The sequence below is a fragment of the Enterococcus sp. AZ149 genome (genome assembly GCF_051714285.1).
GTDB classification, from domain to species: Bacteria; Bacillota; Bacilli; order Lactobacillales; family Enterococcaceae; genus Enterococcus_D; species Enterococcus_D entomosocium.
In genome coordinates, this window is sequence record NZ_JBIORO010000001.1 from 2559261 (window position 1) to 2616931 (window position 57671).

General features: G+C 42.7%; 54 protein-coding genes and 2 tRNA genes (2 of these 56 cut by a window edge). 3 read left to right on the top strand and 53 right to left on the bottom strand.

The window, feature by feature from the left end:
• The 4 genes in view from fdrA to allC are tightly spaced (at most 15 nt apart) and all read right to left on the bottom strand, a layout consistent with a single transcriptional unit that may run on beyond the window.
• Nucleotides 1-1112 carry the 5' portion of an acyl-CoA synthetase FdrA gene (gene fdrA, locus IGI94_RS11805; protein ID WP_438899809.1) on the bottom strand. It extends 643 nt beyond the left edge of the window, so only the first 1112 of its 1755 coding nucleotides appear in the window; it begins with the start codon at nt 1110-1112; its stop codon lies off the left edge, out of view.
• A gap of 8 nt (nt 1113-1120) precedes the next feature.
• Complete coding sequence (gene allD / locus IGI94_RS11810; RefSeq protein ID WP_005234452.1) at nt 1121-2197, bottom strand: ureidoglycolate dehydrogenase; 1077 nt, start codon at nt 2195-2197, stop codon at nt 1121-1123.
• A 13-nt stretch (nt 2198-2210) separates the two neighbouring features.
• Nucleotides 2211-2996: a (S)-ureidoglycine aminohydrolase gene (allE, locus tag IGI94_RS11815; protein ID WP_438899810.1), complete on the bottom strand. Its 786-nt coding sequence runs from the start codon at nt 2994-2996 to the stop codon at nt 2211-2213.
• Nucleotides 2997-3011: 15 nt separating this feature from the next.
• A complete protein-coding gene (gene allC, locus IGI94_RS11820; RefSeq protein WP_438899811.1) occupies nt 3012-4241 on the bottom strand; it encodes an allantoate deiminase in 1230 nt (409 codons plus the stop codon).
• Nucleotides 4242-4410: 169 nt separating this feature from the next.
• Between allC and IGI94_RS11825 the strand changes: the two genes are divergently transcribed.
• Entirely contained in the window at nt 4411-5283 is an 873-nt protein-coding gene (locus IGI94_RS11825) for an alpha/beta hydrolase (protein WP_422705762.1), read from the top strand.
• Nucleotides 5284-5369: 86 nt separating this feature from the next.
• Here IGI94_RS11825 and tkt read toward each other — a convergent pair whose 3' ends face one another.
• The 11 genes from tkt to rhaB all read right to left on the bottom strand — a co-directional run bounded on the left by tkt (nt 5370) and on the right by rhaB (nt 17318).
• On the bottom strand, nt 5370-7373 hold the full coding sequence (tkt, locus tag IGI94_RS11830; RefSeq protein WP_438899812.1) for a transketolase: 2004 nt from the start codon (nt 7371-7373) through the stop codon (nt 5370-5372).
• 165 nt (nt 7374-7538) lie between these two features.
• Nucleotides 7539-8231: a D-allulose 6-phosphate 3-epimerase gene (gene alsE, locus IGI94_RS11835; RefSeq protein ID WP_086294769.1), complete on the bottom strand. Its 693-nt coding sequence runs from the start codon at nt 8229-8231 to the stop codon at nt 7539-7541.
• 71 nt (nt 8232-8302) lie between these two features.
• Complete coding sequence (locus IGI94_RS11840) at nt 8303-9403, bottom strand: PTS fructose transporter subunit IIC (RefSeq protein ID WP_087665010.1); 1101 nt, start codon at nt 9401-9403, stop codon at nt 8303-8305.
• A gap of 24 nt (nt 9404-9427) precedes the next feature.
• Nucleotides 9428-9748, bottom strand: coding sequence for a PTS fructose transporter subunit IIB (locus IGI94_RS11845; RefSeq protein WP_008380953.1), 321 nt, complete (start codon nt 9746-9748; stop codon nt 9428-9430).
• A gap of 24 nt (nt 9749-9772) precedes the next feature.
• Nucleotides 9773-10225, bottom strand: coding sequence for a PTS sugar transporter subunit IIA (locus tag IGI94_RS11850; protein WP_016612612.1), 453 nt, complete (start codon nt 10223-10225; stop codon nt 9773-9775).
• Between the two features lie 58 nt (nt 10226-10283).
• Entirely contained in the window at nt 10284-10721 is a 438-nt protein-coding gene (locus tag IGI94_RS11855) for a PTS sugar transporter subunit IIA (protein WP_438899813.1), read from the bottom strand.
• Nucleotides 10714-12192: a BglG family transcription antiterminator gene (locus IGI94_RS11860; RefSeq protein ID WP_086316452.1), complete on the bottom strand. Its 1479-nt coding sequence runs from the start codon at nt 12190-12192 to the stop codon at nt 10714-10716. Before IGI94_RS11860 ends, IGI94_RS11855 begins: the two co-directional genes overlap by 8 nt.
• Nucleotides 12193-12537: 345 nt before the next feature.
• Nucleotides 12538-13689 carry a lactaldehyde reductase gene (fucO, locus tag IGI94_RS11865; protein ID WP_438899814.1) on the bottom strand — a complete coding sequence of 384 codons (1152 nt, stop codon included), beginning with the start codon at nt 13687-13689 and terminating at the stop codon, nt 12538-12540.
• Between the two features lie 84 nt (nt 13690-13773).
• Nucleotides 13774-14598, bottom strand: a complete 825-nt coding sequence (gene rhaD / locus IGI94_RS11870; RefSeq protein WP_005234418.1) for a rhamnulose-1-phosphate aldolase — start codon at nt 14596-14598, stop codon at nt 13774-13776.
• Between the two features lie 7 nt (nt 14599-14605).
• Entirely contained in the window at nt 14606-15859 is a 1254-nt protein-coding gene (gene rhaA, locus IGI94_RS11875; RefSeq protein WP_061053119.1) for an L-rhamnose isomerase, read from the bottom strand.
• Nucleotides 15834-17318 carry a rhamnulokinase gene (rhaB, locus tag IGI94_RS11880; RefSeq protein ID WP_438899815.1) on the bottom strand — a complete coding sequence of 495 codons (1485 nt, stop codon included), beginning with the start codon at nt 17316-17318 and terminating at the stop codon, nt 15834-15836. Before rhaB ends, rhaA begins: the two co-directional genes overlap by 26 nt.
• 151 nt (nt 17319-17469) lie before the next feature.
• On the opposite strand from rhaB, the gene IGI94_RS11885 reads away from it, so the two are divergent.
• The gene (locus tag IGI94_RS11885) at nt 17470-18351 is read left to right on the top strand and encodes an AraC family transcriptional regulator (protein ID WP_008380937.1); all 882 of its coding nucleotides are present in this window, start codon (nt 17470-17472) and stop codon (nt 18349-18351) included.
• A 57-nt stretch (nt 18352-18408) separates the two neighbouring features.
• Here the strand turns inward: IGI94_RS11885 and IGI94_RS11890 are convergent, their stop codons facing one another.
• Entirely contained in the window at nt 18409-20223 is a 1815-nt protein-coding gene (locus IGI94_RS11890; protein ID WP_061053121.1) for a beta-glucoside-specific PTS transporter subunit IIABC, read from the bottom strand.
• Entirely contained in the window at nt 20220-22877 is a 2658-nt protein-coding gene (locus IGI94_RS11895; protein WP_223347110.1) for a glycosyl hydrolase, read from the bottom strand. Before IGI94_RS11895 ends, IGI94_RS11890 begins: the two co-directional genes overlap by 4 nt.
• Before the next feature lie 152 nt (nt 22878-23029).
• Between IGI94_RS11895 and IGI94_RS11900 the strand changes: the two genes are divergently transcribed.
• Nucleotides 23030-23998, top strand: a complete 969-nt coding sequence (locus IGI94_RS11900) for an AraC family transcriptional regulator (protein WP_008380931.1) — start codon at nt 23030-23032, stop codon at nt 23996-23998.
• Between the two features lie 172 nt (nt 23999-24170).
• Here the strand turns inward: IGI94_RS11900 and IGI94_RS11905 are convergent, their stop codons facing one another.
• The 36 genes from IGI94_RS11905 to smpB form a co-directional block, all read right to left on the bottom strand.
• Nucleotides 24171-25025 (bottom strand): GRP family sugar transporter, encoded by an 855-nt coding sequence (locus tag IGI94_RS11905; RefSeq protein ID WP_005234411.1) that lies wholly within the window; start codon nt 25023-25025, stop codon nt 24171-24173.
• 103 nt (nt 25026-25128) lie between these two features.
• Nucleotides 25129-27714, bottom strand: a complete 2586-nt coding sequence (locus IGI94_RS11910) for a glycoside hydrolase family 38 C-terminal domain-containing protein (protein ID WP_139960534.1) — start codon at nt 27712-27714, stop codon at nt 25129-25131.
• Nucleotides 27715-27716: 2 nt separating this feature from the next.
• Nucleotides 27717-28853 (bottom strand): PTS fructose transporter subunit IIC, encoded by a 1137-nt coding sequence (locus IGI94_RS11915; protein ID WP_438899816.1) that lies wholly within the window; start codon nt 28851-28853, stop codon nt 27717-27719.
• Nucleotides 28843-29160 (bottom strand): PTS fructose transporter subunit IIB, encoded by a 318-nt coding sequence (locus tag IGI94_RS11920; protein WP_005234408.1) that lies wholly within the window; start codon nt 29158-29160, stop codon nt 28843-28845. Before IGI94_RS11920 ends, IGI94_RS11915 begins: the two co-directional genes overlap by 11 nt.
• Nucleotides 29161-29183: 23 nt before the next feature.
• Nucleotides 29184-29633, bottom strand: a complete 450-nt coding sequence (locus IGI94_RS11925; RefSeq protein ID WP_438899817.1) for a PTS sugar transporter subunit IIA — start codon at nt 29631-29633, stop codon at nt 29184-29186.
• 1 nt (nt 29634) lies between these two features.
• Nucleotides 29635-31539 (bottom strand): BglG family transcription antiterminator, encoded by a 1905-nt coding sequence (locus tag IGI94_RS11930; RefSeq protein WP_438899818.1) that lies wholly within the window; start codon nt 31537-31539, stop codon nt 29635-29637.
• Between the two features lie 303 nt (nt 31540-31842).
• On the bottom strand, nt 31843-33672 hold the full coding sequence (locus IGI94_RS11935) for a lantibiotic ABC transporter permease (RefSeq protein ID WP_438899819.1): 1830 nt from the start codon (nt 33670-33672) through the stop codon (nt 31843-31845).
• Nucleotides 33647-35911, bottom strand: coding sequence for a glycosyltransferase family 2 protein (locus IGI94_RS11940; protein ID WP_438899820.1), 2265 nt, complete (start codon nt 35909-35911; stop codon nt 33647-33649). The genes IGI94_RS11935 and IGI94_RS11940 overlap by 26 nt, the downstream gene beginning before the upstream one ends.
• Nucleotides 35908-36948: a bifunctional glycosyltransferase family 2/GtrA family protein gene (locus IGI94_RS11945; protein ID WP_008380912.1), complete on the bottom strand. Its 1041-nt coding sequence runs from the start codon at nt 36946-36948 to the stop codon at nt 35908-35910. The genes IGI94_RS11940 and IGI94_RS11945 overlap by 4 nt, the downstream gene beginning before the upstream one ends.
• Nucleotides 36949-37008: 60 nt before the next feature.
• Nucleotides 37009-38061 carry a GGDEF domain-containing protein gene (locus IGI94_RS11950; protein WP_005234402.1) on the bottom strand — a complete coding sequence of 351 codons (1053 nt, stop codon included), beginning with the start codon at nt 38059-38061 and terminating at the stop codon, nt 37009-37011.
• A gap of 332 nt (nt 38062-38393) precedes the next feature.
• Nucleotides 38394-39503 carry a GGDEF domain-containing protein gene (locus IGI94_RS11955; protein WP_008380908.1) on the bottom strand — a complete coding sequence of 370 codons (1110 nt, stop codon included), beginning with the start codon at nt 39501-39503 and terminating at the stop codon, nt 38394-38396.
• Between the two features lie 4 nt (nt 39504-39507).
• On the bottom strand, nt 39508-40215 hold the full coding sequence (locus tag IGI94_RS11960) for an EAL domain-containing protein (protein ID WP_005234399.1): 708 nt from the start codon (nt 40213-40215) through the stop codon (nt 39508-39510).
• Between the two features lie 396 nt (nt 40216-40611).
• Nucleotides 40612-40683 (bottom strand) — tRNA-Gln (locus tag IGI94_RS11965).
• A gap of 4 nt (nt 40684-40687) precedes the next feature.
• Nucleotides 40688-40771, bottom strand: a tRNA-Tyr gene (locus IGI94_RS11970).
• A gap of 85 nt (nt 40772-40856) precedes the next feature.
• Nucleotides 40857-41090 carry a DUF2969 domain-containing protein gene (locus IGI94_RS11975; RefSeq protein WP_005228752.1) on the bottom strand — a complete coding sequence of 78 codons (234 nt, stop codon included), beginning with the start codon at nt 41088-41090 and terminating at the stop codon, nt 40857-40859.
• A gap of 122 nt (nt 41091-41212) precedes the next feature.
• A complete protein-coding gene (locus IGI94_RS11980) occupies nt 41213-41860 on the bottom strand; it encodes a CBS and ACT domain-containing protein (protein WP_008380901.1) in 648 nt (215 codons plus the stop codon).
• 3 nt (nt 41861-41863) lie between these two features.
• Nucleotides 41864-42565, bottom strand: a complete 702-nt coding sequence (locus tag IGI94_RS11985) for an ABC transporter ATP-binding protein (protein WP_005234392.1) — start codon at nt 42563-42565, stop codon at nt 41864-41866.
• The gene (locus IGI94_RS11990) at nt 42565-43341 is read right to left on the bottom strand and encodes an ABC transporter ATP-binding protein (RefSeq protein ID WP_429960557.1); all 777 of its coding nucleotides are present in this window, start codon (nt 43339-43341) and stop codon (nt 42565-42567) included. The genes IGI94_RS11985 and IGI94_RS11990 overlap by 1 nt, the downstream gene beginning before the upstream one ends.
• Entirely contained in the window at nt 43322-44299 is a 978-nt protein-coding gene (locus IGI94_RS11995) for a branched-chain amino acid ABC transporter permease (protein WP_005228744.1), read from the bottom strand. Before IGI94_RS11995 ends, IGI94_RS11990 begins: the two co-directional genes overlap by 20 nt.
• A gap of 9 nt (nt 44300-44308) precedes the next feature.
• Complete coding sequence (locus IGI94_RS12000; RefSeq protein WP_008380893.1) at nt 44309-45187, bottom strand: branched-chain amino acid ABC transporter permease; 879 nt, start codon at nt 45185-45187, stop codon at nt 44309-44311.
• Nucleotides 45188-45295: 108 nt separating this feature from the next.
• Nucleotides 45296-46483 (bottom strand): ABC transporter substrate-binding protein, encoded by a 1188-nt coding sequence (locus IGI94_RS12005; protein WP_139960541.1) that lies wholly within the window; start codon nt 46481-46483, stop codon nt 45296-45298.
• A 271-nt stretch (nt 46484-46754) separates the two neighbouring features.
• Entirely contained in the window at nt 46755-47648 is an 894-nt protein-coding gene (locus tag IGI94_RS12010; protein ID WP_429960556.1) for an ROK family protein, read from the bottom strand.
• A 126-nt stretch (nt 47649-47774) separates the two neighbouring features.
• A complete protein-coding gene (locus IGI94_RS12015; RefSeq protein WP_438899821.1) occupies nt 47775-48233 on the bottom strand; it encodes a GNAT family N-acetyltransferase in 459 nt (152 codons plus the stop codon).
• A 39-nt stretch (nt 48234-48272) separates the two neighbouring features.
• Nucleotides 48273-48548 carry a membrane protein insertion efficiency factor YidD gene (yidD, locus tag IGI94_RS12020; RefSeq protein ID WP_008380886.1) on the bottom strand — a complete coding sequence of 92 codons (276 nt, stop codon included), beginning with the start codon at nt 48546-48548 and terminating at the stop codon, nt 48273-48275.
• A 92-nt stretch (nt 48549-48640) separates the two neighbouring features.
• Nucleotides 48641-48817 carry a DNA-directed RNA polymerase subunit beta gene (locus tag IGI94_RS12025; protein WP_005228723.1) on the bottom strand — a complete coding sequence of 59 codons (177 nt, stop codon included), beginning with the start codon at nt 48815-48817 and terminating at the stop codon, nt 48641-48643.
• A 20-nt stretch (nt 48818-48837) separates the two neighbouring features.
• Nucleotides 48838-50130, bottom strand: a complete 1293-nt coding sequence (gene murA / locus IGI94_RS12030) for a UDP-N-acetylglucosamine 1-carboxyvinyltransferase (RefSeq protein ID WP_008380882.1) — start codon at nt 50128-50130, stop codon at nt 48838-48840.
• Between the two features lie 90 nt (nt 50131-50220).
• On the bottom strand, nt 50221-50454 hold the full coding sequence (locus tag IGI94_RS12035; RefSeq protein ID WP_008380880.1) for a DUF1146 family protein: 234 nt from the start codon (nt 50452-50454) through the stop codon (nt 50221-50223).
• Nucleotides 50455-50612: 158 nt separating this feature from the next.
• Complete coding sequence (locus IGI94_RS12040; RefSeq protein WP_005228716.1) at nt 50613-51035, bottom strand: F0F1 ATP synthase subunit epsilon; 423 nt, start codon at nt 51033-51035, stop codon at nt 50613-50615.
• 31 nt (nt 51036-51066) lie between these two features.
• Nucleotides 51067-52473 (bottom strand): F0F1 ATP synthase subunit beta, encoded by a 1407-nt coding sequence (gene atpD, locus IGI94_RS12045; protein WP_005234377.1) that lies wholly within the window; start codon nt 52471-52473, stop codon nt 51067-51069.
• Between the two features lie 26 nt (nt 52474-52499).
• The gene (locus IGI94_RS12050; protein ID WP_005228710.1) at nt 52500-53402 is read right to left on the bottom strand and encodes a F0F1 ATP synthase subunit gamma; all 903 of its coding nucleotides are present in this window, start codon (nt 53400-53402) and stop codon (nt 52500-52502) included.
• A gap of 16 nt (nt 53403-53418) precedes the next feature.
• Nucleotides 53419-54975, bottom strand: a complete 1557-nt coding sequence (gene atpA, locus IGI94_RS12055; RefSeq protein WP_008380876.1) for a F0F1 ATP synthase subunit alpha — start codon at nt 54973-54975, stop codon at nt 53419-53421.
• A 23-nt stretch (nt 54976-54998) separates the two neighbouring features.
• Entirely contained in the window at nt 54999-55541 is a 543-nt protein-coding gene (locus IGI94_RS12060) for a F0F1 ATP synthase subunit delta (RefSeq protein WP_016619750.1), read from the bottom strand.
• The gene (gene atpF / locus IGI94_RS12065) at nt 55528-56052 is read right to left on the bottom strand and encodes a F0F1 ATP synthase subunit B (protein ID WP_005228706.1); all 525 of its coding nucleotides are present in this window, start codon (nt 56050-56052) and stop codon (nt 55528-55530) included. The genes IGI94_RS12060 and atpF overlap by 14 nt, the downstream gene beginning before the upstream one ends.
• 88 nt (nt 56053-56140) lie before the next feature.
• A complete protein-coding gene (gene atpE, locus IGI94_RS12070; protein WP_005228705.1) occupies nt 56141-56353 on the bottom strand; it encodes an ATP synthase F0 subunit C in 213 nt (70 codons plus the stop codon).
• A 32-nt stretch (nt 56354-56385) separates the two neighbouring features.
• Nucleotides 56386-57105, bottom strand: coding sequence for a F0F1 ATP synthase subunit A (gene atpB, locus IGI94_RS12075; protein WP_008380872.1), 720 nt, complete (start codon nt 57103-57105; stop codon nt 56386-56388).
• 292 nt (nt 57106-57397) lie between these two features.
• Nucleotides 57398-57671: the 3' portion of an SsrA-binding protein SmpB gene (gene smpB, locus IGI94_RS12080; RefSeq protein ID WP_008380870.1), read on the bottom strand. Its footprint extends 185 nt past the window's final position; the window shows 274 of its 459 coding nt (coding positions 186-459); its start codon lies beyond the right edge, outside the window; it ends in the stop codon at nt 57398-57400.

Consider the following 57671-nt stretch of genomic DNA (forward strand, 5'->3'; position numbering starts at 1 on the left):
ATGTACCCTTCCTGATAGGTATCTTCTTGTTCCAGATTTAATCCTGCTTTAACAAGCATCGCTGCTTCGTACGCCAATGTTCCGCCAGAATAGTAAGCTTTGATTTTTTGTTGTTCAGGTCCGAAAGTGGCAGCTGCTGTTTCCTCTTTCACTGGCTCTAGTCCAATCTGTTCTTGACGTAGCAGCTGCACGGCTAATTGAGCCGCTTCTTCCAGCGTGTAGGCTCGGTAAAGATTTTCTTCGTGGTCCGTTGGCTCTTCCCCAAGAAAAATCGTGACTGCAGGTTTTGTTCCTCTTCTTAAAAGTGCCAACACTTCATCTCGGACACGTGGTGCAGGTGGTTTGGAGATCACCACGATCACCTCCGTATCAGGATCGTGTTCCAAGGCAAGAATGCTATCTTTCATGGTGATCCCACCGACGGCTTCTTTGAGATCTCGTCCACCGGTTCCGATGGCTTGTGTCACACCGGCACCTAATTTATGAATAATAGTGGTGACTTCTTGGATGCCAGTACCCGAAGCGCCGACAACACCGATTTTCCCTTTACGGACGGCATTGGTGAAGGCTACTGGCATCCCATTGAGAATCCCTGTGCCACAATCTGGTCCCATTAAAAGAAGTCCTTTTTCATGCGCCAGTTTCTTTAGCCGAACTTCCTCTTCCAATGAAACGTTATCACTGAAACAAAATACATGTTTGCCCGCTGCTAATGCGGTTTCAATTTCTGGTGCTGCCATAGTACCGGGAATCGATAAGACAGCGACCTTCGCATCTTTTCCAAGATCTAAGGCTTTTTCCCAAGTTTTGACGCTTTGGGTTTCCTCTCCTGCGCTATTGCTTTGGTCCGATAAGAAGGCATCGATTTCTGACAGGACTGTTTCGATGATTTCTTCCTCTTCGATGTCTAAAACGAGCACCATATCGTTGGATGTCGCATTGCTCATCTCCTCGGTATAAAGACCACCCGTCTTGAAAATGTCCTTATTGGCAGGTGTGCCCATCATGACCGAAGCGTTGTTGATCCCTTCGATCGTCAGTAGACGATTGGTCAAAAGCATTAAAACAATGGAATCTTGGTAATTGTTTTTTTGAATAATAGTGTGTAACATGGGTCTCCTCACTCTCCTGTTCCTGTCTGTGCAAAGGCATCTGACCCAGAATACTGGTCAAAATGAACCGTGTCGCTAATGAGATAGCGATAAATGTTCTTCTCGATGGGAATGCCTTCTGCCATATATTTTTCATAGGTTAGTTGATTGATCTCGCCTGGATAATAGACTTGCTGGAACTGTTCAGCAGCCGGTATGTCATGCAGTTCGGCAACCATCGTCTCCACCGACTCTTTAAATGTGTCTAAATCTGTAAAGCGTTGCGGATCGATCAGCAAAATAAATTGCCCTAAGTCGCGACCTTTCGTCAGATCGTTGTACATAGAGGAAACATGCTTGCCAAAAGGCAGCCCAAGGAGCATTCCTGATAAGATATCCACCATCATCATCAACCCAAAGCCTTTTGGCCCTGAGATCGGCAGTAAGCCGTGGACATGATGTGGATTCGTCGTTGGCTTGCCATGAGCATCCACGGCCCATGTCGCAGGAATCTCTTTATTTTTGGAGCGAGCGTCTAATATTTTGCCCCACGCTTGGACCGTCGTTGCCATGTCAAAGACCACCGGTGCCCCCTGTTTTCTTGGTGCGGCAAATGCGATTGGATTGGTACCAAAATAATTTTCTTTGCCGCCAAAAGGAACCACCATTGAATCTGATTGGCACATAGATAATGCAATCAAGTCAGCTTCTGCAGCTTTTTTGACATAATAGGATAGCGCCCCACTATGACTCGTTTTCCGTACACCAACCGCCGCGATCCCAGAACGTTTGGCCATCTCAATGGCATGCTTTGTCGCTTCTAATACAACGACCTGCCCTGCGCCATTTTGACCGTGAACGATCCCGCTGCTAGGCCCAGTCTCTTCAAACGTGATCTGTGGAGTGCGATTCATTCCACCTTTAGCGATCCGCTCTGCGTAATAGTCTACCCGTACAGCCCCATGAGAGTGGATCCCGCTGGCATCGGCAAAGACCAAATGCTCTGCAACGATGGCTGCGTGCGCTTCAGACAAACCAGCAGCCGCTAATTTTTTTTGGATCAATTGCTGTAACTCTTGTGACTGTACAATAACCGTCTCTTCCATTTTCTAAACTCCTTTAAATTTCCGGATCGCGGTTGCAATCTTTGGAATAAATATAGGTCAATGGTTCATCACGACCGACACCATAGGCTGCTTGCTGTACATAGGCACTCATGAAAATATAGTCGCCTTTTTCCACTGGGAACCACTCATTGTCTAAGTTATACATCCCTTTACCTGACAGTAAGTACGCCCCGTGTTCTTGATAGTGGGTCTCAATGTAGCCATGACTTGCCCCTGGTTCAAAGGAAAGGATATGGATATTCATGTCAAAACCCAACTCTTTCGGTAAGAAATCCCAAAGCAGGACGTCTTCCATCCCTTCGTATTGGATCGGTATCAACTCTGAAAGATTCCCCACTACTTTGTAGGCTTGGTGATTTTCTAACGGTTGGTAACGCTTCTTATATAAGAACACTTCTGTCGTTTCTTCTTGGAGATTTTTCATATACAGTTTTTCTCCAGCCGGCAGATAGATATAGCCTCCGTCCGTCAATGTATGGGTTTCTTTACCATCACTCACTTCCAGTTTGCCCGAGATGACATACAAGAAACTCTCGATCTCTGGTCCGCCGAAGCCCAATTGGTTGGCGCCATCTTTTTTGAATGAAATGATGTAATCGACAAAAGACGCCCCTAATTTTGGTGTGCCGAGTATCGAACATTCACAGTTTTCGAATCCTGGAATGACATTATTCACTAACCCGTCATGCGGCAAGATCGCAAAATTATTTTTTCTAATGACTGCACGTGATTGCAGCAATCCATCTAAATAGCCCGTATTATTATTTTTGTATCCCATGTGTGTCCCTGCTTTCTATTCTTTGTATGCTAGCTCGTAAAGGGAAGCTGCTAAAACTTCTACCCCAGCTGTTAAATCTTCGATAGTTGTTGCTTCGGCTGGGTTGTGGCTAATCCCATCAATACTTGGTACAAACAGCATCGCCGTTGGAAAATGTGGTGCAATGATTTGGGAATCATGACCCGCCCCACTATGCATCACTTTGTAGCGTTTGCCGGTTTGCTTCACCGCTTGTTCCACCGTGGCAACGATCGTATCGTCCATCGGCACTGGGCGTTCATCCATCCATAGGTCCATCTCCACTGTCAGGTCGTGCTCTTTGGCGATCGCTTGAATGATCTGTTCTGCTTCAGCAGTAAAGGCATCCAATAGCTGCCCATCAGTATGGCGACAATCCATCGTAAACAACACTTCACCAGGAACCACGTTGACCGTATTCGGCTTTGGATCAACTTTACCGAATGTCACAACTAATGGATCCCCAAGATCTAAGCCACGGTCGATCACTGCGGCACACATTTTGGCAAAACCATACACAGCATCTTGACGATAGCCCATCGGTGTGGTGCCTGCATGATTGGCTTGTCCTTTTAAAACAAAGGTGTAGCGCTTTTGACCAGCGATACTATTGACGACGCCGATCTGCAAGTTTTCTTTTTCTAAAACACTGCCTTGTTCGATATGGATTTCCACGAAGGCTTTGATGTCTGATCGAACCGGTTCTTGTGGGTCGCGAAAATCAAAGCCTTGGCGTTGCATCTCTGCCACGAAGCTATTGCCTTCAAAATCTGCGATCGCTTCAACATCGGCTTTTTCGGCCTCTCCGACAAAGTTTTTACTTCCCCAAAAAACGGTTGGAAAACGACTGCCTTCTTCTTCTGCCATTGAGATGACTTCCAAGGAGCGTAAAGGTTGCCCATAGGTCTCTTTTAAATACTTGATCGCTAAAGCAGCAGCAACGACCCCGTATTGACCGTCTAATGTGCCACCGTTGACGACGGTATCGATATGTGACCCTGAAAGAATCGTTTCTTCTGGATACTGGCTGCCTTCCATTCTGCCGAAGAGATTGCCGACTGCATCATAGGACGTCGTTAAGCCAGTTTTTTTTAATTGTTTTTCTACAAATGATTGCGCTTCTTTCCATGAATCGGTATAAAGCAGTCTAGTCATTCCTCCAGTTGGATCATTCCCAATCTGAGATAATGCATCGATCATTGCCGCTACTTCTTTTTTCAACTCCATTGTTCTGCCTCCTTTAATTTATACGGTTATTGTAAGCGTGTTACTGAAGGACATCATTGTTCACTTTCGACAAAACCGTTTCTATTTTTAGTCATAACGCTGTTTTTTAAACCGCTTCCTTCTCCTATACTCTTCCTTATACTATCGAAGAAGAGAAAGGAAGAAAACAATGGTTTATCCTAAAAATGCCTTTGCGCAAACAGAAAAAATCCAATTTGACACCTACGGCACTTTGCCGTTAGAAGTGACGATCCTAAAAGTAGCGCAGCCTCGGATCAGCCTTTTGTATTTTCATGGTGGTGGCTTCCTCTATGGTCAGCGAGAAGACCTTCCGCAGGATTATGTCCACCAATTGCTGGCTGCCGGTGTTAGCCTTTATCTCTTTGATTATCCACTGGCTCCCGAAGTAGCGCTGAACGACATTTACCTTCATACAAAAAAGGCAGTGGAATGGTTTTTGACAGAGGGCTGGCACTTCAGCGGCGTTGGTGCAAATGAGTACATTCTATTCGGTCGCTCCGCCGGCGGTTTTTTAGCGACCTTACAGACCGCACGCACAAAGCATCCGGAGCAAAAAGGCTTGATCCGATTTTACGGATACCAAGAGTTGTTTTATAAAGAATTTTTGCAGCCGGCACGCTTTTACACGCAATTTCCGAAAGTCCCGCCACTCGACGCCGAAGCTATGATCGAAAGCCAACCAATCACCCACGGCACGTTAGAAAAACGATTCCCTTTGTACCTTTCCGCCCGTCAATATGGCAACTGGCAGCGTTATTTAGGCAATCGGGAACAGCTGGCAGCCTTGGCGATTCCTGCTGCCGCTTACAAAGACTTTCCTCCTTGCTTTGTCGTTCATTGCAAAAAAGATCCAGACGTTCCCTTCAGCGCCTCCGAAGCTTTCGCAGCACAAGTCCCCCGTGCCAAAACACTTTGGCTCGATTTAGATCAGCATGACTTTGATCGGACACCAAACACTGTCGCTGATGACTGCTATCGACAGATGATTTCATGGCTCCTTTTAATAATAGAGAAACAATGAGCGTAAACTTATCCGCGTTTCCTTAATAAATAAAAACAGGCGATCTTCAAAGGAGTATCCCCCTTTAAAGATCGCCTGTTATTTTATTATAGTGATTTAAAAGTATTCACAACATTTTCAACACTAAAGCCGAATTCTGCTAATACTTTGTCGCCAGGTGCTGATGCACCGAAGTGATCGATCGCGATCACTTTTCCATGACAACTGGTGTAACGTTCCCAACCAAATGGGGAAGCCGCTTCAATCGCTACCCGTTTCTTCACTGCTTTTGGCAAGACACTTTCTTTGTATTCTGAACTTTGTGCTTCAAACAAATCAAAGCTTGGTAAGGAGACCACCGATACATCGATGCCTTCTTCTGCCAATTTAGCTTGTGCTTGAACCGCAAGATTCACTTCAGAACCTGTGGCGATCAAAATCCCCGCTGGTGTTTCACCGGCTTGTTTTGAAATCACATAGCCACCTTTTGCGACATTTTCATCCGCACCAGTTTGCGTGCCTTCGATCACTGGTAGGTTTTGTCGGCTTAAGACTAAGACCGTTGGTTTATCCGTTGTTGTCATAGCCAGTTTCCAAGCAGCACGGGTTTCATTGCCGTCTGCTGGACGAATCACTTGGACATTTGGCATGCAACGGACGCTAGCTAATTGCTCGATTGGCTCGTGGGTCGGTCCATCTTCCCCAACCGCCACGGAGTCATGTGTCAAGACATAGATCACAGGTGCATGCTGGATCGCAGACAAGCGCACCGCTGGACGCAAGTAATCAACGAAGACGAAGAAGGTCCCGCCATAGATTCGGGTACCGCCATGCAATTGGATGCCGTTCATGGCTGCCGCCATCGCAAATTCTCGGACACCAAACCAAATGTTGCGGCCTTCGTATTGGCCAGGTTCAAAGTCTTTTTCTGCTGCCACCATCGTGTTGTTGGAGCCAGAAAGGTCAGCCGATCCACCCCAGAGACTAGGGACGGCTTTGGATAAGGCTTGGATCATCTCTTTGCTAGAAACCCGACTAGCTTGTGAGCTGCCAACTTCGTAGCTTGGTAATGTTGCATCCCAATCTGCTGGCAATTCACCCGCAAAGGCTTGTTTGAATTGCGCCGCAAGTTCTGGGTAGGCTGCTTCATAGGCACGGAAGGTTTCGTTCCAAGCGGCTTCAGCTTTTTGCCCTTCATCGATCATGGTTTCTTTGAAGCGCGCGGCAACTTCTTCAGGTACGGTAAATTCTGGGTATTCCCAACCATAAATCGCTTTAGCTGCAGAAATGCCTTCGGCACCGATCGGCGCACCATGAACGGCAGAGGTGCCTTGATTTGGCGCACCGTATCCGATCACAGTCTTGATTTCGATCAAGGTTGGTTTGTCGCTTTCAGCTTTTGCTTCGTCGATCGCTTTTGAGATTGCTTCTAAATCATTGCCGTCTTCAACGAGAATGTGTTGCCAGCCATACGCTTCAAAACGCGCACCGACATTTTCTGTAAAGGCTTTTGAAGTCGGACCATCTAGGGAAATGTCATTTGAATCGTACAAGACGATCAGTTTATCTAATTTCATGTGACCCGCCATGGATGCAGCTTCTTGCGAAACACCTTCCATCAAATCCCCATCGCCACATAAAGCGTAGGTATAGTGATCGATGACTTGATACTTGTCGCGATTGTAGGTTGCAGCCAAGTGGGCTTCGGCCATTGCCATACCGACTGCCATAGCGATCCCTTGTCCTAAAGGTCCAGTGGTTGCTTCCACGCCGTCTGTGTGATCGACTTCTGGATGTCCTGGCGTGCGGCTATCCCATTGACGGAAGTTTTTTAGATCCTCAATGGTCACATCGTAACCAGACACATGCAACAAGCTGTACAATAACGCCGAACCGTGTCCAGCAGACAAAACAAAACGGTCACGATCCACCCACTTGCGAGAAGTCGTTGGATTGACTTTCAAGTGTTTGGTCCACAAGGCATAGGCCATGGGTGCTGCCCCCATCGGTAATCCCGGATGTCCTGAATTGGCTTTTTGTACGGCTTCGATACTTAATGTACGAAGGGTGTTCACTCCTAATTGATCGATTTTATCAAATAATTTTTTCAATTAAATTGCCTCCTTCACTTTCTTCAGCCAGCATGTTTCTATTCGCTGCCTTTTCACAATTGAAAAGAACCGGACGTCCAAAGTTTACTGGCTAATAGGCAACGAATGCTCCTCTTTTTAACAGTCCTAACTTTGGTCGTCCGATTCTTTTGCTTTCGGCTTTGCTTAGCTGCTCAAAACTTTTCCAGTCATTTCTTGATAATCTGCGACCATGATCGACCATGCTTTGGCAATGTCGTCATCTAAACCAAACAATCCACTGCGTCCGACAATATAGATGTCTGGATTGGCTTCATCGATCCGTTTGAAGGATTTCCGATTGGAGGAACCGTCCATTTCAATGACATAGTGATAGTCGTATTCTTCCCGTAATTCCCGCAGTTCAACAATTTTATCTAACGCCCCTTCAATAAAGCGTTGGCCCGCAAACCCTGGATCAACCGTCATGATCGTGACTTTATCCAAAAGATCGATATAAGGCAAAATGACCGATACTGGCGTTTCAGGATTTAAAACGATCCCGGCTTTTAATCCAGCATCATGGATTTGATCGATCAGACGAAATGCTAACCCATCCAAAACCTCAGCGTGCATGCAGATCCATTCACAGTTGATATCGATCAGCTGCTGCACCCAAAAAGCAGGTTCAGTGACCATCAAATGAGCGGACAGAGGCAACGTACTGATTTTGCGGACCTCTTGAATAAACCATGGGGATAGGGAAATATTGGGTACGTAATGACCATCCATAATATCAATATGATAGGAGTCAACTTGGTCATTCAAAAAAGTGATTTGTTCTTTAAATTTATCTAGATCCATCGTCATCAATGACGGTGAAAATTCAACTTTGTTCATAGACTTATCCTTTCTCCTCAATCAGTCTTCTACTGAGAGGAACGATTCTTCTTCCAATTGAATCGCTTTTCTTAGAAAATTTGAATATCATCTAAATCGATTTCTTCTTCTTCCACTTCTGCTTGTGCGACTACTTGTTCTTCAGTGACATTTTTCTTAATCAAAGCCAAGGTGATCCCAGTCACTACTATATTTACCAGCAAAGCTACTGCCCCAGCCCACGGACGAGTCATGGTCGGCAGCATCAGCACACCACCAAACGGTACCGTTGCATCTGCTCCTAAGACCATTGAAACAGCCCCGCCAGCAGCGCCGCCAATAGCTGTTGCGATCAGCCCTCGGACGATATCGTTCATAACGATTGGGATCACCCCTTCAACGATATTGATCACACCCATTGGTACGGCAGATTTTAACGTTTCCACTTCTACAGGCGTATAGATGTTTTTGCCGAACAGTTTTGCAATAAAGAATGCTAAACCAAAGCCGATCGGTGTTGCAGTATTGACTAATTGAAGTGCAGTGATCGGTCCATTGATCCCTTCTGCTTGCATCGTCAGAACAAAAGCAAAGACCGTTTTATTGATTGGTCCACCATAATCAACGCCGCTCAACAAGCCGATGACGGCACCAAAAACCAATAATGAAGAGGAGCCTAAGCTATTTAGTGCGTTCGTCAGTAAGTTCGTAAAGGCAGTGATCGGTGTACCGATAATATAGACCATGATCAGACCACCGATCAAAGAGGTCAAAAAGGGAATGATCAATGTCGGCATCAAGCCTTTCGCCCAATTTGGTACTTTAATAAATCGTAAAATAGCAATTACTAGATATCCAGCTAAGTAGCCGCCCAAAATTCCCCCAATAAAACCTGCACCAATGGCATTGGCTGTCAAACCAATAATAAACCCTGGCGCGATCCCCGGTTTTTCGGCAATCGCATAAGAAATTCCTGTCGCAATGACCACTGGAAGCAACCCGAGTCCTGCGCCTCCCATCGTAGCTAAAGCATCCCAAATCGTAAATTCACCTGGCACTAGTTGTCCCTGGCTGGTGCCGCCGAAAGCCATGCCAATGGCAATCAAGAATCCGGCACCGCAGACGATCGGAATCAAATAGGAGATGGCTGTCAACAAATGTCCTTTTAAATTCAATGCTTTGATTTTTTCCATAGTTTCCTTCCTCCTTCGGTTTGCTTAGACCGCCTGCTGTTGAACGACCTCTTTGGCTTTTTCCAACAATTTGCTTGGGGACTTGATGGCAACTTCGGTCGGCACTTGAATGATCCGTTTCCCTTCAAATCGTTCACGTCCTGCTACTTTGACGTCAACTGCTAAAATCACGACATCTGCAGCCGCAATCGCTTCAGGTGACAATTCATTTTCACGGCCGATCGTTCCTTGTGTTTCCACATGGATCTCGTAACCTGCCTTTTTTGCCGCATTTTCTAACTTTTCTTGCGCAATATAAGTGTGAGCGATCCCTACTGTACATGCACATACTCCGACGATTTTCATAATAATTCCTCCTTAAATTTTCTGTTATCCTTGAAATGCTTCAATCACTTGCTGCGGCTCTTTTGCTTTCAACAAGGCAGCCGTCACCTCGTCATTTCCTAATTTCCGAGCGAACAAAGAGAGCAGTTTCAAATGCTTTTGCGCCCCTTCCGTGTCATCACCGACGGCAAATAAGATAATTCCTTTCACTCCCTTGCCATCCAACGTTTCCCAAGGGATTTCTTGTTTTAAAACCCCGATTGCTACGCCGATCTCCTTCACATGAGCACTTTTTCCATGGGGAATGGCAATGTAATTGCCAATCCCTGTTTGACCGACTGCTTCCCGCTCATAGACATCTTTTAAAAATGCTGCCTGATCCGTCAAGTACTCATTGGTATATAAAAGCTGACTCAATTGCTGCAGGGCTTCTTCTTTAGAAGCTGCCTCCATGTTGGTTTTTATTATTTTTGGATCAATCACTGTTGAAATATCCATTCGTTTTCCTCCTCTAGTTGATTACCTTTTACCTTACTGAATTGACCATTCATTCCTATCAGCCGCATTGGTTGAGAAGGAAGGCTTCGATTTCTTCTTTTGATTTTTCTGCAATGAATTGCAGATTTTCTTCATAGGCGAAACATTTCATTAAACGGATGACTGCTTGTTTCACCGCGGTTGTTTCGTTAGTCTTCATCAGGATCGCAAAAATCGTTTTTGCTTGCAGCGTTCCCTGCCAAAGGACTTCTTCACCTCTGACGAGGACGATTCCACTTTTTTTTACCACAGCACTTTCAATGTGCGGTAGCGCAAAATCTTCAGCAATCATCGTATTGCCGCTCGCTTCTCGGGCCTGCAGTGCTTCAAATAGCAGGATTTTGCTCTCCGTCAGCCCGATCGTTTGGCTAACACCTGCAATCTTCCTTAAAACATCGACTTTCGTCTCTCCTGCTTCTGTTGAAACTAAAGTAAGGGACAAAGGGAATTTAGTCATTTCTCACCCTCCCAATCATCACTTCAAGGCGTTTTTGGTCTTCCATCGTCAGCATGGCGCTCACGATCACAACCGGAATCGGACTATCGATCGTTAATTGAACGGTTGAGATGATCATCTCCGTATCCGGGTGTTGCTTTAAAGCCGCTTCCACATCACGAGAAGGTAGGACAGCGGTGATTGCTAACTCACGAAATTTCTTATGCACTTTTACTTTTAATAATTCGGAGGTCCCGATTCCTGTAGTACAGACGATCATTACCTTGAGTTGTTGAGGATGTTCTTCGATCGCTTGAGCAAAGTAAAGGGTGACAAAGCCGATTTCATCTTCTGTGAGCGCTGGCAAATCGTACACTTGGCAGATTTCTCTTGCAGTCTCTTCGGTAGCAAAAAACAAATCTGTATATTCTAATTTGATTTGCTCCAAAAGATTGTTTTTGACTTCGATCCCATGTCGCAACCGATTGATCATTGGTTTGATATGGCGAGCCAATTTACCGAATAACTCCTCGTCTTCAAATGACCGCTGCAGCTGAGTGCTCATTTTTTCTATAAATGCATTAGAAATTAGTTTTACTTGTTCTGACAGATCCTCTAATTCATCCGTGGCCTTTTGCATCCGTGAGGAGACGAGGTATTGATACATATAATAGCTTTCGTTTTCCGGTAATTTCGTATGCAAGTACTGTTCGCTATTGCCAATGATCTCTTTGGCGATGGTGGCTAATTCTGGGTTTTCTTGCATTTGCTGTTTCTCTTTCTCATCTAAAATATCCTCATTAAATGAATTCCCTACTTTGCGAAACCGTCGCAATAAGATATACAGGTGAGAAAAAAGATTAATGTTATAAGGATGTGGTATTACTAATCCTAGGTGATTTTCAATCAAATTCAGCTGTCGCAAAACAAACTCCGCATCATAGCGGTTGAACGCCTCATTCGTCACATGCAGATCATCCAAGCGGATATTGCGGGTTTGTTGGATATACTCCTGCAATGCACGACGGATATTTTTTTCTGCACCGTTCACCCCGATCATTTTATTTTTGCGGGAAACCGTCAGCTCAAAACGCTGCAAAGCTTCAGAAATTAATTTCTCATCACTGTTGATAACCGTTTCACTCACATAAAAAGGCTGATACAGGGAAAAAATATTCTTTCTTTTTGGGGAAATAAGCAATAGCTCCTCCATCACCTTGTTCCGGCGTTCCACTGGTGTCAGCGCATTCGGCATTTCCGCTTTCTGACTCTGGGACTTTTCTTGATGATGGAAACTTAAGCGGTAGCCTTTCCCTTTTTCTGAGAGAATCACATAGTCAATCGCGGCATCCTCATTGATTGCTTTTACGATGCGATAAATCGACTTTGTAGAAAGTCGAAGCGCTGCGGATAGTTCATCGGCCGTGACAAATTCTCTCGTATTGGAAAGAATATGGATGATTTTTCTCTTTCGTTGTTCCATAACAGTCATGTAACCGTTCTCCTTTCTACACACTTATCATAGCACTAGGAAATGTAAGCGTTCTATCATTCTTTGTCCCCTTCATGGGACAAAGATGATCAATAATAAGAATTACAATACAACGTTAAGGACAAAAAAAACAGCCATTTTTCAAAATGGCTGTAACAAAGTCAGTGTTATCATCAATGTTCATTATTCAACTGTTGGAATAAGAAAAGCTGCTAGTTCCCATGAAACGAGAAGGAAAACGCCGTTTATCGAAACCATTCAACCTTCGTTAAGGAGCAATCCAGGTTTGAGCGCCTATACAGCAAGCGAAATAAGCACGCTCATTGAAAGGAACGATTTGAGCTTTTACATCAACGAACGATAAAGCTCAATAATCTCTTCTAAAGTCGTTTCCCGCGGGTTGCCTGGTGTGCAGACATCGTTCAAGGCATCTTTGGCGATGGCTGGGATATCTTCTTCTTTGACGCCTAATTCAGAAATGGTCGCTGGAATGCCCACATCTTTGCTTAACTGATCGATTGCTTGGCAAGCAGCATCTCGGACGTCTTCAAGTGACATCGTTTCTGCCCCTTCAATGTCTAAAACGATCGCGATCTCACGGTATTTTTCACCCGTAAAGTCTTTGTTGTATTTCATGATGGTTGGCAACAAAGACGCGCACGCTACTCCGTGAGGAATGTTGTACCAAGCGGACAATGGATGTGCCATGCCGTGGACTAAGCCCAAGCCGACGTTTGAAAAGCCCATACCGGCAATGTATTGCCCTAGTGCCATCGCTTCTCGTCCTGCTTGATCGCCATTCACGGAATCTCTCAATGAGCGCCCGATGATCTCGATTGCTTTGATGTGCAGCATGTCAGTCATTTCCCAAGCGCCTTTGGTGATGAAGCCTTCGATGGCGTGGGTCATGGCATCCATCCCCGTTGCAGCTGCCAGGCTCTTCGGCATCCCCATCATCATATCGCTGTCCACAAAGGCTACTAGAGGAATATCGTGAGGATCTACACAAACAAATTTCCGATGATTTTCTTCATCTGTAATCACATAGTTAATCGTTACTTCGGCTGCAGTCCCAGAAGTTGTCGGTACCGCTAAAATCGGCAAGCATGGATGTTTCGTGTCTGCCACGCCTTCCAAACTAATCACATCTGAAAATTCAGGATTCGTAGCAATGATTGCGATCGCTTTTGCCGTATCGATCGGTGAACCACCGCCAATCGCAATGATACAATCGGCTTGGGCTTCTTTGACAAAGGCTAAGCCGTCTTTGACATTTTGGATCGTTGGGTTGGGCACGATCCCATCATATAACGCATAGTCGACACCTGCTTCATCCAATAATTTCGTCACTTTGGTTGCTACTTCAAATTCCACCAAATCTTTGTCGGTGATCACAGCCGCTTTTTTGAACCCTCGTGCTTTGAATTCGGTCGGTACGTTCTCGATCGCTCCTTTTCCAAAATACGATGTTTCATTCAAAATCATTCTATTTGCCATTCTTCCTACCTCCATTTGTTTGTTTATTCACAATATAGTTTAAATAGAAAAGACTGAGAGCCTTTTCTATTCTTCTACCATTACTTATACCTCAAGATAGCCTGCTCGGGGAGTGACTTTGAAAGCGTCAGCCAATTTTTTCAGATTTTCATCTGTAATGGTTTGTAAGATTGGGCCTTGCGCTTTAACATAGGTGTACACTTCCGCAGCTTTCTCTGCCGTTTCAATCAAGCCAAAGACTTCATCCATATCTTTGCCAGCACCGTAGATGCCATGTTGCGGCCAAAGTACCAAACGGGTTTCTTTCATTTTAGCAGCTGTTGCTTCGCCGATCTCGTTCGTTCCTGGAACCATCCAAGGAATGATGGAAACACCTTCTGGGAAGACCACCAAGCACTCCGTACACATCTGCCACAGGGTCCTCGTGAAACTGCGTTCATCCAACTCATGGGTAAAACTCATGGCCAAAAGATGCGATGCGTGGTTATGCATGATGATTCGGTTTTCTGGATCGACCGACAAGCGAGCGATATGACTCATGAAATGACTTGGCAATTCACTCGTTGGCACCGCACCATTTTCCAAGCCCCAAAGCAATTCCAATGTTTGCCCATCTTCTTTGACCCGAATCACACCAAGGTTTTCCGCTGGATGTGCGGCTACATTTTTAAAGTATTTTCCTGAACCTGTCACAATAAAGTACTTGCCGGCTAGTGCCGTAGCATCAAAAATCATGGGAATTTCCCGCAAGACGCTTTGCGGATCGATGAAAGGCAAGATCTCTTCTTCTGTTAATAAGTAAGAAATATTGCCACCGTTGCGCTCATCCCACCCTAAACGGTAAAGATTTGCTGTCGTTTCCATCATTTCTTGTACAAAATTCGCTTGTAAAATATCAATTTTTTTCATCGTTCTCCTACTTTCTGGCTTTTAAGACGGTTTCTTCATAGGCTTTCACTTCTGATAGCCAATCCAGACCTGCTGGTACCCCTTGGCTTTCACAGAAGTAATTCCAAACATCTGCATACGGATAGTCTTTTAATTCTTCCGTCATGGCTAAACGAGTGGTGAAATCACCTGACAATTCGATTGCTTTTAGTTCTTCGATCGGTTCTAGCATCGCTTTTAGCAACGCTTTTTGAGTATTGCGCGTCCCGATCACCCACGCAGCGACCCGATTGATCGTTGCATCAAAGAAATCTAACCCAATGTTGGTTTTTGGCAATAAGTCATTGCGAACCAATTCGCGGCCAATCTCTTGCAATTCATCGTCCATGATCACGACATGATCACTATCCCAGCGTACAGGACGGCTGACATGCAGCAAAATGCCTTTGCTGAATAGTGCCAATGAAGACAATTTATTGGAGATCACTTCGGTTGGATGGAAATGTCCAGCATCCAAACAAATCAATTTATCGCGCGTCAAGCCATAGCCCATATAAAATTCATGAGAGCCGACGGTGTAGGCTTCGGCACCAAGACCAAACAGCTTGCTTTCCACGGCATCCACTGTGTATTCCGCTGGCAATTCTTCAGCAAAAATCTCATCTAATGCTGTCATCAAGCGTTCCCGTGGTGTAAAACGATCGATCGGGTTGTCTTTGTAGCCATCTGGCACCCAGAAATTATTGACACAGACTTGCCCAGTTTCTTTCCCCATATAGGCAGCGATTTGACGCGAACGTTTGCCGTGTTCGATCCAAAACTGACGAACTTCTTCATCTGGTGAAGCAAGGGTAAAGCCATCTTTGAACATGGGATGTGAGAAAAAGGTTGGATTGAAGTCTAAACCTAAGCCTTGTTCTTTCGCCCAAGCGACCCATTTTTCAAAATGCTTCGGCTCCAATTCATTTAGATCCACTGCTTCCTCGGTGTCTAAATAGATAGCGTGAAGGTTCAATTTGTGTTTTCCAGGAATCAAAGAGTAGGCTTTTTCTAAATCTTGGCGCAACTCCTCTGGGGTATGGGCAGCACCAGGATAATTCCCCGTTACAGAGATCCCACCAGATAATGCTTCATCACTCAAAAATCCTTGGACATCGTCCCCTTGCCAAACATGCATCGAGATTTTCACATTGGCTAATTTTTTCAAAACCGTATCCGTGTCGACGCCCAATTTGGCATATGCTGTCTTAGCTTCTTCATAACGCTGTTGAATCGTTGTCATTTTTTCCTTCTCCTTCTATAAAACGTTGATAGTCGCTTAAAATCTTGTGATCAAAAGGCTGTGGTTCATGAACACTGCAAGGAAATGAGTGTTTGACCGCGCGGCGTGCTTCAACCAGCGACGTGAAGATGCTAGCACTCATCATCTGCATTAAAAGATTGCCGATCGCCGTTGCTTCACTTGGGCCAGCTTCGATCGTCAGCTGCGCAGCATCAGCCGTCAGTTGATTTAAAAAGCGATTGTTGGAACCGCCCCCCACGATATGCAGTTTTTGCAGCTTGTTCGTCGTACCTGTCAGCTGTTCCAGCTTTTGCAATTCGCTGGCATAACAAAGCGCTAAGTTATCATACACACAGCGAGCCAGCTCCCCTGCGGTTTCTGGAACTTTCTGCTGGGTTTCTCGACAATACGCTTGCAGTTCAGTAATCATATTTTCTGGATTCAAAAAACGAGGATCATTGACATCGACAAACTGTTGAAAAGCAGGCGTTGCTTGCGCCAATTCCGCCAATTCTGCATAGGAATACTGATAATCTTGCTGCCGAGCCACTTCTTGGATCAGCCACATGCCCATGATATTTTTTAAAAAGCGAATCGTGTTGTGGGCACCCCATTCGTTCGTATAATTTTCATCGAAGGCGGCAAGGGAAACGTTGGGTACTTTGGTTTCGATCCCCAGCAATGACCATGTCCCGCTGCTGATGTAGCCCCACTCTGACCCTTCTCCGGGTGTACCGATGATCGCCGACGCCGTATCATGACTAGCGACAGTGACAATGGTCGCTTGTGGCAAATCATAGGCTGGAAACTTCTGAGTTTGCAGTGTGCCTAAAACCGTTCCAGCATCAACCAATGGTGGGAACAGTCCTTCTGTTACGCCAATCTCAGCTAATAATTCTACATCCCATGTTTGGGTATTGGCATTTAGAAGCTGCATCGTCGAGGCATTGGTTTTTTCCGTGACCATCTTGCCGGTAAAAACGTAGCCCAAATAATCTGGAATCAACAGCAGTTTGTCGGCTTTTTGCAACAGTTGCGCTTCTTCTGTAGCTAATTGAAAAATCGTGTTGAAGGGCTGCAGCTGAATGCCTGTTTTCTCATACAGTTTTTGCAAAGAATAGCGCTGGCCAAAAGCCGCGATCGCATCATTGGTGCGACTATCTCGATAAGCGACTGGGTCGCCTAAACGTTCGCCTGCTTGATCGATCAAACAGTAGTCCACTGCCCAGGTGTCGATTCCAACGAAGCAGTCATTGATACCGGCTTGTTTCACTTTTTGCAGTCCTACTAAAATCTCTTGGATCAAATAATCGATCGCCCAGCGGTCAAAGCCTTCAAGGGGACGAAAGCCGTTTTTAAAGCGATGGATCTCTTCTAAAGTGATCTGCTCATTTTCCCAACGGCTCAACATCAGACGACCGCTTGATGCGCCGATATCGATTGCGATAAATGTGTTCACTGGTCTCCACCTTTCATTATCTTGGTTAAAAATAAATCGATTACAATTTACTGATTCATTCTTGTTGCCTCAATTTTAGCTTGACAATCAACGAGTTTCATCACACAATTTTGATAAAGACTTGCACAATCTTGGTAAAAAGGAGGATCCGATGGATTACTGGGAAAAAGCCAACCACTCATGGTCAACCGATTCACTGCGTTACATCAATACTTCAACCCAAAAGCAGCGTGAACTTTTCTATTACATTCAAGAAATCGGCTATTTCAAAGCCAGCAAACCTTACTTTACAGAACGAGAGAACCTGCCTTCTTATTTGATCAAATATACATTGTCCGGTTGCGGTGAATTGCGCTACAAAGGAAAAAGCTATCAATTAAAAGCAGGTGATGTGTTTTTTATCGACTGCCTAGACTATCAGTACTACCGCACCGTTAGTCAAGAGCCCTGGGAAATGGACTGGATCCATCTATATGGCGCCAACGTCGCAGCGTTTTATGATGAATTTCTCAAAAATGGCAGTCCAGTTTTTCACACAAATCCTGCCAGCAGCCGCCAAAATCCGATCCATTTGGTCTTACAAGATTTATTGATGTTACAGCCAGAACCAAATGCGAAAACTGCCTTCCAAAGCTCTGTTTTGATCCATCAGCTACTCAATGAACTGCTCCTGCAAAAATATCATCTCGATTTTTCGGATAGTGAGATCCCGCCTTATATTTTGCAGATTCGTGACCAGCTAGAAGAGGATTTCCGTCAAGGGATCACCTTGGAATCTTTGGAGGAAAGGTACCATATCAATAAGTATCAAATCGTCAAGGAGTTTTCCAAATACATGGGCTTGCCCCCCATCGAGTACCAGATCAGCAAACGCATCTCTTACTCGAAAGACCTTTTGCGCTATTCTCGTCTTTCCATCAAAGAGATCTCATTGGCGATCGGCATCGAAAACACCGCCTATTTCAGCCGTTTATTCAAGAGAAAAGTCGGCATTTCACCTAGTGATTATCGACAAACGGAGAATGGACGGTAAAAAAGAAACATGAAATCATTCACTGATTTCATGTTTCTTTTCATTGAATCTAAGGTTTTAGTTGGCAACAATAAGTGACTCTTTTTCATTCATGATCTTCTCAAATGCTGACGCATTCGTTACCACAACTGGCGTAATGGTCGCATATCCCTCTGCTTGGATAGCTGCGAGATCGGCTTTTATCAGCGGCTGGCCCTTTTTGATTGCTTGATTTGCTTCAATAAGGGTCGTAAAGTGCCTTCCCTCTAGCTCTACTGTGTCAACACCGATATGGATCAAAAGTTCAACGCCTTGATCACTGGTCAAGCCGATCGCATGCTTTGTTGGAAATAAAGCAGTGACCACGCCATCAAAAGGGGCATAAAAGGTGTTTGATTGTGGTTTGATTGCTTTCCCTTGCCCCATCAAGCCTTCTGAAAAAACTTTGTCAGGAACCTCTGTTAAGGGAACGACTTCTCCTTGAACGACTTCTTGAAAATTGATTTTTGTATTCACTGGCTCTTTTGAATTGACTGCTTTCCTTTTTTCAGGTTCTACAATTCCCCAAAAATAGGTGATTAGAAATGCCGCAACAAGCCCTACTACCTGCGAAGCAATCCCACCATAAAATCCACCATCGATTCCTGCTGGATTGATAATCAAAGGAATACCCAACAATCCTGAACCACCAAAAGAATACTGCACTGTCTGCATAAATCCTGCAATAACACCACCTAAACTTCCACCGATGACAGCAGCGATCAACGGACGTTTATAAGGAAGTAATACTCCGTACAATGCTGGTTCACTGACACCAATCAGGGTTGTCAGACCTGTTGAGTATGCGAGTGCTTTCGTTTTATCGTTTTTCGTTCGTAGACCAACCGCCACGACAGCTCCAGCCATTGCCATTTGGTTCGCTAAGAGCAGACCCATCACAGGATCGAATCCTTGCATCGCCATGTTGTTAAGAAAAATTGGAATGAATGCCCAATGCAATCCGAACATGACCATCAAGATCCATGGTCCCCCAATCACCAGCCCGCCCAAAACCGGACTGAAGTGATAAACATTATTAACAAGCGTTGCCAGTAGACTTGATAAGTTGGATATAATTGGACCAACGACCAGCAAGGCAAGAGGGACAGAAACTAGTAACACGATAAGAGGCTGTACCATGAATCGCAAATCTTTCAACGGCCAATTCTGAACGAAGCCATTGATTTTGGCTGCCACCCAGACAGCAATGATTGCCGGAAAAACGGAAGAAGTATAGTCCATCATATTCACGGGAATCGACAAAAAGGTCAAACTACCTTCTGTCGCATACGGCAGCAAAGTAGGATAGATCAATGATGCCCCAATCAACATTCCGACATAGCTGTTTAATTTAAAATAATTTGCCGCCGAAGCACCTAATAAGATTGGCATGAAGTAAAAGAAAGCATTAGACAATGCATACAAAACGATATAGGTTCCCGAAGTTTCTGACAAAATACCTGCTACTGATAAAATCGTCAAGATCCCTTTGATCGTTCCTGACGCAGCCATAGCGCCTAAAGCTGGCGTGAAAATCCCTGAAATCGTGGAGGTAAACTGATCAAAAAGAGATTTTTTTGTTTTTTCATGGGTAGTGTCTTCTATTAATTCGCCGACTTGTTGCAGGACCGCTTCATAGACATCGTTTACACGATTTCCTAAAACGATCTGGTACTGTCCGCCCTGTTCAACGACTGAAATCACTCCGTCAAGACTAGCAATGGTCTCCTTACTTGGGGTATCTGTATCATGTAATACAAAACGCAGACGTGTGACGCAATGGGTCACCGATTCGATATTGGCTTTTCCACCAATTTCCTTTAAAACCTCTGTTGCCAACTGCTGGTTGTTCATTTTTGCTCCTCCTCAATAAAAAGTTTGATTTCGCCAGTGATCCCCAAAGGCTCGAACAGGACAAACTGTGAAAGATAATCCCGCATACTGCGACCTAAATTATTGATCACTTCAATCTGGATGGAATTATTCGTTTCTTGAAGCAGGTCCGTCAACTCAAATGTATACGGTGTACTGATTCTTGTGCCTACACAATGACCGTTCACTGAAACAGTCACAACTTCTGAAGCATCTTCAATACTTAATAAAACCTCTCCTGCTGCTTTAGGGAAGTCCACGGTATAAGTGATTTTCCCGCTAAACCGACTGAAGTCATCACCGACTCCCAGTAAAGGCAATGACGAATATTGTTTTTGACAGGCAACTACCGCTTGCTCTTTCCCGATTCCTTCGAAAGTGACTTGCCATGGCTGATCGTTTAGATGAACTTCTTTCACTGGTTTGCTTCTATCAATACGCAATGGTTGTTCCGAGGTAGCTTCAAAAAGAATCATACTCTCTGCTGGTGCTAAATGAATCTCATAGCTGCCATTTTTATATGACACAGGTTTCAGTTTATTTTCTACTGGATCATATTGAACTAAAGGCTTCTTAGCAGGAAAAACAGCCTGAAACTGCAGCGATTCACTGTCATTTTCATTGAAAAGCATGAATATTTCATCTGTCTGCTGCTGATAATGATAGTAGCGCAAATACGGCAGAGCTTTTGATGTTTCTAAACGATCCCGTACCTTCAAGCCAACGTTATCAGTGAGTGCTGTGAGCGGTGTTACTTCCGTAAGGCGAGCGAGAAGCCGCAGTTCATGGGTAAGCAGAGTTTGTTCAAGGGCTTCTTTCACCATTTCCTCAACAAAAATAATTTGAATTCCAGATTCTGCGAGAGCTGTCAGCTTTTTGATCAATGGACCAGACATTCGCTCAGTATATGGAATGACTAGTGTTTGAAAGGCATACTCATTGATGACAAACGTTTGATCCGTAAATTGCGCATCAAGCATCATCTCAACCGAAACGATTTCAAATTCGTATTGATGTTCCATCAGTTCACGAGCAACTTTTTGAATCGGCATATAAGCGCCTGCCCACTCCGCTTCAGCATGGTACAGCACAGCAATATCCGCTTGATGTTTCCCGTCGCTAAATAGATAACTCAAACGATTCATATACGTCATCAGCTGTTTGAAGCCCTCAAATTGTGGATTATGGCCTTGCGCATAAAAGTGTGGCGGGCAATCGGCATCAGGAAAGTCATTCATTGAAAAAGCATGAGGGACAAAATGATTGACCCCTCGCACCAGCATGTGATCGGTTAGCCATTTCATCAGTTTGGTTCCTTCTGACCAACCATATGCACCGAATACTTCGCACATCGTTCGACCTTGTTTCACAGGGTCTAAGTTTCCTAAAGATGCCCCCATTTTCCCTAATGCGTAATGGAAAAATTCGCCATCCCAGCCAGTAGATGTCATGGCTTCAAAGTATCCGTCATTTTGTTGCGGCATCAATTGATGCAAAACGACATCGATCCCTGCCATCGATTGTCCTTTCATCGATTGAAAGAAGTGACCTGCCCCATAGCCTAAACGTGCATGGGCATTGTTATCCTCAATCACATGTCCGATATAGTCGACCTTATGTTCCCGACACCAGCGTCCGATCCGCTGAGAAAAGTGTTGACTATATAGCTCAGAAACCAACGACATATAATTGTAACGAATCTTAACCGTCTGTTTTGATTCACCACGATAGAGAGCCGGCAACAGCCCTCGCAGCTCAGTTTCAGATATGGCTAGCTGGTTTGCTAACAAAGTCAACAAATCATACCGCCACGGCAATGGCATATCTACTTTTCCAAGGACTGCATCAGGACCCTTGATATTCCCAAACCGCGGTTCATCTGAGAAAAATCCTTGGATCGTTGTGCCAAATTTCTCTCCAAAGTGTTGATAATGACTTTGATAAACCGTTTCCAGCAAAACATCCGTTGCTTCTGGTACCAAAGGATTCAAGTACCCTTGTGTCGAAGCTTCCCCTCCTTCTTGTGTCGTGTAAAAGACAAAGATACTCCACTCTCCTTCAGGAATAGACCAATACAATGTCTCATCAATCATTGAGTCTGTAAGGTCGATCCACTCCTCCTCGCTGATCTGCTTAAATCCAGTTTTTTTGACCGCAACGGCGCTGATGATTTCAGCAGAAAAAAATGATTTGCCACTCTCGTTAACCGTTTCCCCTTCGGAATTCAAAATATTCGGTCGCTCTGCATTGAAACACCAATCCAACATAATTCCAGCATTCTTTTTTGGGCCTACAAAATCAAATTGTCGAAAATTCAAAAATTCTTTCTGCAAATGTCGATGATTCTTCTCAATTTCTCCTGCGGCGTAGCCTGTTGGAAAGTGCTTGTCATCCAAAATCCAAAGTGTCATTTGTCTTTTTTCACACTCTTCAATGATGATCGCCAACTCGTCCCACCATTGCGCTTTCAAAAATTCTTCATGGGGTCGTGATTCGATGCAGACAGATCGGATGCCGGCTTCGTAAATTTTATTGATGTAAGTTTGAATCGTCTCCTTCTCTTCTCCATGCATCCATAAAAACGGAAAAATATGATTATCATATTTTTCGTTCAATAAATTCGTTATCTTTTTCATACAAATTCCTCTTTCTTTCTCATTCAACTTCATTTAAAATCATAATAAATACGCTTTCAAATGTATCATAAGCAATTCTGCAGATTGAAACAATGTCATCTTCTTTGCAGATAATTATCACATTTTTAGATTTACGAAAGGAGGAGATCATAATGACAACCGAAGAAATGGAAAAAAAGCTTTTTCAGTTATCTGAGCGGGAATGCTATCACAGAGACCATCCAAACCACCTTTCTGACTATTATCAACAGCTGGAAAAAGTGATGATCAATGGCCGACAAGTTTACTTATTCGATAATCTGATGGAAGAACAAGAAAACTTTACTCTGTTAAAGCAAAGCCGCTTCAGTCCAGTTCCTTATCATAACCACAGTTTTATCGAATTAAATTATATCTACTCAGGAACATGCACCCAATTGATCGATGATCAGAAAGTTACGCTGACAAAAGGACAAATTTGTCTGATTGATACCGGAATTCCCCATTCGATTGAAATGACTGGTGAAGACGATGTTTTGATCAATCTTTTGATCAAGCGGGATTATTTCGCTCAATTGATTAGTCGAGAACAGTTTAATGAAGGGGTCGTGCTTGATTTTGTTCTGACTGCATTGTCAGACAAGCACGCGCATGACCAATATATTGTCTTTAAGAACAATAAAGATGATCGGATCCATGCTGTGATTCAAGAAATGCTGAAAGAAACTTATGAAAAAGCCATTGGTAGTAAACGAATCATCAGCAATCTAATAGCCATTCTTTTCACTTTTCTCGTACGTGAGTTCGACTATCAGACCAACAAGCAAGAAGCGGCAAAAAAACAGCACATTCTAGCGATCTTGACCTATATCGAAGAGAACTTCCAAACGGTTACTTTGCCAAAACTCGCCACCCTTTTTAACTATTCTCCTTCCTATTTAAGTGCATTGATCAAACGAGAAACTAGTAAAAATTTGACCGAATTGATTATCGAAAAGAAATTGAATCTCGCCCACAACTTAATTGCTTCCTCCACCAAACCAATCACCCAATGTGCGGCTGAAGCAGGTTTCACCAATATCACTTTTTTCTATAAAAAATACAAATTGTATTATGGGCATACGCCAAAAAAGAAAAAATGATTCTATGTCGCTACTTGCTTAAATAAAAAAATGTGGCATAAGTTAAATATTCATGTTCTAAACAAAAAAAAGAGTGGTTACCCACTCTTTGATTTTTAAGATAAGTTCTTTATTGGTTAAACTGTTATCTGCTACTTTATTGATCACTAACTAAAATTGCTCAGGTGCAAAGTTATTTCAACCAACTCATCCCTAATACACCAACAATATAGAGCAAGCTACCAAGAGCTACAAATTGCTTTTCTCTGCCAACTTTTTGTTCCTTTAAGAGGACAATACTTCCATAAGTAGCAACAAGTAAGCTCATTTGAGAAAATGAATAGGTTACGCCTACACCTAAAGAAGACGATACAGCGAATAACGAAGTATTCGCGATAACCCATGTGCTACCAGTACCTAAATTGTGGATTATTTTGCGGAAACGCAACTGTTGCTTACTTTTCAAGGAAATTACGCTTCCCCCGAGAAACATCCCTACTGCCTGAGGCAAGAAAATCTGTGCGCCACTTATCTGAAACAGACCAGTGACTGTCACATATAGCATCAAAAAAGCTGAAGAACAACATAGATAAAGAAGTACTTGCTGTGTTAAGCCTGTTTGCTGATGAGTTGTCTTAGTTACAAGGAAAACACCAGTTAGAATGACTCCTAATGCCATGATTGAGAAAATTACAGTCGTTAAATCTGTCCATTCTTTGAGAAAGAAGCCAGATGCTAATGTAACAAATAATAATTGGGTCCCGACGGAGACGGGCATTACTTTAGAAACCTCCGCTTTCTCCAAAGCGAGAAATTGGAAGTATTGTCCGCAAGCCCAAAAAACCCCAGATAATAAACTGATGAAAAATGGCACCATGGCATAACTCACTTGATTCAAGAAACCAAATACACTACCGAAAATCAAGGCTGCGATTGTTGTTCCTAGCAGTTGTTCCTCTGATTTTCCTCCCATCAATTTAGCGACGATTGGCATTAAGCCCCATCCTAGTGCAGGCAGTGAGGCAAGCAATAAAAGTTGTACGGACATAAAAACTCCTTCTAAATATTGTAAAAAAGCGAGAACACAAAATCTTGTAGAGGAAAACGTTACAGAAGCAATTCCTTCTCGACAAATTTTGTGTTCTTTATTCCTAGTTTTTAGTTAATAAATAGGTTGCTACTCCATAAGCGTGGATGATATGATCCGCTTCAAGCGGTTCTTCTAAGGCATTGATTCGCTGATATTCGTACCCATTAAATAATCTTTTGGGCTCAAGAGGACGTTCTTTGTTCGTTGAATTGACGAAACGGACAACGATTCCCTCAGAGTAATACGCATTATGGAGCGCACTGACTCCCACACCTGGTTCTAAGCTGCAAGACAACAAAGAAAGAGACATGTCGGTCAGAGATAATGGATCAATGCGCTTTTGAATTTTATTGTCTATACGATAAATAAAGTAATTCAAATCTTGCAATTGATAAGAAATCGATGGCTGTTCTTTAACAGTTTTCCAAGTAGCCAACAACTCTTCAGAAATAGCTGTTGATGCGACCCTTAGGGAAAAATCGAAGACCATCTCATAGTTTTCCATTTGAGCAAGAGGTGTTTCCATCATAATATGTCCCTTTTTGGTTGTATCGCCAGAAGCACGACCTGGTCGATACAACAAATCTGGTTTTCCTAGAGAGTCGGTTGTAGCTAGTACCGTTACATATAAGGAGTCATCGATATATTCATACTCTTTGCTCTGCTCGCTATAAAAAACGAGGGCGTTCTCTTGATCATAAACAACCACTTGTTTTTCAAATGGTTCAATATTGACAGGTTTTTCTGCATATTTTTCTTGCCAATTTTCCAGTGTTTGATTTCTTTTTTCAAGATAGCCAAATTGAATGGCCGCAACCGCTCTTTCTATCGGCTTGTTTAATCGAGCTTTCACTCGAATCCGATGATTTAAAAGCGTATTTTTAAAACGTAGCTTTGCGTTTACCTCACCATTTTTTGTCAGTTGGAGGGTCAATGTATAAGCGAATGTTTTGGTGGCGATTCCTTTCATCCGTTCTTCGATCGTATACGGTAGCTGTAAACTTCCTTCCAAAGCCAATGTTTCTTGCTTCCCTTTGCAGCTGGCAAAACGAAGCGTTATCGGTTGATCATTCAAAATAGGCGAATAGTCATACGTATCACCGGCATTACTATCATCGATGATCGACAAGAAATCCACGATCTGTTGTTTTCCATCTGAATAAATCAGATGGCCGTCTTCAAAGGAAAGCATGTATTTTCCATTTCTAATCCATGTGTTTTGATCTAAAGACGAATCGGGAGTTGTCTCTTGCTCTTCAAATGTAAGGACTTGATAACCAAGGCCTGAAAAGGCACAGGTCACTTGAACGGTTAACAGATAATACCCCTCTTCTTCAATAAAACGGTTGCCAGCCGGAGTTTCTTCCATAATATTTTTCCTGCTTGGGATATACACTGCTTCAAGTACAGATGAATCAGCTCCAATAACCTTGATATTGTTGGTTCTGGATACGATCTTAACTAATTTCTCTCCTTGAAATGGCACTGGTGTTGGATGAAGAATCAGAAATTGGTTGGCTTGTAAAGCGAGTCCTTCACTGATTCTTTTTAAAATCAAATTTTCAATGCTCTCACAAATCTCACTGATTTCTTTTACCCGATGACTGATATCTTGTGCAACACTATCTGATACACAGCCTGCCAAACTATCATGGGCTTGACATTCAAATAACTTTTTCCATGCTTTCATTAGCAAGCGATTGCTTAATTCGATCCCTAAATCTTTCGCAATAACTAACATTGGTTCAATTTCTAAAACTAATTTGTTTTCTAATCGAAAAATCTCACGTTTCAGATCCATTCGTACAGAACCAATCGTTTTGTGAACCCGTGCAAAAACCGGTGCACGAAACTCTCCTTGATAAACTTCCAGTTCTTTTTGACGGACGATCTCCATAAATGCTGGATAGGTGCTCAATTGATACTTGTATTTTCCAAGCTGATTGATTTTCGTTAGTTTTTCTTCTATGGCAGAAACAATGCCTAACTGATCATTTCCAGTTGGAATCAAGATTTCAGGTTCATTCGCGTAGCTCTTAATAAAATCAACACCTCTATCGAGTCTGCCATCTACATAACTGCTCGTTGGCTCCAATTGCTGCTGTGCACCATATCCTTGAGGAAAATTCACCGCATACAGTGAACCTCGCCCACTTAAACTCGTCCATTTAAAGTAAGGGGATTTGACCTGTTCCCCTAAATCGATGCCTCGCCAAAAGATAATGTTATCAAGTCCAACTTCGTTCAATATGGTTGGCATTTGAGCATTAAAACCAAATGTATCTGGCAAATAGCCGATCGGCATATAGCTGCCATATTTTTTGCTATCAAATATACCAATCATGGCATTTCGAATGATGGACTCACCAGAAGCGAAAAAGGCATCTGTTTGGGTGTACCAAGGACCGATGAACAATTGACCATTGGCGATCAACTCTTTGACCTCAGTCAAGCGCTCAGGATAGAGTTCTAAGTAATCGTCCAGAATAGACAGTTGTCCATCTAGCACGAAAGAAGCAGTCGGTTGCCTCTTTAGTTCTTTTAGTACATCACTAAATAATTGGTCACTCAAAACGACACAGTCCATCGAAGTAAAATACCATTCACGATCCCAATGGGTGTGGTTTACTATGTGTACATTTGTCATAGCTATGCTTCCCACTGCTCTTCCCAAGCCGCTTCGTCAAACTCTTCCATCGTGGCATCTGTTTCTTTCCCCGCATCTTTTGAACGTAGGAAGCTTGTACAAATCGCAATGAATAATGAGCCAGTAGCAATCGATAAAACATACAGTGGCCATTTTTCTACGGTGAACCAACCATAAAAACCAGAGATTGGCGCTGTATTGACAGCTCCTAGACCTACAGCCATTGCAGAACCAACCGCTGAACCAATCATATTCACTGGGATCACTTTTAGTGGATTTTCCACCGCAAATGGGATCGCTCCTTCTGAAATACCTACTAGTCCCATAATGATCGACGATTTTCCTGCTTCTTTTAGTTCGTTATTGTATTTATTCTTTGCAAAAACAGTCGCTAATCCTAAACCAATTGGCGGAATGATAATCGCCACTTGTGCTGCAGTGTTTGGTGCATAAACGTTACTTGTCAATAAAGCCATCGCGGTTGTCACAGCTGCCTTATTTACTGGCCCTCCAAGATCAAATCCAACCATTGCCCCTACAACTGCCGCCATCACGATCGCATTTCCGCCACTCAATCCGTTCAACCATGACTCTAAGCCCACATTGATAGCTGCAAATGGTGTACCGATCACATAATTCACAAGTAGGACAGTGACTAAAGTACCTAAAACAGGAACTAAGAACACTGGAACTACCGATGCCATCGATTTTGGCAGCTTTATATGGTTTTTGATCCACAAGCAGATGTACCCAGCGATCAGCCCTGAAACAATTGCGCCTAAGAAGCCTGCGTTAATGTCTTTTACTAACATACCTCCAACAAGACCAGGGGCTATCCCTAGCTTATCGGAAATCGAATAAGCAATAAATGCCGATATTACGGGAAACATCAATCCTAAAGCGATGCCACCGAATCCATCTAAACTATGGAGTAATCGGATGATCGTATTCGCACTTTCTCCATGAGAGGCATCCCAAATATCGACGATCCCAAATATTGATCCGCCTACTCGAGAAATCGCCATGATAACTGCTCCGGCAATCACTAGAGGAATCATATAGGATATTCCTGTTAAAACATGATTTTTCATTTCACTTGCCAACTTTTTCATCTGATTTTCCTCCTCTTTATTGATCAATCAGCTTTAATGCATCTTCAATTACTTTTTCTGCGTTTTTTATAGGGGCTGCTACCGGGACTTTGAGAATCATTTTGCCATTGAAACGCTCCTCATTTCTCACTTTCGTATCAACGGCAAAAATCACGACTTCCCCAATTTGACAATCCCGCTCGTTCAATTCATTTTCGATACCTGTTGCTCCTTGTGTCTCAACCTTGATTAAATCGCCACGTTTCGCTGCTGCTTTTTTTAGCGCCTGTGCCGCCATAAAGGTATGAGCAACTCCTGTGGCACACGCCGTTACTGCAATAATTTTTCTCTTCATTCGTCTTTCCCCTTTTCTCCATTTTATTCGCTTAATAATTTCGCGATAATCTCTTTATCTGTTTCGCTTTTCAGCGCTTCTGTGATGTCTTCATCCATCAATTTCATGGCAATTTCTGATAAAATCCGTAAATGGGTTTCTCCTTGATGTTCTTCAGGAATAGCAAGCATAATCACAACCGTTACCGGTTCATCATCTAAAGATTGCCATTCTAATGGTGCCTTTAACCGAGCAAAAACGATTGCGGGTTCAGAAACTGCACGACTTTTTCCATGAGGGATAGCTATATTATTGCCTATTCCTGTGGTCGAGTGATCTTCTCTTTCCATGACTGATTGAACATACTCATTTTCGGATTGAACGATTCCTTCAATTACTAATATTTTTGCTAATTGACGGACCACTTCTTCTTTAGTGGTTGCCTCTAGACCAAGAACAATATGTTCAAAAGGTAGTAGTGTTTCTATATTCATTTTATGTTCCCCCTTGTAAATACTTTTTTAATTCCTCTTTCGTCCCTTTAAGGAGGAAGGTTCGTTCATCTGATTCCATCACATTAAGCATCGTGTCATAGATTTCCTCAAGGTCTTGTACAGTTTCATCCTTGATACAGATGAAAAAGACATATTTCACCTTTGTTTCTCCCCAGTGGATCTCATTATTAAGACGTAAAAATACAATCGCTGATTTTTTCACGTATTCTGGCGTCCCATGAGGCGTTGCGAATCGTCCAAAAGAAGTAAAGGAAAGCTGTTCCCTTTTTAGGGAAGAATCAATCATTTCCTCGATCACATACCCACGAGTAACCAACTGCTCTCCAATAAATGTAATCACCTCTTGATAATTTTCAAAATGATGATCTAAAAAAATCAAGTCCTCGTGAATCAGTTTCGCAAACTGACTGAAAGAACCATTTTGCTTTTCTTCGACATTTTTTAAAAAGGTTTCTATTTTTCGCTGCTCATCTTTATTCAGTACAGGTGAAACATTGATTGTTGGAATCGAATCGATTTTTAAATCCACTGTCGATAAAATCAAGTCCTCATAAATATTGGTCTGAATCAACTCTTGAATAGAAAGAATTCTGGAAATATCGATTTGCTCATAATTTCTCCGAATGCGAGCAGCTAATAGCTGTGAAGTGCCTTTCCCACTGCTACAAACTAATAAGACACTCACTTTCTGCGGTTGTTTTTCTTCTCGCTGTTCTTTCATCACTTGGATGTGTACGGCCAGAAAAGCAACCTCATCTTCGGGGATCGAAATCGAAAACTGCCCATTTAAGGCATGAGCTAATCGAAGCGCTTCCTCAAAAGACAAAGGGAAATTCTTCTTCACATCATTTAGAAACGGGTTATGAATGACTAATCCTTTTTGAATGCGATAAATAGCTTCTTTGACATGTGATACCAATCCTAACAAAAGACTTTCATTGCGTAGGGAGATCGTCTCATGAATCAATTTTCGTATCGTTTCATCAAGCAAATCATCGGAGTCATTCTTCTTCATCAACGAATCCCCATAGATATGAAGCGAAATATAATGAACTTCCGAAACTGGCAACGACAGAGAAAACGTTTCTTCTATTGATGCGATAAATCGATAAAAAGCTCTATTCTCCATCAAAGGATGGCTTCTTTCTTCGAAAGTCAGATAATTCTTCTCTTTGACCCGATCAATCATGATGATTAGATGAAGCAATAGTGAGTGATAGGCAGCATCATTAAGCGTAATTTGTTCTTTTTTCAAATACTCTTGTAAGAGCGTATCAACTAAAGAAATTTTTGTCAGGTCAATAAAATCATTAACAAACTGAGGAATTCCTTGAATCGAATGCAAATAGCGTTGCTGCTCTTGTGTTATTTTCCAATTTCCACCCCAGAAATAGTAGATCAAATCAAATGCTAAACGACGTTTTTCTTGTTCTGACAAATTCAAAAAGGAACCCTTCCCCGGTAAAACTTCAATCGTAACGTTAAAATGACGAAAGATCTCGCTTACCTGCCCCATGTCATTTTCTAAAGTTGATTTACTGATGTAGAGTGCATCTTGCAGTTGTTGACGCGTAAAATACGTTTTTTGTTTCAGTATTTCAAAGCAAAGAAACTGAATACGATCTTTTTTGCTCGTCGGTAAGTTTGATTCCTCGTTCCCATCAAGATACTTTAGAATTTCAGCTGAATCGCCATCAAGAAATACACCTACTCTAGGTTTGCGAACAAGCCTTATTGCTGTTTCCTGCAAAAATTCATCAATTCTCTTTAGCGATTGCGAAACTGTCTTTTGCGAAAGCGACATATGCAACCCAATTTTAGCAACCGTTGTTGGTCCATTCTCTAAGAGATATCGAATAATTGCTTTTTCCCGTTCACTGATCATGAAACTTTCACCTCGTCTACATTTCTAATAGTAGCTTTTTCTCAAAAAAATGAAAACACTTACTTTTACTGCATTGATTACAGTAAATCATAGGCACTGAAAATATTGCGCCGTTTTTTTATTCATGTGTACCCTTTCGTTTAATCCAGATTATTTACATATCTTTTGGTATTTTCATAGTATAGAGGATATTACTCAGTGGGAACAGAAAAAAAATACCAATGAACAAACGATACGTCTGTTTCATTGGTATTTTTACTATTGATTCTCTAATAAGGAGACGCGCTTGAGAAATTCCTTCATCTATTGCCCCAACACCTCCGCCACCGAATAAACACCAGGGGCAAAGGTCTTGCCTGTTAGCTTCTTCGTCATGGCATTAAAGGTGTAGTGTTCTTCTAAGATGACGACTTCATCGTATTGCTTTAATAGCGTGCGAAAATCTGCATCTGGTAAGAGGAAATTCTCTCGGCCATCGACATTGGGTGAAAACAAGTAATATTTGCCGACATAGCCAACTAAGTAGCTGTCTACTGCTTCTTTGTTGGTACTGACCACCAAATATTTTTTCTGGTTCAGGTCAAAGTGATCGCCAGTAACGGCTGAAACCTGTGCTGGAATCGAATCAGCATATTCACGATTGGTATAACGCATGCCATTATTTTCTGAAAGGATCAGCAATGTCGCAAAAAATAGCAGAATCAAGGTGCTGTATTGATAGATTTTTTTTGTGGTCAAACTGGCAAAGCTACGGTAGTTTCGCCGATCGATCGCTTGTTCATGATACAAATAATCAATGCCCCGGACCATGAAAAAGGTCATCAAACCTAATGCCAAGATCACAATACTCGAGGCATAGCGATCGAACCCTGCCAAAGACAATGCTTCATCAGTCGGCATCGAAAACAAGAACATGGCGTAAATACCCAAGTAATAGAGACCAATAATACCATCGATCAACAGCAGTTCTTTTAGAAATGGATTGCGTTTTTTTATAATAAATCGGACAAATAGCCAACTGCCCAACAGGATGACCTGGATCAAGAGAATCCCTTGCGTGGAAACCGTCGTAACATCCGTGATCGTTTTGACAAAAACATCCGTAATCTGCTGCAGTATCTGAGAATCCTTTTCACCAAAAATCTGTTTATAAGCGGTCACGCTGACTTCATGCTTCGATTTAGGAAAATTCGCTTTGACATGCAGGTTCCAAAGAATCGCCGGCAGGACAGATAGCCCAATGGCAGCTAATCCTACAATCATCAAGCCTAGCCGTTGCCGCCAACGAATTGATGCCTGCCATAAGCAGACTAGTAAATAGCCACCTAAAATCAGCAGAAAAAAGACGGCACTATTTTTGACCAAATCAAGAGAGGCGCCAATCAAAAGAAAGTAGCTGATTGAAGGCAGCACTTTGCCTTTTAAAGAAAATAACCCGGAGATGCCTGCCAAAGTTAAAACGGGAAGAATGAAGTCTACCAGCAAATTATTCATTCGAATCGCAATATTAAAATAATTGAATACGGCCATGCTGGTGAAGACCAAGACAAAAGCCAGCTTTCTTTTCGGATCACGAATAATCGCAAAAAAACTATACAGACTACAGAAAATCAAAATCAATTGACCAATCAGCAAGACATTCTCATGATAGCCAACGATGATTGCTGTATAAGTAACAAACAGTGAGCTGCCTAAAGGATAGGAAGTAAAACTGATGATGGCATCGGTTGCCGTTGGCAATTGTTCCTGCGTATAAAGGAATTTAACGATCGTCGCCCAATGAGAGAAGTTGTCATAGTGGGTCAAATGACTGTGAAGCAATGTTAAAACGAACAAAGCAAAATAGCCATAAAACCACAGCATGATGGGCTCTTGTAAACCCCACCGCACCTGATGGCGCTCCTGCCAAAAACGCCAAACGCATAATAGTAAGCCAAGACCAAATAAAAACCAGGCCCCCCAGATCAACCATCCTTTGGGACCATATGCGACAAAGGAAAGAACGAGGATCGGCAAACAGCAGGCAGCGATCCAGCTAATGTATTTGGTAAAATGACAAACTCGTACAAAAAGATAGGCATAGCCAGCTAATGATAAACCAAATAGACTAAATCGCAGCAGGATCTCGATCATCGTCTGCCTCCTTTCTCAGCAAGCTGTCTACCCATTCTTGGAGGGCTACTGTGGAACGCAGCTCTGAAAGATTGCTTACTTGATATATCACTTGATTTTCTTTTGGCTGAAGCGTCGCTTTTTCAGCGTGAAGCACAAGATTACTGATCGGTAAGTTTAGATGGACCGGCATCTCGACCTCTTTTGTTTTTGCCAACGTGAACTGATCAAAACCAAATGTTGTGACCGCATAGGTTCCTTCATCAAAGTGCCATTTTTGATCAATAGTCAGTATGGGCACTCGTTGAGGCGGCAATGGCTTTTGTTTGGCTTGCAGCAGATGCTTACCGAGATTTTCAAAAAGACTGTCAAAGAAGGTCATCCACGGATCCCGCAGAACCGGCAGGCTTTGATTGAAGCCATCATAAATGATCTGCAGATAGGCTAAGTAATCTTTTTCTGTCAACTGGTTTAAAGCAACGCCATAGCCCCAGCGATCTTTTCCAGAAAAGACGCGGACAATATTTCCAGTCATCTCTGCTTGGTAGCCATTACGGGTGATTTTAAAAGTCAGCGGCGCATCTGGCGAAAAATAAAGAGGAACGTCAGAAACGAAGGACAAGCCATTTTCTGAGATATTTTCTGTCATCAAAGAATAGCTGGCGTCTTGGTCGGAAACTTCAACAGGATAATGGGCTCTGAACCGTTCCGTCGTTCGATAAATCGGGCGACCGAGATAAAATAAAACCGCAAAGGTTAAGTTAAAGAAATGGGTCAGCAGCCAGAAGGTCAACACACTGCCGTAGAAAATCTCTGAGCCGAATTTGCCGTAATTAAACTTCACTAAGCCGATAATCGTCAAAATCAACAGCAACAAATGCGGCACCACAAACAACAAGTCTTTTTTAGACTGAGTTGCTGCTTTATTAGTCACCTTGAAGCGGGTCTCTTTGATGCCAATGGCTTGCAAAAAGACAGGAATCACTAGGTAAGGTGCAAAAATCGTTTCCTGGATCTCGCCCCAACGCTGCGTTCGAATATCACTGCTCAAATCCTGCATCGCCAAATGCAAGAACGTATAGCTTGGCAGCCAAAACAGCAGCAAGACCCAAAAGTTTGTCTCTACGACCCTTACATTAAAGACGGTGTACAAAATCGGCGCGAAAATAAATAGTAGCCGTCGTAGAAACGACCACCAATACAAATAGCTGTTTAAGAAAACCATTTTTTGCGCCAAAGACAACGTCTTATTCTTAAAAAGATGGAGATTGTGGACACTTTGGACCACTCCTCTTCCCCAGCGAATCCGCTGCTTTAAGGCACTTGGGATATCAATTGGAGACAGACCGCTGGCCATTGGCTGCAGTGTTGATAAACTGCGATAACCTTGGCAATTGATCAAGGCGCCTAATTCAAAATCTTCCGTGATCGTGTCCGTCGGAAATCCGCCAGCGGCTTCGATCGCTTCTCGTGCAATCACCGTATTAGAACCTGTATAAATAGCGGTATCATGGGCGTTGTTCAAAACATTGACTTCTCTGGAAAAGAAGTCCTGCTCGTTAGGGATCGCCGCTTCTGAAAAAAGATTGTACTGAAAAAGATCCGCGTTGTAAAAACTTTGCGGTGTTTGAACAAAGCCCAACGGTTTGATGGTCTGGTCATTGCGGCGTTCCTGCTGATTTGCCACAAAATATGGCACTGTTTCCAGCAAAAAATCTGAGTAAGGAATCATATCTGCATCAAAGGTCGCCACTAGCGGCGAATTGGTTTTTGATAATGCATGATTGAGATTGCCTGACTTGGCATGCTGATTGCCGATCAATCCGATATAGCCGATGCCAAATTTATCTGCCAGTGCTTTGACCTCTGGACGGTTGGTGTCATCTGACAAATAGATGTGAACTTTTTTGGGATCGGGGTATTTCATATGAACTGCCGCATTGACCGTTTTTAATAAAAGCGGCACTTCTTCATTATGAGTAGCAATCAACACATCGATCGCCGGATAGTCGGCTTCTGGCACGACCGGTTTTTCAAAGGGCTTTGCTTTGTTTTTGTTCCAAATCAACAGCAAGCCCGTAAAGTTCGATACGATCTCACTGCCCCAAAGCAGCAAACCAAACAGCAAGGCAAACCAAGACTCGTGCCATGGCAATGTATACAGCCCCCGCCATGATAAATAGATCAGCGAAAAGACAAACGCCAGAAAGTAAACGACTTTTTTCACCCAAGGCAAACGTTTTTGTTCCACCTCAATCACTCCTTAAAGATGACATTTTTTTGCACATGGTAACTAAAGAAAAAGAGCAGGCAATCGACGCCTATTTTTAACAACACAGAATCTCCGATCGGTAGGATCAAATAAATCAGGTAGACGAGAAAAGAGGACAGCAAAATCTGTACGATCACCAATAAAAAATACTGCAGCATACTGTTCTTTGTCCGTTGACCAAAAACAAGCTCGCGATTGATGTAGTAATTGACGATCGCCGAAATCAATCGGGCACCCAACGAAGCGATCACGATGGAGGACAGATTGATGACAGACAAGAAATGGATCAATAACGCATAAGCGATCACATCGACAAAAAAGGAGACCACAGATGAAAACAAATACTTCAAAAAGACGCTATAGATAGCGACAGAATCTGCCAAGACCCGAAAATGGGAAGAGGCATTTTCTTCAATATAGATGGTTGCGATCGGTTGTGAAAGAATCGGCCACCCCCGCTTCTGGGCTTCGATTAGCATCCGCGTTTCATATTCAAAACGCTCACCTGAGATCGCCAACAAATCTGTCATGAATTTTCGAGGGAAAACCCTTAAGCCCGTCTGCGAATCCTCAATAGCAAGACCAGTCGCTAAACGCAGGATATTTCGGGTCAAAATGTTGCCGAACTTACTCCGCAAGGGCACTTCTTTGCCAAAGGATCGGGTCCCTAAAATAATGCTGTCCGGATGGGCTTGGGCCTTTGCTAAGCAAGCCATCATATCGGTATACTCATGCTGCCCGTCCGAATCAATGGTCACCATAAATTCAACAGCTGGCTGGTTTGTCAGCACTTCAGTGAGAGCGGTTTTGATGGCTGCGCCTTTTCCCTGATTCTTTGGATGGGTCAAAACCTGACAACCAAACTTCTGTTCCAATGCCGAAAAGACGGACTGATAAGCTGCCCCACTGCCATCATCCACGACCAAAATCGGCAGGTGCTGATTATGCAAACGAATTTTCTCCACCAGAGCCAGCAGTTTGTGGTCAGGTTCTAGCGAAGGAATCATGATTAAACTATTTTCCATATGCGCTCCTCATTTAAGGTAGTATTTTTGAAAACAAAAAAAGAAAAGAAGCCACCCCCATCAGTAAAGACAGAGTTGGTCGCGACCGCTGCGTTTGGCTCGATACAATGCTTGATCCGCACGTTCTTGCGTTTGTTGTAGCAACTCACCCCTTTGCCGTTGTGCGATCCCAATCGACAACGTGATGCTGACCGAATCGCCTGCATCCAAGATGATTTCTTGGTAACGGATGCGCTTTTGGATTTTTTCGAGGAGATAAGCAGCAGCCTGTGCGTCTCCTTGAATCAAGATTGCAAACTCTTCCCCACCGATGCGATAGACCGGATTGCTCGCCGTACAGTAGGTCGAAAAAATACGAGCGATTTCTTGCAAAATCACATCCCCGGCACGGTGTCCGTAACGGTCATTGTAATTTTTGAAATGATCGATATCGATCAAAGCGATCGATAAGTCCACCTCGGTCGTATCTAGGCGTTGGCGGTCATCTTGAAATTTACGAAAGTTGTTCAACTGCGTAAGATCATCGATTTTGACCAATGCCAAAATGCGCTGCATATCATTGACTATCGAATAAAGGAAGAACGCCAACGTATAGGCGAGAATGCCATAAACTATATAAATTAGGGTCGTTTTTTGAATATCACCCGTCAAATAAAAACCAAAAAGAAAGGAGATAGCGATCAAGTAGGTTATTGATAGGAACAACTCTTGTTTGTCAGTAAATCGCCGTTTGGCCCAGGCATGCAGAAATGTCAGTGTCACCATCAAAAAAAACGTAAGATATAAGTTCAGCCAAGAAGATTTTGATACTTCAAACAAGAAACGCCCTAACGCTAGATTGACCATCGTCGGTACGGTCACCTTCCACCCCAGATATTTCATGGAAAAAGCGTAAAGCAAGAAGCGCAGGTCAAATCGCGTTTCGTATACGACGTAAGAGAAATTCATCATCAGCATCCCCACCACGGTTTCACAAGCAATCGCCGCTGCGATCTGTTTCGCTTTGAATGTCCCTTGACCTACGAAGCCATCACTGATTTTGAATAACAAATAAATATTGATGATAATTGCGCCTAAATTTGCGAGTGTATTGACAACCAGCGTATTTGCCATTTCCTGTGCTTCCTTTCTAAAAAAAAGAACCCTTACTTGCTGATTCGACGGGACAATTCCAGAGACATTTCATTGGAAAAGCGGACAAAGCATCAAGTAAGGATCACTATTTATTATTGACAGTTTTTATCACTCTTGATTTAGAATAATTTACCAGAAATTATACATAGTTTCAATCTTTTTGTTGATATGCGAAGATTCTCAAGATAAATAAAATAATCAAAATGTATATTTTGTAAATAAATAACATTATTTCTTTATTATTACTAACTTTTTGTGCATAAACATTTAATTCTTTGTGAATTTGTGTAAATTATTTTTCCATTATTTTTTTACGTCTCAGGCAAGGTGCACACCCGGTTTCGGCCACTTTGTTTTGCGAGATAGAGTGCTTGATCGGCTCTTTCAACAGCTGCCAAGATATCGCCATGACAAACTGTACTCGCTTCAACGCCGCAAGACAAAGACATCGTCCCTTTTTCAAAATTAGCCACAGGAAACATACTGCTGGAAATGGTTTGACACAGTGTCGTCATTGCAGCTACGGTCCGTTCTTTGACATCCCCTTCGATCACGAGACAGAACTCTTCGCCGCCATAACGATAAAAGGAATAGGTCTCGGCAAAATGCGCCTCTAAAAAAGTAGTCGTCCGTGAGGCAAAGGTTCTCAACAACTCATTTCCGGCGATATGACCATAACGGTCGTTGACCTTTTTGAAGTGATCGAGATCAATCATGGCGATCGTCACAGTCTTTTTCTGTGAAACGGCTTGAAGCAGATCGTGGTTATAGGTCCCATAGTTGAAGCAGCCGGTCAACGCATCGATCTTACTATTCGCCAGCTCTGCCAGTACTTGGTATTCTTGCCCCTCAATCAATCGATGCAACCACATAAAACTTCCTAGCAGCACGAAAGAACCAACAAATACTGCCAACATCGCTTCCCAGTCATAGGTCGTCGTATGATGGACTAGCATCGAAAAACGCGGTGAGAGCAGGCAGGTCAAAAAATACATCATATAAAATTGCTGTTGCGGACGGATCAGCTTGACTTTTGATAAAAGAAAATCAAGGACAAAGATCCCCACTCCGAATAATGGAAGATAAAAAGCTTTACCCACATCAGAAAAACCGACAAACCACAAATAAAAGACGACCATACACGGCGTTATCAAAATCAAGATCTTGCCACGATCACCATAGAAAAAATGACTCGCAATAAAAGCAGTTGTGTATTGATAACAGATAAACCCAACTGAATTCATTGAAAAAGAAAGAATAAAATACAAATGCGTAAACGTCAGAATACCAATAATAAAATACTTAAATGGACGAGAAACCGATATTTTTTGCACACTTCGTACAAAAACATCTGCGGTCACCAGTAAACTGGCAATCATCAGCGGCAAACCAAACGCCAAAAGCACGCCTCGTTCTAACATTCCATCACAATCGCTCTCCTTTAGACCATAAATATCCTTGTTGCAAATGCACCCCCATCTCAAGCAACTGGACCATTTTTTCGCGGTTCTCGATCCCTTCAACGATCAGCTCAAGCTGATATTTTTGGGCAACCTTCAACCAACAAGCCAAAAAGCTGAAGCCAATCTCCTCATCAAGCTGAATAAACGGTAACAACGAAAATTTCAAACAATCAACGCTGGCAAGATTGGCAAAGACCAACGAGAGGGTATTTTGTCCGCAACCGATATCATCGACCGCAATCACATAACCATAAGCTTTAATTTTTGCAATGGCTACAGACAAATCAAATGACTCTTGCTGTATGCGTACGGGGTGTTCCGTCAATTCAATCTGCAACTGCGCCTTATAAACAGCCATCGTTTCAAAAAAGGACCACGTAGACTGCCACAGCAGCTGTTGTGGATGTATATTGACACTAAAGCGGGTTTCCGGCTTTTTTTTGCATAAACGCCGCAATTCCTTGGCATACCATCTCATCAATTGCTGATTGCCACTTTCAGTTTGAATCATTGTGCTGAATTCTTGCTGTGGAAATCGGTTGTTCTTCTCGCTACGTAGCAAGACTTCATAGCCATTCACCTCTTGCTGACTTAGCGATTTTACCTGCATGATTGGTTGACACAACAGATAAAGGCGGTCTGTGTTCTCCCAAGTCGTTTCATTTCCCATCTTCGTTAAGCCCCCATCTAGTAAAGTTATCACTTCCGAAAATCGGTAATATTCCTGTCATCGCTCGTTTCTCATGCTATAAAATGGTTCTCTCAAAGGAACTGATTTGCCTAAGTATACCAAACAGAACCAAAAATGCCCAAATATTTTAAATTCTCTGAAAGAAATTTCTGTGAAAGAATCGACTGTGATTTTCCGTTCCACTCCATGCCTGTTTCATAGAAATGCCCCAAAGCAACCATTGCTTTTTTCAATTTCGTAGAAACTAGCTTGTTGAAAGTGGCTTCTTCCATATCAGTCTCCTGTTTCTTTAAGTACTTATAAAAAACACGATTCTTTTTAAATAACAAAAAAACAGCAAGAGTGCTTGCTGTTTTTTTCTACGTATCTCTTTGACTGGGGTAGCTGGATTCGAACCAACGCATGACGGAGTCAAAGTCCGTTGCCTTACCGCTTGGCTATACCCCAATAATGGTGGAGGAGAGTGGATTCGAACCACTGAACCCTAAGGAACGGATTTACAGTCCGTCGCGTTTAGCCACTTCGCTACTCCTCCAAAAGGTTTTTCTCAAACCTGACAATAGTTATAATACCGAAAAAGATAACAAATTGCAAGAGCAAAAAGTAAATTTTTCTAGAAATTATTCATGTAAATTCCATTGACGAATAATCATCTCGATGGCAGCTTCTAAGCTTCTGCTCGAACCTAGATCTTCATCCCCTAAAAAGCTTTGAAATTCTTTTGGTCCAGTTGTTAAAATCTCACCAATGCGTTTTTTTCCGATGAATAATTCATTGACGGTATAGTCTTTGCCATGAATGGCTTTTGTTGTTTCTTCAATACGTACTTCGATATCTTTATTTTTCTTAGACATGGTTGCACCTCTTTCTTTACAGCACCTTCCTATTTTAACAGAAAAGCAACAAAAGAAAAAGAAAATCTCTTCTGGAAATAAAAAAAGTAGCCAATCTTTACGATCAGCTACTTTTTCTTAGATCACTTCTGGTTCGTCAAGACAGCACTCGTCACGGTATAGCCTGCATCGCTTAAAATTTTCTCGATTGCTGCGACTTGCCGTGATTCTACTTGGATCTCAACAACTGTTTTTAGTGCCATCCGATTTACCACAATCGTCAAAATACTCATCTGATGATCCGCAAGGAGTTTCGTCACGTCTGCTAAAACCCCCACATGGTCATCCGTGATCTCAATGGACACTCGTGTTCCACCATCGTGGTACCCAGTGATTTTCAAAAAGGCATCGAAAATATCATTGTTGGTAATGATTCCCACTAAGGCATCATCATCCATGACTGGTAAAACCCCCACGTTCTCACTACGCATGACGGAAATGGCGTCCTCTAATAGTGCATCTGGTTCAATCGTAGTCACTTTTTTCAACATGATATCAGCGACTGTCGTTTTATTTAAGAGATAGTTCATTTCATAAACACTTAAACTTGTCGCTTTTGAGGGGGTTGCTTCAGCGATCGTTCCTTCCGTGATCAACCCTACTAATTTGCCATCATCAACGACAGGTAGACGATGGATATCGTGCTGCTTCATCACATCTATTGCATCAAAGATCGGTGTTTGTGAATCGACGGTGATGACCGTCTTCGTCATAAAATCACTTACGCTCATTGTTTAACCTCCTAGATACGCTTTTCTAACTTCATCACTTGCTAGTAATTCTTCTCCAGTACCTTCTAAAACGATTTTCCCGGTTTCTAATACATAGCCGCGATCGGCAATCGATAAAGCCATTTTCGCATTTTGTTCGATCAGCAGCACAGTCGTTCCTTGCTGCTTGATTTCTTGAATGATGGAAAAAATTTCTTTGATAAAAATTGGCGCCAAGCCCATCGATGGCTCATCCAGCAAAAGCAAGCGCGGTTTTGACATCAATGCCCGCCCCATTGCCAACATCTGCTGCTCACCGCCAGATAATGTCGACGCATCTTGCGAGAGGCGTTCTTTCAATACAGGAAACTTGCGGTAAACTTGTTCATAGTCTTCTTTGACACCACTGTCTTTACGCAAGAAGGCGCCCATCTCTAAGTTTTCTTGAACCGTCAAACCGGAAAAGACGTGCCGCCCTTCTGGCACCTGCGACAAACCGTTTGCGACGATTTTTTGCGGTGCTTCTTTCTCAATTTGCTTTCCTTCAAAAGTGACGGAGCCTTTTGAAGGACGGATCAATCCAGAAATCGTCCGTAAAATCGTGGTTTTTCCGGCACCATTGGCACCAATCAGCGAAACGATCTCTCCTTGATTGACGTGGAAGGAAACATCATGAACTGCTTGGATCATGCCGTAGTGAACACTTAAATTTTGAATTTCCAGCATCAGATTTCCCCTCCTAGATAGGCTTCGATTACCCGTGGATTGTTTTTGATCTCTTCTGGTTCACCGTGGGCGATGACTTGTCCGTATTCCAGTACATAGATCCGTTCGCACACTTCCATGACCAAACTCATATCATGCTCGATCAAGAGGATCGTCAATTGAAAATCTTTTTGGATCTTATAGATCAGCTTTGTCAGTTCTGTTGTTTCCTGAGGATTCATCCCCGCTGCCGGCTCGTCAAGAAACAAAATTTTTGGCTCTGTAGCCAATGCGCGTACGATCTCTAAACGGCGTTGCTCGCCATAAGGCAAATTTTTCGCTAACGTTTGGCTTTTGCCATCCATATCAAAGATCCGTAACAGCTCTAAGGCTTTTTTCTTCATGGATTCTTCGTTTTTGTAATACTTTGGCAAACGCAAGATGCTCGTCAGTAGTCCTTCTTTATGCTTACTGTTCATAGCGATCAAGACGTTATCCATTACGGACAAGTTTTTAAACAAGCGAATATTTTGGAAGGTTCTTGAAAGGCCTAAATCCGCGATTTTATAAGGCTTCACGCCATTTAAACGTTTTGGCTTACCTTGGGTCTCAAAAAGCACTTCGCCTTCACTAGGCTCATAAACACCTGTCAGGAGGTTAAAGAGCGTTGTCTTGCCGGCACCGTTTGGTCCAATCAACCCGACCAGCTCATTGGTATCTAGATGGAGGTCTACATGAGAAACAGCAGCTAAACCACCGAAGTTTTTCGTTAAGCTTTTAACTTCTAATAGAGGCATCGTTGTCATCCCCCTTTTTTCTAAATTTGTCCAACAGTCCTTTTACGGAGAATTCCCAGGTCCCTAAAAGTCCGCTTGGTTTAAAGATCATGATGATGATCAAAGCCAATGCATAAATGATCATGCGCAAATCAGAGAAGCCTTGCAAGTACATGTTTAAGATTCCTAGCACTACTGCCGAAACAACCGCTCCTGTGGTACTCCCAAGCCCTCCAAAAACGACGATGATCAACACATCGATCGATTTCATAAAACCGTAATCTCGTGGGAAAACCGACTGCTGATAGCTGGCATAAAGGGTACCAGCAATGCTTGCCATCACTGCCCCCATCACAAACGCAATTACCTTGTATTTCGTTGTGTTGACCCCCATCGACTCTGCAGCGATCTCATCTTCCCGAATCGCTAAAGTCGCTCTGCCTGGTCCGCTATGGATAAAGTTTGAAACGACAAGAATCGATAGAACGGCAAAGAGAAAGACGATCTGCCAATTACTGAATTGGGGCAATCCGAAAATTCCAGCAGGACCATTGGTCAAGCCTCGTAGGTTCACCAACAAGATCCGAATGATCTCTGCCACACCTAGGGTAGCGATCGCTAGATAGTCGCCTTTTAAACGGAGGGTCGGGATCCCAACCACTAATGCGACTGCACCTGAAACCAGCATCCCCACCAGTAAACCAGTTAAAAAGCCGCCAAAGGTTGGATTGCTTGCCGACAGGATCGCGCCAGCATAAGCACCGATTGCCATAAACCCAGCATGTCCTAAGGAGAATTGCCCTGAAAAGCCGATGATTAGATTCAAACTGACTGCCAAGATGATATTGATTCCGATATTGACGATGATCGCATCAGAGAACAGATTAATCATTCCGCCATTGTAGGCTGCAAATAATCCAAAATAAAGAATAGCTGCCAGAGCGAGCCAGATTAAGTTGTAACGTAAATTCTTTTTCATTTCTGCCACCTACACTTTCTCTTTGATATTTTTGCCGAGAATCCCAGCTGGACGAACCAACAATATAATTATTAAAATGACATACACTAAAGCATCCTTGTAATCAGAAAAACCAAGCGCTGTCGCTGCTGTCTCCACTAAACCGATCACAAAGCCGCCTAAAGCTGCACCAGGAATGATCCCGATCCCACCGAGAACCGCCGCAACAAAAGACTTCAGACCAGGAACGACCCCCATTGATGGATCAATGGAATTATAATACAAACCGATCAGCATCCCGCCAGCTGCAGCCAAAGCCGAGCCTAAGGCAAAGGTAAAGGAAATCGTTCGATTAACATTGATCCCCATCAAACGCGCTGCATCTGCATCAACACTTACTGCACGCATCGCTTTTCCCATACGGGTCTTTTTCACGATCAATTGCAAGAGAATCATTAAGGTAACCGAAACAGCCAAGATCAATAACTGGACATTACTTACTTGAACAAACCCGATGGAATAGGTTTTTCGTTCGATTGCTTGCGGAAACGGGCGCACATTGGCAGAAAAGAAAAAGATCATGACATTTTGCAAAAAATAAGAAACCCCGATTGCCGTAATCAATGCCGAAATTCGCGTGGAATTTCTCAAAGGACGATAGGCTAAAAATTCAATCGTTACCCCAAGTGCTGCACTGGCGATCATCGAAATGAATAACGCTGGGAAAAAGCCCAATTGCCATTGATTGATCAAAAAGTAACCAATAAAACTACCAATCATATAAACTTCTCCGTGGGCGAAGTTGATCAGCTTGATGATGCCATACACCATCGTATAACCCAACGCTAACAAGGCGTAGATACTGCCTAGAAACAAGCCGTTGATCAATTGTTGGATCATCATTTCCATATACTCACTTCCAATATCATTTATTATGGTTCTTCTCATTAGAGAAAAGAAACTGAGACAAACACATCAGGTCTGTCCCAGTTTTCACTGCCAAACAACTACAGGTTTTTAAGGTTCCACAGTGTCTGCTGAGGTTTCCTTCCCGTCAGTCAATCCTAAAACAACTGCTGATTTCTCAGGGTTATGATTTTCATCCATTGTGATTTCACCTGTCACGCCGACAAAGTCTTTCAGTTCAGACAAACCAGCTGCAATTGCCAATGAATCTGCTGAGTTTTGATCTTCGATTGCTTGTTTGATCATGTAAACTGCATCATAGGCTAACGCATTAAAAGCAGAAGGTTCTTTGCCATACTTTTCATTGAAAGCTGCCACAAACGGCTCAACTTTGTCGTTTGCTGGTGCTTTGGTAGAGAAGTGACCGGTATAGTAAACATTGCTGACATTTTCTGCACCAGCTGTTTGAACCATTTTTTCATCACCGAATCCATCGGCACCAATGATTGCTTGATCAATTCCTAATTCTCGCGCTTGCTTGATGATCAAACCAGCTTCTGTGTAGTAGCCTGGAATGAACAAGACATCGAAGTCGACATCTTTGATTCTTGTAAGAACTGCTTGGAAATCTTTGTCGCCTTCAGTAAAGTTATCTTCTAAGACAATTTCGCCTGGGTAACTTTCTTTAAATGCTTCCGTCAATCCAATTGCGTAATCACTTGAGTTGTCTCCCAAGATCACAGCTTTTGATGCATCCAAATTTTCAGCCGCATATTTCGCTAAGATCGTTCCTTGGAAGCTATCTTGGAAACAAGAACGGAAGGCAAATTCTTGCACTTTCCCACTAGTATAAGTAATCGCATCGTCAGTACCTGAAGGTGTAACCATTGGTACTTGTGCTCTGGTCACGTTAGGCAAAGCCGCTTTCGTAGCACCAGAAGTTGCTGGACCAATGATGGCTACAACTTTATCATTTGTAGCTAAGTTGGCTGCTACCGTTGCAGCTTCATTGTTATCTGATTTGTTATCTTTCGAAATAATTTCAATTTGTTTTCCAAGAATACCGCCGGCAGCATTGATTTCTTCTACTGCTAAGTCGATTCCTTCTTTTTCAGCCGTCCCATAAGCAGCTACGGCTCCTGACAACTCTAAGTTGGTTCCGATCTTGATGGTATCTCCCTCTTGTTTATTGCCACCTTCAGCACCCCCGCTGCCATCCGTTGATCCACCTGTTGGTCCAGCGCTACATGCTGTTAACAAAAACAAACTCGCAAACAAAAACGCAAATTTCTTTTTCATAATTTTCCTCTCCTTCACTTCCCCTGAATATGTTATCCAATATACTGAAAAATCTGGAAAATGTCAACGAATTATCAGAATATTTCACCTATTCAGAATTTATTTTTTTTACTAGGAAAAAATGGTGTTTTTAAAACACTGTTCCATCAATAATGGAATCGCTTTTCATTTTTTTGAACAAAAAGAAAAGCAAGCAAAGTTTTTTTTCCTTTGCTTACTTTTTGATCGTTTCGAATTGCTTCATTTTTTGTCAAAAGGACGTTTGAAAACATTACATCAAGATGTTAGCGGCTATTCGTGGATACAATGCTTGAAAATTGGCTGCCGCCCCAACTAGATTGGCATCGTTGCGATAGTCACATAGCTTGATCAGTGGGACAAAATCATTTAAAGCTTGATCTGCCAACATTTTTTTCAACCGTTGATTCACTTCTTCTAACAAGCCATTTTTGGCACTGACACCGCCACCGATAATGATCACTTCAGGATCAAAAGCAAATTGAATACTGAATAGTCCTTGCGCTAAATAGCGGTAAAATTTATTGACTTCCTCGATCGCAATGGCATCCCCATCTTCTGCACGTTGAAAGACCTCTTCGCCGGTAATTGTGGTTCGATCTACACCAATTCGATCACAATAACGCCAAGCCATCTGAACCGCTGTCCCTAGTTGCGAAAATGTTTTGCCTTGATCCAAAATCATCAACCCAAATTCACCGCCGTATAAATGTGCCCCACGGACTAGCTCACCATTTTGAAACAGGGTACCGCCAACGCCTGTTCCGATCACAACGAAAGCTGCTTGCTGATACTCTTTGCCCGCTCCTTGATAGAATTCAGCCATCCCAGCGCAATTAGCATCATTTTCGATGGTTACTGGTACCCCAAACACTCCTTCGAGTTCAGAGTAGATGTCAAACCCATGGATATAAGGAATCGCACTGATACCGTCGATTCGACGTTCTTGGGCATTGACTGCACCTGGAGCACTGATCCCGACCCCTTCGATCTCTTCGTTTACGCTTGCTCTTACTTGCTGCAACTGGGCTTTCATTTCTTGCCACGTGCTTGGTGTAGTAAATTTGCCTTTACTCACCAAAGAATCCTGTGCCCAGACGCCATATTTTACTGCTGAACCACCCATATCAAAGACTAAAATCGCCATTTTTTTCCCTCAATCCTTTATTATTCTGATACTATCTATTTTACCGTAAGTCCCCACTTGAAGAAAGCGATTTCCGAGAACAATAAAAAAAACAGCCTAAAATCGCCATAGACTGTCTCTATGGGATTAGAGCTGCTTTTCCAAAATAACTTGATCGATCAACTGCTGCCCATTTTCGAAAATCGGTTCAGCATAGTGAGTGGTGAAATAATTTTCCATCCGGTCTTTTTCAACATAGCCTTGCGTTTGGTACAAAGTCAGGGCTGCAGAGGGCAGACTACCAGTTTTGATCACTACAATCGGCCGTTTTGCCCCAAGGTGTTGACTGAGGATCGCTTCTTCGGCAGCTTGCAGCAATTGACAACCAATGCCCATTCCTTGCTTTTCTGGAGAAACGGCCACATTCATAATCTCCCAGTTGTTGCCTTGATTTTGATAAACTAGCACACCAATCATTTCTCCAGCTTCTTCATAAACAAGTGTTTGGCTATTATATAGATAGCTTTCTACGACTGCTTTTTCAGGATCTGCATCCAGCAGCAACGCCCAAGGATACGCTTCATTAGAGTCGATTGGACGAATCATGGCTTTTTGGCTCCTTTTTTACATTTTTGTTGATTCCTTTTAACTTTTCCGATAACGGTACGTTGGTTTGACTTTGTCTTGCGTATTTCGTTTTAAAGTAAACGTCTGGGGTACGTAATCTATACCGCCTTTTACAAAGGGATGGCAGCGTAAGATACGAGCTACCCCCATCAAACCTCCTTTGGCTGCGCCATGGACTTGGATCGCTTGGATCATGTATCCTGAGCAAGTCGGATAATAACGACAGCTAGGAGGAAATAATGGGGAAATAAAACGTTGATAGAAACGAACAAAGCCAATCAAAAGTTTACTCATTTCTTGCCAACCTTTCTTTTTATGATCACGATTCAGTGAAGATAGATAGAAAAAACTAGGACTCAGCACGAGGCATAAGTCCTAGTTTGGGGTTACTTCATAAACTCAAAGATATGATTCCAAAGACTTGGAGAGAAGACTTTAAAAGGACTACCGTCGCCAATCACCCCATAGCCAATCATCGTTCCGGCTAAGAACAATAAAATAGCTAATAATATGACGATTAGAATTTTTATCAAGCTAGTTAGAATGTAACGGTTCAACTTCACTTTATTCTCTCCTACTCCTACTATGCGTTTACTGGTACGGTTTCTTCAACTGCTTCAGAAACTCGTTCCACAGAAGCACCTAATTGCTGCAATTTTTCATGGAATTTGTAATAGCCACGATCCAAATATTTTAGATTGCGGACACGTGTCCGACCAGTTGAACGTAGACCTAATAAAATTAACGCTGCTGCTGCACGTAAATCCGTTGCATAGACCAGCGCACCTTGCAATTCATGGCCGCCTTCGATCACTGCTACGTTGCCGTCTATTTTGACATGAGCATTCATCCGACGCATTTCTTCTAAATGTTGGAAACGGTTCTCAAATACAGTTTCGTTCACAACACTCGTTCCAGCTGCTAAAAGTTGAATAGCAGACATTTGCGCTTGCATGTCCGTAGGAAAACCTGGATGAGGCATTGTTTTCACATCTGTTGCCTTCAATTGTTCAGGTCCAACGACACGAATCCCTTCAGCTACTTCAGTCACTTCTGCGCCCATTTCGATCAATTTTGAGATCAATGGACGATTGTGTTCTGAGATCGCATCTTTAATAATGACGTCTCCTTGGGTCATCGCTGCTGCAACCATAAAGGTTCCTGCTTCGATACGGTCTTGGACGATCGAATGTTCCACCGCATGAAGGTGATCGACCCCTTCGATACGCATCGTTTCGGTTCCTGCACCAAAGACTTTGGCACCCATTTTGTTTAAAATGTTTGCTAAATCGACGATTTCAGGTTCACGAGCGACGTTTTCAATGATGGTGATACCTTTAGCTTTTACCGCAGCCATCATGATATTTTGCGTTGCGCCGACACTTGGGAAATCCAAGTAAATGCTATTGCCTTTTAACTCATCGGCGATCGCTTCTATGTATCCATCTTTTTGGATGATTTGAGCGCCTAGTGCTTGAAATCCCTTCAAATGCAAATCAATTGGTCGTTTGCCGATTGCACAGCCGCCAGGCATTGCCACTTTGGCATGACCATTACGGGCTAACAAAGGCCCCATGACTACGATTGAAGCGCGCATTTGGCTTACATACTCATAAGGTGCTTCGATCGCTAACTCTTGTGATGCATCGATCGTCATCGTATTGTTTTCTTCTTCAAAATCGATTGCGACATTTAAATGCCGAATCACTTCTTTCATTGTTAATACATCGGAAAGGATCGGTACATTTGTTAATGTCGTTGTTCCTTCTTCCGCTAATAAGCTTGCCGCTAAGATAGGTAGAACAGCATTTTTTGCCCCTTCGATCTTCACTGTTCCAGTTAATCGATTACCACCTTGAACGATCATCTCTTCCATTTATGTTCCCTCCAAATAATGCAGTGACTCACACAAATCTTGCCAATTATAGCATAATATTCGGTGTTTTTGCATATATTAATGAAATTCTTAAAAACCTGTTAAAAATAAATTACGACATAACGCAATCAACTCAAGGAAAAAAGTACTGGCGGTGTAGCCTAATGCAATCGCAAGAAACACCATGACCATTCGTATCTGAGTCGTTCGTAAGGCTTTAAAAAAAGCATCGATCCGCACAGATTGCAATGCCCAAAATGCTAAATAGATGAACGCTAAATGACTCACGATTCGAATGATTGCATCAATTCCATACACTTGCATACTTCCTGCTCCTTTTTCATAATTGAACATTCCTATCATACCACAAAGATGTCAAGATAAAAAATAATCTTTCTTGAAACCTTCATGAAAAGACTTTAAAAAGTTTTTAAAACGTTTTCTCGAATAAAAAAAAACAAAGGCAAGATGCCCTTGTTTTTTTAGGAATGTTTTGACACGTTGATTCGATTAATGGCGCGGTGCAAAGCAACCGTTGCGCGACGAAGCTGGTCGATATCTTCGACTTGTTTGGCCTCTTCGATTTGACGTTCTGCACGTTGTTTTGCTCTTTCTGCCCGTGAAACGTCGATATCACGATCACGTTCCGCACTATCGGCTACGATGGAGACAACATTGTCCCGCACTTCAAGGATACCGCCATTGACGGCGACCCAGTCGACGTGAGTATCTGAATCGATCCGTTTGACCCGGACTTCATCAATCGTCAAAGGAACGATGATTGGGGCATGATGCGGCAAAATACCGATCTCACCATCTGTCGTACGTGCAACCACGATTTTCGCGTGATGATCGTAAACCAAACCAGCAGGTGTCACCACATTGACTGTTAAAAATTGATCCATGAGGTTCCCCTCTTTCTTCAAGGCTGGTTAATTAATAGCCAATTTTTTTCGCTTTTTCAATGACGTCTTCAATTCGTCCTACACTACGGAAGGCTTCTTCTGGAAGATCATCATATTTTCCTTCAAGAATCTCAGCAAAGCCTTTGATCGTTTCTTCAACTGGTACATAAGAACCAGGTTGTCCAGTAAACTGTTCCGCTACGTGGAAGTTTTGCGACAAGAAGAATTGGATCCGACGCGCACGAGCCACTAACGTTTTTTCTTCATCAGACAACTCATCCATCCCTAAGATAGCGATGATGTCTTGTAGTTCGCGATAACGTTGCAACGCATGCTGTACTTCAGTCGCTACTTCATAGTGTTTTTCACCAACGATTTCAGGTGCTAACGCACTAGAAGAAGAAGCTAGCGGATCAACAGCTGGATAGATCCCTTGTTCAGTCAATTTACGTTCCAAGTTGGTTGTTGCATCCAAATGGGCAAAAGCAGTCGCTGGTGCCGGGTCCGTGTAGTCATCGGCAGGAACATAGATTGCTTGAATAGAAGTAACCGATCCTTTTTTTGTTGAAGTGATCCGTTCTTGCAATTGTCCCATTTCGGTTGCTAGTGTCGGTTGATATCCAACGGCAGAAGGCATCCGACCTAGTAAGGCAGATACTTCAGAACCAGCTTGAGTAAATCGGAAGATATTATCGATAAACAAGAGCACGTCTTGTCCTTCTACATCGCGGAAGTACTCCGCTAAGGTCAACCCAGTCAAGGCAACCCGCATCCGGGCACCTGGTGGTTCGTTCATTTGTCCAAACACCATGGCTGTTTTTTCGATAACGCCAGATTCTTTCATTTCATTATAAAGGTCGTTTCCTTCACGTGTCCGTTCACCAACACCTGTGAAGACAGAGATCCCCCCATGCTCTTGGGCAATGTTGTGGATCAGTTCTTGGATCAAGACAGTTTTACCAACACCGGCACCACCGAAAAGACCAACTTTCCCCCCTTTTAAATAAGGGGCTAATAAGTCGATAACTTTGATCCCAGTCTCAAGGATCTCGGTACTTGTTGACAATTCATCAAAGTCAGGAGCTTTTTTGTGGATCCCACTGCGGGGTGCTTCTTCAGGAAACGGTGCTTCTAAATCGATGGTGTCCCCTAAGACATTAAACACCCGTCCTAAGGTTTCTGTCCCAACTGGAACAGAAATGGAGGCGCCTGTATCGATTACTTCCATTCCTCGTTGTAAGCCATCTGTTGATTCCATGGCAATCGTACGGATAACGCCGTCGCCAAGTTCTAAGGCAGCTTCTAACACAACTTTTGTTTTCTGCTCATCTTTTTTGTAAACAATCAACGCATTGTTGATATCTGGTAATGATTGGTCTAGAGAGAATTCCACGTCAACAACGGGACCAATGACTTGAACAATCTTGCCTGAACTCATTCGTATTCCTCCATTCGTTCTTGAAACTATTCTAACGCGGATGCCCCCGCCACAATTTCAGTAATTTCTTGGGTGATCGCTCCTTGGCGCGCTCGGTTATAAGAGATCGTCAAGTCCCCAATAATATTTTTGGCATTATCTGTTGCTGTTTTCATCGCTGTCATTCCGGCAGCATGCTCGGCTGTTTTTGCGTCAACAATCGCACCATAAATCAAGCTTTCAGCGTATTGAGGCAGTAATTGATTCAAAATTGCTTCTCTGGAAGGTTCAAACAAGTATTCTTGTTCATAACTTTCGGCTTCTTCAGGATCTAGATCGGAAATCGGCAACATTTTCTCCACACGAAATTGGCTAGTCAATGAGTTGATGTGATGGTTATAACACACATATAATTCATCGAAGACTTCGTTTTGGTACATCGTTGTCGCCAATGTTACGATTTTACGCACCTCGTCAAAGCTTGGTTGATCCGAAAGGTTTCTTAGCTCGTACGCCAAATTGATGCCCCGTGCTTTGAAAAAGTCAGCGCCAGTTGCACCAATGGCAATCATGACATACTCTTCTTCTTTTGCATGGTCTTCATCCAGCATGGTCATCATTTGCTTCAAGATGGAACTATTGTAGCCGCCCACTAGACCGCCATCAGAAGTGATGACGATGTAGCCTGTGCGTTTGACCGGACGACTAACCAACATACTGTTATAGTTCACACCATCTTTTGGACCAGAACCTGCAAGATCGGAAAGCTGCTGCGCAGTTAAATGCGTAACGATTTCACGTACTTTGTTGGCATACACTTGAAACTGTTTCGAATGAGCTTCAGATTTTGTTAATTTTGCAGCTGAAACCATTTGCATGGCCTTTGTGATTTGGCTGGTTTTTTTTGTTGAGGCAATTCGTTGCTTGATTTCATTTAATGAAGCAGCCATTTTCTCTCACCTCTTTTTATGCGTTTTGCATTGTCGATATTTTATCTTGGGGTGTCACCCGAGAACCGTTGGATGCCATGAAAATATCTTTGAATGCTTTAATGGTGTCATCTAACAAGCTTTCTTCTGGCAAATCTTTCGTTGTCCGAATGGTTTCAAAAATCGTCGCTGCATTTGCTTCGATATATTCAAATAATTCTGCTTCAAAGTCCAATAGTTTATTGACTGGTACACTATCAATGAATCCATGCGTCAAGGCATAAAGAATCACGACTTGTTTTTCTACTGCCAGTGGTTCATGCAGTTTTTGCTTCAAGATTTCAACGGTTCGACGACCGCGGTTTAATTTGGCTTGTGTTGCAGCATCTAGATCAGACCCAAACTGCGTAAAGGCCTCTAGTTCGCGATAGCTAGCCAAGTCCAAACGCAAGGTACCGGCAACTTTTTTCATTGCTTTGATCTGCGCAGACCCCCCAACCCGTGAAACGGATAATCCAGCCGCTACGGCAGGACGAACACCAGAATAGAAAAGGTCGTTTTCTAAGAAAATTTGTCCATCTGTGATAGAAATCACGTTGGTTGGGATATAGGCTGAAATATCCCCTGCTTGTGTTTCAACAAACGGCAATGCCGTCATCGATCCACCACCTAGTTCATCACTTAATTTCGCTGCACGTTCCAATAAACGAGAATGCAAGTAGAAGACATCCCCTGGGTATGCTTCACGACCTGGCGGACGACGTAGAAGTAGAGAAAGTTCACGATAAGCGACCGCTTGTTTTGATAAGTCATCAAAGACGATCAAAACATGTTTGCCGTTATACATGAATTCTTCCCCCATCGCAGCCCCCGCATAAGGTGCGATATAAAGCAGTGGTGCTGGTTGTGAAGCACCTGCTGAAACCACGATCGTGTAATCAAGGGCCCCGTAACGCCGCAATGTTTCCACTTGTGCACGAACAGTTGAATCTTTTTGGCCAATTGCGACATAAATACAGATCATGTCTTGCCCTTTTTGGTTGATGATCGCATCAATAGCGATCGTTGTTTTTCCGGTTTTCCGGTCACCGATGACTAATTCCCGTTGGCCACGACCGATTGGTACTAAAGCATCAATAGCTTTCAACCCTGTTTGCATTGGTTCCGAAACGGATTTCCGTTGCATAACACCTGGTGCAGCTGCTTCGACTGGGCGTGATTTATCTGTTTCGATCGGACCTAAACCATCGATTGGTTGCCCTAATGGATTTACTACCCGGCCAATTAATGCATCGCCGACAGGAACTTCCATGATTTTACCGGTTCGTTTTACTTTGTCCCCTTCACGAATGGTTTCAAAATCACCTAGGATGATGATTCCGACATCGTTTGACTCTAAGTTTTGTGCCATCCCATAAGAACCGTTTGAAAACTCAAGCAGTTCTCCACTCATGGCATTTTCTAAACCGTGGGCGCGGGCGATCCCGTCCCCAACATATGTGACAGTACCGATTTCTTCTACAGAAAGTTCGTTCTGATAATTTTTAATTTGCTCTTTGATCAAGGCACTAATTTCTTCTGCTTTGATGGCCATCCGATTCACCTCTTATCTCTTGTTTATCTGCCGATTTTTTGTCGCAGATAATCCAGTTGGCTCTTAATACTACCGTCGATCACTTGATGATTTGCTTCAACGATGACACCGCCTAAAATCGTTGGATCGATCGTTTCTTTCAATTGTGCCTGCTTGTACCCAAGCTTATCGGCGATTTGCTTTTCGATTTTGCTTTTTTGTTCTGCTGACAAAGCAACAGCCGTTGTGATCGTTCCGAGAACAAGACCTTGATATTCATCGTAACGACGTTCGTATTCATCAATGATCAGCAATAGATCATCCATGCGATCATATTCATAAACGATCTCTAAGAAATTTCTGACCAAGCCTTCAAAGCCCTTCAGCAATTGATCGACTAATTGTCTTTTTTCATGGAGATCCAAGCGGTTATCCGTCACGATCTGACCGAATGTTGGAATCTCCTGATAAATCTGACGCAAGGTCATTAATTCTTGGTAAACTTCTGTCAAGCGCTGTTCTTCCATCGCCAATTCGAACAAGGCTTTTCCATAGCGTTTTCCCACTGTGAATTTATCGAGTTTCATTAACTGAACCCAATCCTTCGATATATTGATTGATTAGGGATTCATGATTTTCGGGAGTCAATTCGCGTCCTAAGATTTTTTCTGCGATTTGAAGCGAAAGTTCTGCAACATCATCTTTCACTTCTTTTAACGCAGTTTCTTTTTCAAGGGTGATATCTGAGTTTGCTTTTTCTTTCAAACGAGCCACTTCTTCTTTGGTCTCGCTCAAAATATTTTGTCGACTCAATTCCCCGCTGTCTTTGGCGCTCTTGATGATCTCCGCAGCTTCAGAATGAGAACGTGCCAATTTTTCTTGGCGTTCTTTTTCTAATTTTGCTGCATTCAAGCGTGATTGTTCCGCTGAATCCAAATCATTGGCGATTTTATCTTCCCGTTTTTGCATCATGCTGCTGATGGCATCCCATGCAAAATGTTTCAATAAGAATAGCAAAAGAAGAATTGATCCGCTGACAACGATAATATTGCCAAGCATTGGATTTTGAACTTCCGCTATAACCAACTGATTTAGCATAACGATTCTTCCTTTCTGAAAGTCATTGTTTCATTAGAAAAAAGCAAAAACGAGTGCAATTGTTCGTTTCTGCCTTTTCGTGCTTGTCTTATCGGAAGACTAATAACAGCGCGATAACTACCCCTAGAATCGGTACAGCTTCGACTAACGCTACCCCGATAAACATTGTTGAACGTAGTTGACCTGACATTTCAGGTTGGCGTGCCATTGATTCGATCGTTTTTGCGATTACTTGTCCGTTACCATACCCTGCACCAATTGCTGCTCCGATAATTGCTAATCCTGCTCCAATAAAGTTCATTCTTTTTTCCTCCTAATTGTATGTCGATTCGATTAATGTTCTGCCACGATTTTGTGGCTCATAAATACCATGGTCAATGTAACAAATACATAAGCTTGGATCGCTCCAATAAAGAGCGAGAAGCCAATCCAGATCATTTCTAGCGGCATCACGATCGGCAATGACCACCAACCAAGACTAATAAACATGTTGGCAATCAATCCTAATAACACTTCACCAGCGAATATATTTCCATATAAACGCAAGCCTAACGTGATGACATTAGTAAATTCTTCGATGATTTTTAGCGGCAATAAAAAGCCCACCGGTTTCAGATACGAATTGATCAAGTAATTTTTGAAGCCCAACGACTTGATCCCAAAGAAATGTGTCAAGGAAATAACCATAAGTGCAAGTGTCAATGTAACAAACGGGTCTGCTGTCGGACTTTTCCATAAGGTAATGTCATCTGTCGTCACGATTTTTGTGACTAAGCCGATCTCATTTGCCACAAACACAAAAAGAAACATTGTTACACCGAGCAAATGAAAGTTGTTCACTTGAGATCCTGGTAGATTGTCCGCCACGATGCCACGAACAAAGTCAATGACCCATTCAATGAAGTTCTGCTTCCCTTTCGGTTTCATTTGCAGGTTACGTGTACAAATAAAGACCACCAAAAAAACAATAATACAAGAAATGATTGTCATCATAGCTACAGTTCCATCAAACCATATAGGACCGATATGAAACATAAGCGATTTATCTTCCAATCTTTCTCACCTCTTTTCCTGTCATCTCCAGAAAAAATCTGGTGTTACAATGCGTTTCCTCTCATAACAATCGGTATCATACCACCACGAATGGAAAATTTCAAAGCATTTTCAAGAAAATTAGACAAAAAACTCACAATGCCAAAAATCCTAAATTAATTGAAAAATCCTCGTGTCGCTATGTGGAAGAAAAAGCCTGTTATATCAACAGCTTTCCCTTAAATGCTACCAAATTTAGCGTGATTTTCAAAGCAATAACCTCTATCGGATTCTAAAAGAAGTTCTTAGAAAATTAGAAATTTCTAAGAACTCGGTCAATTTGTCTTTCTTGATCTTTGCGTTTCAAGGATTCCCGCTTGTCATATTCGCGTTTTCCTTTCGCTAAACCAATCAAAACTTTGGCATAACCATCCTTGATATACACCTTTAATGGCACAATCGTCATACCGGTATTTTTTGTTTCGCCAATCAGACGAGCGATCTGCTTTTTGTGTAGCAACAGTTTTCTCGTCCGCAATGGATCGTGATTAAAAATGTTTCCTTGCTCGTAAGGACTGATATGCACA

Excerpts from the sequence above, each read along its gene's own strand:
- allD (WP_005234452.1), bottom strand. The coding sequence starts at position 2,197 with ATGGAAGAGACGGTTATTGTACAGTCACAAGAGTTACAGCAATTGATC.
- allE (WP_438899810.1), bottom strand. The coding sequence starts at position 2,996 with ATGGGATACAAAAATAATAATACGGGCTATTTAGATGGATTGCTGCAA.
- allC (WP_438899811.1), bottom strand. The coding sequence starts at position 4,241 with ATGGAGTTGAAAAAAGAAGTAGCGGCAATGATCGATGCATTATCTCAG.
- IGI94_RS11825 (WP_422705762.1), top strand. The coding sequence starts at position 4,411 with ATGGTTTATCCTAAAAATGCCTTTGCGCAAACAGAAAAAATCCAATTT.
- alsE (WP_086294769.1), bottom strand. The coding sequence starts at position 8,231 with ATGAACAAAGTTGAATTTTCACCGTCATTGATGACGATGGATCTAGAT.
- IGI94_RS11840 (WP_087665010.1), bottom strand. The coding sequence starts at position 9,403 with ATGGAAAAAATCAAAGCATTGAATTTAAAAGGACATTTGTTGACAGCC.
- IGI94_RS11845 (WP_008380953.1), bottom strand. The coding sequence starts at position 9,748 with ATGAAAATCGTCGGAGTATGTGCATGTACAGTAGGGATCGCTCACACT.
- IGI94_RS11850 (WP_016612612.1), bottom strand. The coding sequence starts at position 10,225 with ATGGATATTTCAACAGTGATTGATCCAAAAATAATAAAAACCAACATG.
- IGI94_RS11855 (WP_438899813.1), bottom strand. The coding sequence starts at position 10,721 with ATGACTAAATTCCCTTTGTCCCTTACTTTAGTTTCAACAGAAGCAGGA.
- IGI94_RS11860 (WP_086316452.1), bottom strand. The coding sequence starts at position 12,192 with ATGACTGTTATGGAACAACGAAAGAGAAAAATCATCCATATTCTTTCC.
- fucO (WP_438899814.1), bottom strand. The coding sequence starts at position 13,689 with ATGGCAAATAGAATGATTTTGAATGAAACATCGTATTTTGGAAAAGGA.
- rhaD (WP_005234418.1), bottom strand. The coding sequence starts at position 14,598 with ATGAAAAAAATTGATATTTTACAAGCGAATTTTGTACAAGAAATGATG.
- rhaA (WP_061053119.1), bottom strand. The coding sequence starts at position 15,859 with ATGACAACGATTCAACAGCGTTATGAAGAAGCTAAGACAGCATATGCC.
- IGI94_RS11885 (WP_008380937.1), top strand. The coding sequence starts at position 17,470 with ATGGATTACTGGGAAAAAGCCAACCACTCATGGTCAACCGATTCACTG.
- IGI94_RS11890 (WP_061053121.1), bottom strand. The coding sequence starts at position 20,223 with ATGAACAACCAGCAGTTGGCAACAGAGGTTTTAAAGGAAATTGGTGGA.
- IGI94_RS11895 (WP_223347110.1), bottom strand. The coding sequence starts at position 22,877 with ATGAAAAAGATAACGAATTTATTGAACGAAAAATATGATAATCATATT.
- IGI94_RS11900 (WP_008380931.1), top strand. The coding sequence starts at position 23,030 with ATGACAACCGAAGAAATGGAAAAAAAGCTTTTTCAGTTATCTGAGCGG.
- IGI94_RS11905 (WP_005234411.1), bottom strand. The coding sequence starts at position 25,025 with ATGTCCGTACAACTTTTATTGCTTGCCTCACTGCCTGCACTAGGATGG.
- IGI94_RS11910 (WP_139960534.1), bottom strand. The coding sequence starts at position 27,714 with ATGACAAATGTACACATAGTAAACCACACCCATTGGGATCGTGAATGG.
- IGI94_RS11920 (WP_005234408.1), bottom strand. The coding sequence starts at position 29,160 with ATGAAGAGAAAAATTATTGCAGTAACGGCGTGTGCCACAGGAGTTGCT.
- IGI94_RS11925 (WP_438899817.1), bottom strand. The coding sequence starts at position 29,633 with ATGAATATAGAAACACTACTACCTTTTGAACATATTGTTCTTGGTCTA.
- IGI94_RS11930 (WP_438899818.1), bottom strand. The coding sequence starts at position 31,539 with ATGATCAGTGAACGGGAAAAAGCAATTATTCGATATCTCTTAGAGAAT.
- IGI94_RS11935 (WP_438899819.1), bottom strand. The coding sequence starts at position 33,672 with ATGATCGAGATCCTGCTGCGATTTAGTCTATTTGGTTTATCATTAGCT.
- IGI94_RS11945 (WP_008380912.1), bottom strand. The coding sequence starts at position 36,948 with ATGGAAAATAGTTTAATCATGATTCCTTCGCTAGAACCTGACCACAAA.
- IGI94_RS11950 (WP_005234402.1), bottom strand. The coding sequence starts at position 38,061 with ATGGCAAATACGCTGGTTGTCAATACACTCGCAAATTTAGGCGCAATT.
- IGI94_RS11955 (WP_008380908.1), bottom strand. The coding sequence starts at position 39,503 with ATGTTAGAACGAGGCGTGCTTTTGGCGTTTGGTTTGCCGCTGATGATT.
- IGI94_RS11960 (WP_005234399.1), bottom strand. The coding sequence starts at position 40,215 with ATGGGAAATGAAACGACTTGGGAGAACACAGACCGCCTTTATCTGTTG.
- IGI94_RS11975 (WP_005228752.1), bottom strand. The coding sequence starts at position 41,090 with ATGTCTAAGAAAAATAAAGATATCGAAGTACGTATTGAAGAAACAACA.
- IGI94_RS11980 (WP_008380901.1), bottom strand. The coding sequence starts at position 41,860 with ATGAGCGTAAGTGATTTTATGACGAAGACGGTCATCACCGTCGATTCA.
- IGI94_RS11985 (WP_005234392.1), bottom strand. The coding sequence starts at position 42,565 with ATGCTGGAAATTCAAAATTTAAGTGTTCACTACGGCATGATCCAAGCA.
- IGI94_RS11990 (WP_429960557.1), bottom strand. The coding sequence starts at position 43,341 with ATGCCTCTATTAGAAGTTAAAAGCTTAACGAAAAACTTCGGTGGTTTA.
- IGI94_RS11995 (WP_005228744.1), bottom strand. The coding sequence starts at position 44,299 with ATGAAAAAGAATTTACGTTACAACTTAATCTGGCTCGCTCTGGCAGCT.
- IGI94_RS12000 (WP_008380893.1), bottom strand. The coding sequence starts at position 45,187 with ATGGAAATGATGATCCAACAATTGATCAACGGCTTGTTTCTAGGCAGT.
- IGI94_RS12005 (WP_139960541.1), bottom strand. The coding sequence starts at position 46,483 with ATGAAAAAGAAATTTGCGTTTTTGTTTGCGAGTTTGTTTTTGTTAACA.
- IGI94_RS12010 (WP_429960556.1), bottom strand. The coding sequence starts at position 47,648 with ATGGCGATTTTAGTCTTTGATATGGGTGGTTCAGCAGTAAAATATGGC.
- IGI94_RS12015 (WP_438899821.1), bottom strand. The coding sequence starts at position 48,233 with ATGATTCGTCCAATCGACTCTAATGAAGCGTATCCTTGGGCGTTGCTG.
- yidD (WP_008380886.1), bottom strand. The coding sequence starts at position 48,548 with ATGAGTAAACTTTTGATTGGCTTTGTTCGTTTCTATCAACGTTTTATT.
- murA (WP_008380882.1), bottom strand. The coding sequence starts at position 50,130 with ATGGAAGAGATGATCGTTCAAGGTGGTAATCGATTAACTGGAACAGTG.
- IGI94_RS12035 (WP_008380880.1), bottom strand. The coding sequence starts at position 50,454 with ATGCAAGTGTATGGAATTGATGCAATCATTCGAATCGTGAGTCATTTA.
- IGI94_RS12040 (WP_005228716.1), bottom strand. The coding sequence starts at position 51,035 with ATGGATCAATTTTTAACAGTCAATGTGGTGACACCTGCTGGTTTGGTT.
- atpD (WP_005234377.1), bottom strand. The coding sequence starts at position 52,473 with ATGAGTTCAGGCAAGATTGTTCAAGTCATTGGTCCCGTTGTTGACGTG.
- IGI94_RS12050 (WP_005228710.1), bottom strand. The coding sequence starts at position 53,402 with ATGGCTGCTTCATTAAATGAAATCAAGCAACGAATTGCCTCAACAAAA.
- atpA (WP_008380876.1), bottom strand. The coding sequence starts at position 54,975 with ATGGCCATCAAAGCAGAAGAAATTAGTGCCTTGATCAAAGAGCAAATT.
- IGI94_RS12060 (WP_016619750.1), bottom strand. The coding sequence starts at position 55,541 with ATGAAACTCGATAAATTCACAGTGGGAAAACGCTATGGAAAAGCCTTG.
- atpF (WP_005228706.1), bottom strand. The coding sequence starts at position 56,052 with ATGCTAAATCAGTTGGTTATAGCGGAAGTTCAAAATCCAATGCTTGGC.
- atpE (WP_005228705.1), bottom strand. The coding sequence starts at position 56,353 with ATGAACTTTATTGGAGCAGGATTAGCAATTATCGGAGCAGCAATTGGT.